The organism is Pseudomonas sp. MN1F (assembly GCF_009391885.1).
Classification (GTDB): domain Bacteria; phylum Pseudomonadota; class Gammaproteobacteria; order Pseudomonadales; family Pseudomonadaceae; genus Aquipseudomonas.
Genome location: NZ_VZII01000035.1, coordinates 1 through 57308 on the forward strand (window position 1 = coordinate 1; position 57308 = coordinate 57308).

General features: G+C 58.6%; 55 protein-coding genes (1 of these 55 running past the window's edge). 36 read left to right on the top strand and 19 right to left on the bottom strand.

Features of this window, described 5'->3' with window-relative positions; translation table 11 throughout:
* From F6X59_RS17335 to F6X59_RS17355, 5 genes are all read left to right on the top strand, one after another.
* On the top strand, positions 1-651 hold a 651-nt coding region (locus F6X59_RS17335), incomplete at its 5' end, for a multicopper oxidase domain-containing protein (RefSeq protein ID WP_152957282.1).
* A 14-nt stretch (positions 652-665) separates the two neighbouring features.
* Complete coding sequence (locus F6X59_RS17340; protein WP_012269845.1) at positions 666-989, top strand: hypothetical protein; 324 nt, start codon at positions 666-668, stop codon at positions 987-989.
* A complete protein-coding gene (locus F6X59_RS17345; protein WP_011953082.1) occupies positions 979-2094 on the top strand; it encodes a copper resistance protein B in 1116 nt (371 codons plus the stop codon). The genes F6X59_RS17340 and F6X59_RS17345 overlap by 11 nt, the downstream gene beginning before the upstream one ends.
* Positions 2095-2103: 9 nt before the next feature.
* A complete protein-coding gene (locus F6X59_RS17350) occupies positions 2104-2883 on the top strand; it encodes a cytochrome c (protein ID WP_011953081.1) in 780 nt (259 codons plus the stop codon).
* On the top strand, positions 2873-3328 hold the full coding sequence (locus tag F6X59_RS17355; protein ID WP_011953080.1) for a DUF411 domain-containing protein: 456 nt from the start codon (positions 2873-2875) through the stop codon (positions 3326-3328). The genes F6X59_RS17350 and F6X59_RS17355 overlap by 11 nt, the downstream gene beginning before the upstream one ends.
* Before the next feature lie 97 nt (positions 3329-3425).
* Here the strand turns inward: F6X59_RS17355 and F6X59_RS17360 are convergent, their stop codons facing one another.
* The 10 genes from F6X59_RS17360 to dnaA form a co-directional block, all read right to left on the bottom strand.
* Positions 3426-3758 (bottom strand): DUF2790 domain-containing protein, encoded by a 333-nt coding sequence (locus tag F6X59_RS17360; RefSeq protein ID WP_011953079.1) that lies wholly within the window; start codon positions 3756-3758, stop codon positions 3426-3428.
* A 371-nt stretch (positions 3759-4129) separates the two neighbouring features.
* On the bottom strand, positions 4130-4489 hold the full coding sequence (locus tag F6X59_RS17365; RefSeq protein WP_010951431.1) for a histone-like nucleoid-structuring protein, MvaT/MvaU family: 360 nt from the start codon (positions 4487-4489) through the stop codon (positions 4130-4132).
* 56 nt (positions 4490-4545) lie between these two features.
* A complete protein-coding gene (locus F6X59_RS17370; RefSeq protein WP_010951430.1) occupies positions 4546-6462 on the bottom strand; it encodes a TniQ family protein in 1917 nt (638 codons plus the stop codon).
* Between the two features lie 75 nt (positions 6463-6537).
* Entirely contained in the window at positions 6538-7497 is a 960-nt protein-coding gene (locus F6X59_RS17375; RefSeq protein WP_010951429.1) for a TniB family NTP-binding protein, read from the bottom strand.
* A complete protein-coding gene (locus F6X59_RS17380) occupies positions 7494-9452 on the bottom strand; it encodes a DDE-type integrase/transposase/recombinase (protein ID WP_011953078.1) in 1959 nt (652 codons plus the stop codon). The genes F6X59_RS17375 and F6X59_RS17380 overlap by 4 nt, the downstream gene beginning before the upstream one ends.
* Positions 9433-10071 carry a TnsA endonuclease N-terminal domain-containing protein gene (locus tag F6X59_RS17385; protein ID WP_011953077.1) on the bottom strand — a complete coding sequence of 213 codons (639 nt, stop codon included), beginning with the start codon at positions 10069-10071 and terminating at the stop codon, positions 9433-9435. Before F6X59_RS17385 ends, F6X59_RS17380 begins: the two co-directional genes overlap by 20 nt.
* Before the next feature lie 836 nt (positions 10072-10907).
* Positions 10908-13328, bottom strand: a complete 2421-nt coding sequence (gene gyrB, locus F6X59_RS17390) for a DNA topoisomerase (ATP-hydrolyzing) subunit B (protein WP_152957283.1) — start codon at positions 13326-13328, stop codon at positions 10908-10910.
* A gap of 4 nt (positions 13329-13332) precedes the next feature.
* Positions 13333-14436, bottom strand: coding sequence for a DNA replication/repair protein RecF (recF, locus tag F6X59_RS17395; RefSeq protein ID WP_110638907.1), 1104 nt, complete (start codon positions 14434-14436; stop codon positions 13333-13335).
* A gap of 15 nt (positions 14437-14451) precedes the next feature.
* The gene (gene dnaN, locus F6X59_RS17400) at positions 14452-15555 is read right to left on the bottom strand and encodes a DNA polymerase III subunit beta (protein WP_015268408.1); all 1104 of its coding nucleotides are present in this window, start codon (positions 15553-15555) and stop codon (positions 14452-14454) included.
* A 40-nt stretch (positions 15556-15595) separates the two neighbouring features.
* The gene (dnaA, locus tag F6X59_RS17405) at positions 15596-17134 is read right to left on the bottom strand and encodes a chromosomal replication initiator protein DnaA (RefSeq protein WP_346652392.1); all 1539 of its coding nucleotides are present in this window, start codon (positions 17132-17134) and stop codon (positions 15596-15598) included.
* A gap of 583 nt (positions 17135-17717) precedes the next feature.
* Here dnaA and rpmH point away from each other — a divergent pair.
* The 24 genes from rpmH (at position 17718) to F6X59_RS17525 (ending at position 42106) form a co-directional block, all read left to right on the top strand.
* Positions 17718-17852 carry a 50S ribosomal protein L34 gene (rpmH, locus tag F6X59_RS17410; RefSeq protein ID WP_003253163.1) on the top strand — a complete coding sequence of 45 codons (135 nt, stop codon included), beginning with the start codon at positions 17718-17720 and terminating at the stop codon, positions 17850-17852.
* Between the two features lie 13 nt (positions 17853-17865).
* Positions 17866-18270, top strand: a complete 405-nt coding sequence (gene rnpA, locus F6X59_RS17415) for a ribonuclease P protein component (RefSeq protein ID WP_079230262.1) — start codon at positions 17866-17868, stop codon at positions 18268-18270.
* Positions 18263-18508: a membrane protein insertion efficiency factor YidD gene (gene yidD / locus F6X59_RS17420; RefSeq protein WP_079230263.1), complete on the top strand. Its 246-nt coding sequence runs from the start codon at positions 18263-18265 to the stop codon at positions 18506-18508. Before rnpA ends, yidD begins: the two co-directional genes overlap by 8 nt.
* Before the next feature lie 2 nt (positions 18509-18510).
* On the top strand, positions 18511-20187 hold the full coding sequence (gene yidC / locus F6X59_RS17425) for a membrane protein insertase YidC (RefSeq protein ID WP_152957285.1): 1677 nt from the start codon (positions 18511-18513) through the stop codon (positions 20185-20187).
* An 86-nt stretch (positions 20188-20273) separates the two neighbouring features.
* Positions 20274-21644, top strand: coding sequence for a tRNA uridine-5-carboxymethylaminomethyl(34) synthesis GTPase MnmE (mnmE, locus tag F6X59_RS17430; RefSeq protein ID WP_152957286.1), 1371 nt, complete (start codon positions 20274-20276; stop codon positions 21642-21644).
* A gap of 558 nt (positions 21645-22202) precedes the next feature.
* A complete protein-coding gene (mnmG, locus tag F6X59_RS17435) occupies positions 22203-24095 on the top strand; it encodes a tRNA uridine-5-carboxymethylaminomethyl(34) synthesis enzyme MnmG (RefSeq protein ID WP_346652390.1) in 1893 nt (630 codons plus the stop codon).
* Positions 24092-24742 carry a 16S rRNA (guanine(527)-N(7))-methyltransferase RsmG gene (rsmG, locus tag F6X59_RS17440; RefSeq protein WP_152957287.1) on the top strand — a complete coding sequence of 217 codons (651 nt, stop codon included), beginning with the start codon at positions 24092-24094 and terminating at the stop codon, positions 24740-24742. Before mnmG ends, rsmG begins: the two co-directional genes overlap by 4 nt.
* Before the next feature lie 18 nt (positions 24743-24760).
* A complete protein-coding gene (locus tag F6X59_RS17445; RefSeq protein WP_060507762.1) occupies positions 24761-25552 on the top strand; it encodes a ParA family protein in 792 nt (263 codons plus the stop codon).
* Positions 25553-25561: 9 nt separating this feature from the next.
* On the top strand, positions 25562-26434 hold the full coding sequence (locus F6X59_RS17450; protein ID WP_085676552.1) for a ParB/RepB/Spo0J family partition protein: 873 nt from the start codon (positions 25562-25564) through the stop codon (positions 26432-26434).
* Between the two features lie 149 nt (positions 26435-26583).
* A complete protein-coding gene (locus tag F6X59_RS17455; protein WP_008092225.1) occupies positions 26584-26991 on the top strand; it encodes a F0F1 ATP synthase subunit I in 408 nt (135 codons plus the stop codon).
* A 16-nt stretch (positions 26992-27007) separates the two neighbouring features.
* The gene (atpB, locus tag F6X59_RS17460; protein ID WP_152957288.1) at positions 27008-27877 is read left to right on the top strand and encodes a F0F1 ATP synthase subunit A; all 870 of its coding nucleotides are present in this window, start codon (positions 27008-27010) and stop codon (positions 27875-27877) included.
* A 143-nt stretch (positions 27878-28020) separates the two neighbouring features.
* Positions 28021-28278 carry a F0F1 ATP synthase subunit C gene (atpE, locus tag F6X59_RS17465; protein ID WP_003097235.1) on the top strand — a complete coding sequence of 86 codons (258 nt, stop codon included), beginning with the start codon at positions 28021-28023 and terminating at the stop codon, positions 28276-28278.
* A 57-nt stretch (positions 28279-28335) separates the two neighbouring features.
* Positions 28336-28806, top strand: a complete 471-nt coding sequence (locus F6X59_RS17470) for a F0F1 ATP synthase subunit B (RefSeq protein WP_027917106.1) — start codon at positions 28336-28338, stop codon at positions 28804-28806.
* Between the two features lie 12 nt (positions 28807-28818).
* Entirely contained in the window at positions 28819-29355 is a 537-nt protein-coding gene (locus F6X59_RS17475; protein WP_003253191.1) for a F0F1 ATP synthase subunit delta, read from the top strand.
* 21 nt (positions 29356-29376) lie between these two features.
* Complete coding sequence (atpA, locus tag F6X59_RS17480) at positions 29377-30921, top strand: F0F1 ATP synthase subunit alpha (protein WP_085676550.1); 1545 nt, start codon at positions 29377-29379, stop codon at positions 30919-30921.
* 48 nt (positions 30922-30969) lie between these two features.
* Positions 30970-31830 carry a F0F1 ATP synthase subunit gamma gene (atpG, locus tag F6X59_RS17485; RefSeq protein ID WP_013974905.1) on the top strand — a complete coding sequence of 287 codons (861 nt, stop codon included), beginning with the start codon at positions 30970-30972 and terminating at the stop codon, positions 31828-31830.
* A gap of 27 nt (positions 31831-31857) precedes the next feature.
* On the top strand, positions 31858-33234 hold the full coding sequence (gene atpD / locus F6X59_RS17490) for a F0F1 ATP synthase subunit beta (protein ID WP_152957289.1): 1377 nt from the start codon (positions 31858-31860) through the stop codon (positions 33232-33234).
* A 44-nt stretch (positions 33235-33278) separates the two neighbouring features.
* Complete coding sequence (locus F6X59_RS17495) at positions 33279-33698, top strand: F0F1 ATP synthase subunit epsilon (RefSeq protein WP_033695933.1); 420 nt, start codon at positions 33279-33281, stop codon at positions 33696-33698.
* A 121-nt stretch (positions 33699-33819) separates the two neighbouring features.
* The gene (gene glmU, locus F6X59_RS17500) at positions 33820-35187 is read left to right on the top strand and encodes a bifunctional UDP-N-acetylglucosamine diphosphorylase/glucosamine-1-phosphate N-acetyltransferase GlmU (RefSeq protein ID WP_152957290.1); all 1368 of its coding nucleotides are present in this window, start codon (positions 33820-33822) and stop codon (positions 35185-35187) included.
* A gap of 160 nt (positions 35188-35347) precedes the next feature.
* The gene (locus F6X59_RS17505; RefSeq protein ID WP_054884856.1) at positions 35348-36124 is read left to right on the top strand and encodes a DeoR/GlpR family DNA-binding transcription regulator; all 777 of its coding nucleotides are present in this window, start codon (positions 35348-35350) and stop codon (positions 36122-36124) included.
* 2 nt (positions 36125-36126) lie between these two features.
* Positions 36127-37962, top strand: coding sequence for a glutamine--fructose-6-phosphate transaminase (isomerizing) (gene glmS / locus F6X59_RS17510; RefSeq protein ID WP_152957291.1), 1836 nt, complete (start codon positions 36127-36129; stop codon positions 37960-37962).
* Between the two features lie 246 nt (positions 37963-38208).
* A complete protein-coding gene (locus F6X59_RS17515; RefSeq protein WP_152957292.1) occupies positions 38209-39780 on the top strand; it encodes a glycosyltransferase family 39 protein in 1572 nt (523 codons plus the stop codon).
* 260 nt (positions 39781-40040) lie between these two features.
* Positions 40041-41339, top strand: coding sequence for an MFS transporter (locus F6X59_RS17520; protein WP_152957293.1), 1299 nt, complete (start codon positions 40041-40043; stop codon positions 41337-41339).
* Positions 41336-42106: a substrate-binding domain-containing protein gene (locus F6X59_RS17525; RefSeq protein WP_152957294.1), complete on the top strand. Its 771-nt coding sequence runs from the start codon at positions 41336-41338 to the stop codon at positions 42104-42106. The genes F6X59_RS17520 and F6X59_RS17525 overlap by 4 nt, the downstream gene beginning before the upstream one ends.
* Here F6X59_RS17525 and F6X59_RS17530 read toward each other — a convergent pair.
* Together F6X59_RS17530 and lpdA are read right to left on the bottom strand one after the other, a co-directional pair.
* The gene (locus F6X59_RS17530; protein WP_346652434.1) at positions 42092-43000 is read right to left on the bottom strand and encodes a LysR family transcriptional regulator; all 909 of its coding nucleotides are present in this window, start codon (positions 42998-43000) and stop codon (positions 42092-42094) included. The two genes, F6X59_RS17525 and F6X59_RS17530, sit on opposite strands and share 15 nt — an antisense overlap.
* A 73-nt stretch (positions 43001-43073) precedes the next feature.
* The gene (gene lpdA, locus F6X59_RS17535) at positions 43074-44474 is read right to left on the bottom strand and encodes a dihydrolipoyl dehydrogenase (protein ID WP_152957296.1); all 1401 of its coding nucleotides are present in this window, start codon (positions 44472-44474) and stop codon (positions 43074-43076) included.
* Between the two features lie 208 nt (positions 44475-44682).
* Here lpdA and cfaB point away from each other — a divergent pair, with 208 nt between their 5' ends.
* A complete protein-coding gene (gene cfaB / locus F6X59_RS17540) occupies positions 44683-45867 on the top strand; it encodes a C17 cyclopropane fatty acid synthase CfaB (RefSeq protein WP_152957297.1) in 1185 nt (394 codons plus the stop codon).
* A gap of 50 nt (positions 45868-45917) precedes the next feature.
* Here the strand turns inward: cfaB and cls are convergent, their stop codons facing one another.
* Positions 45918-47357, bottom strand: coding sequence for a cardiolipin synthase (gene cls / locus F6X59_RS17545; RefSeq protein WP_152957298.1), 1440 nt, complete (start codon positions 47355-47357; stop codon positions 45918-45920).
* A 130-nt stretch (positions 47358-47487) separates the two neighbouring features.
* Between cls and F6X59_RS17550 the strand changes: the two genes are divergently transcribed.
* Positions 47488-48015: a DUF3617 domain-containing protein gene (locus F6X59_RS17550; protein WP_152957299.1), complete on the top strand. Its 528-nt coding sequence runs from the start codon at positions 47488-47490 to the stop codon at positions 48013-48015.
* A gap of 3 nt (positions 48016-48018) precedes the next feature.
* On the opposite strand, the gene folE2 is transcribed toward F6X59_RS17550, so the two are convergent.
* Both folE2 and F6X59_RS17560 read right to left on the bottom strand, forming a co-directional pair.
* Positions 48019-48906, bottom strand: coding sequence for a GTP cyclohydrolase FolE2 (gene folE2, locus F6X59_RS17555; protein ID WP_152957300.1), 888 nt, complete (start codon positions 48904-48906; stop codon positions 48019-48021).
* Between the two features lie 21 nt (positions 48907-48927).
* A complete protein-coding gene (locus F6X59_RS17560) occupies positions 48928-49308 on the bottom strand; it encodes a glutamine synthetase (RefSeq protein WP_152957301.1) in 381 nt (126 codons plus the stop codon).
* Positions 49309-49420: 112 nt separating this feature from the next.
* Here F6X59_RS17560 and zigA point away from each other — a divergent pair, with 112 nt between their 5' ends.
* Genes zigA through F6X59_RS17575 form a run of 3 tightly spaced genes read left to right on the top strand, consistent with a single transcriptional unit; the run spans position 49421 to position 52260 of the window.
* Positions 49421-50629, top strand: a complete 1209-nt coding sequence (gene zigA, locus F6X59_RS17565; RefSeq protein WP_152957302.1) for a zinc metallochaperone GTPase ZigA — start codon at positions 49421-49423, stop codon at positions 50627-50629.
* On the top strand, positions 50626-51252 hold the full coding sequence (locus F6X59_RS17570; protein ID WP_152957303.1) for a DUF1826 domain-containing protein: 627 nt from the start codon (positions 50626-50628) through the stop codon (positions 51250-51252). Before zigA ends, F6X59_RS17570 begins: the two co-directional genes overlap by 4 nt.
* A gap of 39 nt (positions 51253-51291) precedes the next feature.
* Positions 51292-52260 carry a GTP-binding protein gene (locus tag F6X59_RS17575; protein WP_152957304.1) on the top strand — a complete coding sequence of 323 codons (969 nt, stop codon included), beginning with the start codon at positions 51292-51294 and terminating at the stop codon, positions 52258-52260.
* A gap of 3 nt (positions 52261-52263) precedes the next feature.
* Here the strand turns inward: F6X59_RS17575 and F6X59_RS17580 are convergent, their stop codons facing one another.
* Positions 52264-52656, bottom strand: a complete 393-nt coding sequence (locus tag F6X59_RS17580; RefSeq protein ID WP_152957305.1) for a DUF3301 domain-containing protein — start codon at positions 52654-52656, stop codon at positions 52264-52266.
* A 120-nt stretch (positions 52657-52776) separates the two neighbouring features.
* On the opposite strand from F6X59_RS17580, the gene pdxY reads away from it, so the two are divergent.
* Positions 52777-53649: a pyridoxal kinase PdxY gene (gene pdxY / locus F6X59_RS17585; RefSeq protein ID WP_152957306.1), complete on the top strand. Its 873-nt coding sequence runs from the start codon at positions 52777-52779 to the stop codon at positions 53647-53649.
* Here the strand turns inward: pdxY and F6X59_RS17590 are convergent.
* On the bottom strand, positions 53646-54131 hold the full coding sequence (locus F6X59_RS17590; protein ID WP_152957307.1) for an acyl-CoA thioesterase: 486 nt from the start codon (positions 54129-54131) through the stop codon (positions 53646-53648). The genes pdxY and F6X59_RS17590 overlap by 4 nt on opposite strands.
* 333 nt (positions 54132-54464) lie before the next feature.
* Here F6X59_RS17590 and F6X59_RS17595 point away from each other — a divergent pair, with 333 nt between their 5' ends.
* A complete protein-coding gene (locus F6X59_RS17595) occupies positions 54465-56225 on the top strand; it encodes a cation:proton antiporter (protein ID WP_152957308.1) in 1761 nt (586 codons plus the stop codon).
* Positions 56226-56354: 129 nt separating this feature from the next.
* Here the strand turns inward: F6X59_RS17595 and F6X59_RS17600 are convergent, their stop codons facing one another.
* Positions 56355-56762 (bottom strand): SMI1/KNR4 family protein, encoded by a 408-nt coding sequence (locus tag F6X59_RS17600; protein WP_027917084.1) that lies wholly within the window; start codon positions 56760-56762, stop codon positions 56355-56357.
* Between the two features lie 114 nt (positions 56763-56876).
* Positions 56877-57308: the 3' portion of a Tim44 domain-containing protein gene (locus tag F6X59_RS17605; RefSeq protein WP_110638879.1), read on the bottom strand. It continues 426 nt past the right edge of the window; only the last 432 of its 858 coding nucleotides appear in the window; the start codon falls outside the window, past its right edge; its stop codon occupies positions 56877-56879.

The window sequence follows — 57308 nt, forward strand, 5'->3', positions numbered from 1 at the left end:
GACCACAGCAAGATGGCTGGCATGGACCACGGCAGCATGGCCGGTATGGACCATAGCAAGATGGCTGGCATGGACCACGGCAACATGACCGGTATGGACCAAAGCAATATGGCCGCCAGCGGTGCCATGCAGAACCATCCCGCCTCCGAAACAAACAACCCTCTGGTCGATATGCAGACCATGACCCCTACGCCAAAGCTGAGCGATCCGGGGATCGGGCTTCGCGATAACGGGCGTCGGGTTCTCACGTATTCGGATTTGCGTAGCACCTTCATCGACCCTGACGGCCGGGAACCTGGCCGGACAATCGAACTGCACCTTACCGGGCATATGGAAAAGTTCGCTTGGTCCTTCGATGGGATCAAGTTTTCTGACGCAGAGCCGCTGCGGCTCAAGTACGGCGAGCGCCTGCGTATTACCTTGGTCAACGACACCATGATGACTCACCCCATCCATCTGCACGGCATGTGGAGTGACCTGGAGGATGAGGACGGCAATTTCATGGTGCGAAAACACACGATCGATATGCCGCCTGGCTCGAAACGAAGCTATCGCGTAACCGCAGATGCACTCGGGCGCTGGGCCTATCACTGTCACCTCATGTACCACATGGAGATGGGCATGTTCCGAGAAGTCCGCGTGGACGAATGAACTGGAGATACGAGATGAGCAAACCAATGAAACGAAGCGCCTTTTTCCTCTCTGCCGCGATGGTTGGCCTGCTCGCGGTGTACGCCCCGTCTTCCTGGTCCAGTGACAACCATGATCAGCACTCTCAAAAGTCGTCCAACGCGGCGCAATCGAACGGCTCGAAGAGCAAGCAAGCCCAGGGCATGAACCATGAAGGCATGGATCACGGCTCCATGAAAGGCATGGATCATGGCTCTATGGAGGGCATGGATCATGGTTCCATGGAAGGAATGGATCACAGCAAAATGATGGAATCGCATGGCAGCGACAAAGCTAAGGCAGGGAAAAATGGCCAATAGCGTTGCACGACCATCGCTGCTGGCATTCGCCGTTTCTTTAGGTGTGCTGGGCGTTTCGCCCAGCTTCGCCGCTGAAATGGATCATTCCGGAATGGACCACTCGGCAATGGGCCACGGTGCCATGCAGATGGACCACGCCTCATCACAGGCTGCGATGCCGGGCATGGACCACAGCCAGATGGGCGCGAGCAAGCAACCCACGCAACCTGCACCCGTTGATCACAGCAAAATGGGCCATGGCCAGCCCAAAGCGAAACCCGCCTCGATGGACCACAGCAAGATGGACCATGGAAGCATGAAAGGCATGGATCACGGGTCCATGGAAGGCATGGATCATGGCGCGATGGGTCATTCCACGATGGGAAACGGGAACGCTGATTCGCCGACCCCGACCAGCCGTACGCCAATCCCGGTGCTGACTGATGCCGACCGGCAGGCTGCCTTCCCCCCGCTTGACGGGCACAAAATGGATGACAGCGGGTTCAACAGCTTTTTCTTGCTAGACCAACTGGAATACCAAGATGCCGATGAAGGTAGCACGCTTGCTTGGGATGCATCCGGCTGGGTGGGCGGCGATATCAATAGGCTCTGGATTCGCTCGGAAGGTGAACGAACCAATGGTGTGACTGAAGATGCTGAGCTGCAGCTCCTCTATGGCCGCTCGGTAAGCCCGTGGTGGGATGTTGTCGCCGGCGTCCGGCAGGATTTCAAACCGGAGGATCCGCAGACCTGGGCTGCGTTCGGTATTCAGGGCCTGGCCCTGTATGACTTCGAAGCTGAAGCCACCGCCTTTATCGGCGAGAACGGTCAAACCGCTGCCCGTCTGGAGGGCGAGTACGACATCTTGCTAACCAATCGTTTAATTCTTCAGCCAACCGCTGAGGCCAACTTTTATGGCAAGAACGACCCGGAACGCGGCGTCGGCTCTGGCCTGGCAAACACCGAAGTCGGGCTGCGGTTACGGTACGAGATTGTTCGCCAGTTCGCGCCATACATAGGTGTCACCTGGAGCCGTTCCTACGGCAAAACCGCCGATTTCATTCGGGATGAAGGCGGGGACGTGGACGAAGCTCGTTTTGTGGCCGGTATTCGGATGTGGTTTTGAGAACTCAACATGAAAAAAACAATTACAACGCTGGTGGCGGCAGGTGCTGTTACTAGCGCAGCAGTGCTAGGTGCTGCTTACTTCGGTCTCGTGAACGTTGGTGCGGACGACCCACACTTCCCCGCTGTGCATGCGTTTTTGGCCATGGCGCGGGATCGCTCGATTGAAGTCCGAGCAAGCGACATTGAGGTGCCAAACCTTAAAGATCCTGCTCTCATCCAAGCAGGGGCAGGCAACTACAACGCCATGTGTATCGGTTGCCACCTCGCGCCAGGGGTGGAGAAAACTGAACTCAGCCAAGCCCTATACCCATCCCCACCAAACCTCACCGAGATAGGTGTAAGCGGTGACCCTGCTGCTGCGTTTTGGACCATCAAGCACGGTATCAAAGCGACAGGCATGCCAGCCTGGGGTAAGAGCATGGACGACCAGTACATCTGGGGAATCGTCGCGTTCCTGGACCAGCTACCGCAACTCAATGCTGAGCAGTACCAGATGATGGTCGCTTCCAGTGGTGGTCACCAACATGGCGGTGGCGAAAGCGATATGCATAACCATGAAGGCCAACACGGTGGTGCGAAATCAGGTCATGGAAATCATGATGATTCCGCAGCAAACGGCGTGGCTGAGGAAAGTCATGATCATGGCAGTTCGCATTCGGAGTCTTCATCAGTAGCGGAGCACCACGGTGAACACGAGTCCGGCGAGGCGCACTCGGACCACCACACAGGTTCTACTCCCAAAACCCATGTGCACAAAGACGGGAAGGAGCACACTCATGACAAGTAAGCGCCGCTTCCTCGGTTTAAGTACCGCAGCGTCACTTCTAATCGCCTCAGCCGCCTTTGCTGCGGAGCCCCTGACTATCGATGTGCACCGGGACGCTAATTGCGGTTGCTGTAAGAAATGGATAGCGCACTTGGAGGCAAACGGCTTCAAGGTCGTCGACCACGTTGAAACGGACATGAGGGCGGTGAAGCAAGAGCTAGGAGTAGCTCCGAGGCTGGCTTCGTGTCACACCGCGGTTATCGATGGCAAGTTTGTGGAAGGTCACGTCCCCGCAGCCCAGGTGCAGGAGCTCATAAAGCGCAACGACCTGGCAGGCGTCGCGGTACCTGGCATGCCCGCTGGCTCACCAGGTATGGAGGTTGATGGCATGAAACACGCCTATCAAGTCATCGGCCTCACCAAGAGTGGGGACGATCAAGTAGTTGCCAGTTATCCTGACACGTAATGCAAGATGCCCCGGGGGAAGGGCTTCTGCCGGCCAGCCGACCAGCTGCAGCGCTGGTCGTGGTCAGCTTACTCCAAGACTTACCCTGTCCCTTCGGTCAGTTTTGACCTCTACAGTTAATTCCAGCAGAGCGATATTCGAGGATTTTCAACTCACCTGTTGAGTCCTCGTAATTCATCTGTGTCGGCATCACGTCGCAGCTACCTTTGAGCGAAGTCATACTGATAACTCTCGCCACATCCAGTTTCATTCCGTAGCGATAATGGATCACTTCAGGTGGTTTTTTTCCATTGGCAGCGGCGTAGGCACGCATTGCTTGCTCATTTGCCTGAATCATCTTTCCGTGTAAGCGATCAGATCCTCCTTCAGCTAAAGCGGATGAGGAGGCGATTACGAGCATGAGGGCGGCAATGCTTTTAGCGGTGTTCATTTCTGTTACTCCATGAAGACATGAGTGAAGCTTACCGACTGGGAGCTGTCATCCACGTGATCCAGGAATTACATGTTTGTAAGCAGGCTATCGATAATGATGGCTCTGAATACACGTGAAAGCCGCGTCGTTTCAGGCTGCGACAGTTTTAATTCTCTAGCGAATCAGTCTGAACCGGCGTTTTGGGTGATTGCGACAGTTTTGCGTTTCCTCTCCAAATGGCTGCAGGCCGCGAAAGACGGGACCCTCTAGCGACAGTTTTAATTCTCTAAATCCACCACCCGCAGAAAATTTCGTCACGCCCCAGAATGGGAATTTGCATTCGGGGCGCACCACGATTCATCTCGTGCCAGAAGCCGCCTGCAGTGCAATCAATTGGCGAGCCAAGACTCGACTACCTCAGCGCCATACTCGTTTTTCCAGGCCTTAAGCGTACGCTGATTACCACCCTTGGTCTCAACAACCTCTCCGCTGTGTGGATTCTTGTAGACCTTCACTTCGCGTGGTTTCCGAGAGGTTTTTGGGGCCATATCAGTGGAAGCCACCGCTTGCGGATCGAGGATCAGCACCACTTGGCGCAGGCCGTAGCCATACTCGTTGAGCAAACTGCGCAGCTTCGTTTCAAATTCCATTTCCTGCTTCAGGGCAGAGTCATTTTTCAGCGCTTCCAGCTCCGCCAGTTGGGCTGCGAGCTGTTGTTCGAGCAGGCGGAATTCAGCGAGACGGGACATAAGATTCTCCAAAATGGGTTCGATGATTTTAGCAATCAAGAAAGAAAGCGTGCTAACTATCTTGATCCCACATGCCTGAATCGGCAATCACGAGGCTGAGCGATCGGTGTGGATAAAAACGTGATGGCTTCAGGATCGTCGATCTGGGCGGCTTCACTTGCGAGGTAATCGATCAGCTTTTTGCTTCTTACCCAAACGTACTGCCGGCAAGCCGCGTTTGGAATGGATGGCCCCGCAACGGGGCGAAACCTGGCCTCCCAAAGGTGCTTGAACGCCTCCCTGGTCGACTTCCCCAAATACACCGCAATCTCCGGTCCCAAGATATAGCCACGCCTGAATCTGTCGATGGCTTGAGGCTTAACCATCAATTGCGTACGCCGGCCTCGTTCGACAGCAGTGCTCCATAGCAGACCCAGTCGAACGAACGCGTATGCGCATTGTTCTTTGACGCCTAACAGCGCAGCAGCCTTGACTACCGACAGGCCGGGAAAGACCGGACTCTTGTTCTCAGCTCGGGCTTGTTGCCACGCTGCAAAATCTTGCGGCTTGAGTAACCACGCCCCTACCGCAACCGAGCCATTCTCAGCTGGGCCGTAAGCGCGAAGTTCACCTGCACGTATTGCCTGAACCAACTCGACCAACCCACCCCCCTTGGGCAGAGAATGCTTGGCCAAGTAGTTGATCGACACCAGGCTCTGGTCAGAGCTGGTAGGCAGCTTCTCATCAATCAATTCGTTGATCGAGCGGCAGTCAATCAGCCACCTTTCGCCTGGGCGCGGTTCTCCACCAAAGAACTGGAGGGTACCACCAGCTAGCAGCTGCCTAACCCGATTGCGACAGAGGCTTAGCAAAGTCGAGGTTTCTTTCATATCAGCCACGCCCTGGAGATGCTGCGAGATTGCCTTCAAATGATCCAGGTCCACGACCGTAAAGACTCGATCTTCATGGACCTTCTCCCGATAGGCGATTTGTCCCTCCTGATGAAGGCGTTTTATGACTGATACCCCGAGACCACAAGCTTCAGCAGCAGAATCGAACGACACCCAACGATGTCTCTCAATCGTCTCCTCACTCAAATTGCGATTTCGCTTCGCTAACGGTGCTTCCCACGCATGCTGCAGAAATGATTCGAACTCTCGACGAAGAAAGTCAAAACAAGAGTCATCCAGATCACGGTGGATGTCGTGGTATATCGGGCCGAACGATCTGCTGAGCGTCCAATGTTCGTTATCGGAATGGACTGCCTTGAGGCCACTCAGCAGTTCTCTGAATGCGAGAGGCCAGTTCATGAGAACCACGCCCGCCGCGTTTGCCATAAGCCGCGATATCTCTAGCGAACCCGAATCAGCAACCTTCAGCGGCTGGGTTCTTTCCGTAGGCAAACTTCTGACAGCGAGACGCGATGACAACTCGTGAAACTGTTCGTAGGTGAGGGCCGCCAATCCCGCGTCAGCTGGCAACGAGTCGGCGTAAAACCTATCTTCAAAGCCAGAGGTGAGCCAGGCGGCCGTATCACTCGCCGGCGCGATCTCAAAATTGGTCCCACTCAATGAGGTGCCACACGCTTGGCAACTATTCGCACTCATTGCGCTTGGATCGGTTTCCTTCAGACAGTTGGGGCACCGCCCGTGGAGTTCAGTGCCGTGGACAGAACACGTCGTAACCAGGGTCAAGCCCCAGCTTTCTCTCCAATAACCGGCTTCGCCCAAACAGATCGGACAGTAACGAGCGTGATGAGTCGTCCATAACTTGACCCCCTTGGGCCTTGGATCACGAAACTCAGCAGATACCGCAGGCCAGCTCAGTGGTCCTTCCATCATCTGCAGCCAGTCCGCAACATCGGTCTCGTCGGCTCGTGCAAAGGCGGTGAGCAGTTCCTTTCTGGGTAATCCGTTGGCTTTCGCCAGGCGCTGCAGGTACCCCAAAAGACTTTCGTCTTGGTGTGGTCGTGGGTTGATTAAAAGACCAAACATTCCTACACATCCATGAAATCGAAGACATAAAAATCAGGGGAGTAGAGCCGGGCCGATAAGCCCGGCCCTTGGCCGTCAGGTACTGCTCTCTTCGAACGTCTCAAACGGCTCCCGCTTCCCGAACAGAGGCTGGAAATTGAAGCTCGCACTGAAGGGGTTTCGATCCTCGGTGGCGTAGCTCCAAACCTCGTCTTCAAAAGCCTGGGCCAGCACAGGAAGTTCAATCCCGACAAGGTCCTGGACTTGAACCAGCCAAACAGCCCTGTCCACAATCTTGATGAGGTAGTCGATCAATCCATAGGAAGCCAGGTAGAAGCGTTTAATCATCGCTGGCTCTACAAAACTGATGGTTTGAACAGGCAGTTCGCCCTCGATTGCCTGCAACAACATCACGAAATGAAGAGACGTATTAGCGGAGAAGGTGAAGCGATCGTATGCCACCGTGGCCGAAAACCTGCGTCGCAGTTGCTCGTTTGCTAGCAGGAGATTTTCGGTGCGCTTCAGCCCAATCAGAACAAACGCGATACTGGTTTCATTCATCAGACTCTTGATCCAGTCTGCTGCCTCATACGCACCATTACGACGATAATCGACCAGGTGCTGCGCCTCATCGAGGACCAACATCTCCACGCCAAGGTTCTTCAGCAGCAGGACTACTCGCGCAAATTTAACCTCTGCCGAATGTCCTCGTGCCTCTGCGAAGGGATCCTTCAGCTCTGCCAAAATGGCTGCTGCCAGGTTCTTTTTGGTTGGAGACGAAGGCATCTCGACGAACAGAACTGTCCGCTTCTGTGGGTCATGGCTCTCCAATTCCTCCAATGACCGAATGTACTCCTTGACCAATGTGCTCTTGCCCACTCCGCTTGGACCTTGGATCAGCAACCCTTTACTTGCTCTGGTACGCCGACTATCGCCGTGGATATCGCCTAGTCGCGTCAACGCTCGCTCGACTTGAGGGCTGTGAATAAAACGATCGCGGAGCGTAAAGCTGTATTCACCATGCTCGTAGCATTCGTACAGATTGATGGCGTTCATGGCTTAGAACTCCCAGCAGGGCGACGAACCGAGACCTTGAAGGCTGCTGGCGGAATGTTAGGAATAGAGTCACCGGTCCATTCCACTTCAGCGAGTACCTTGGGTGGAGGCGTGCTTTCGGTCACTCGACCCTCCTTGTCGATTTTCGCTATGGCAGCTGCGCGTCGTTTTCTGAGCGTCTGCGAACGGCGGGCCTCGTCTGCATCTTCCATAATTTCCTGGTAGCACCTGTGCGTAGCCTCGAAGCTAGGCTGCTCATTATATTTTTCTCGCAGCGCTTTCTCGGCAGCCTTCCACACCTCCCTGCTCTTACCGGCCATTCGCTCATCTTTGGCGGGCACTTTGAAGAACAAGTTTCTGAAGCGGTCGTGAACCCAAACGTGCCCGGCTTCGTCTCGATAGCGGACGTTTACCTTTTCTCCGTCTGCCAAACGCATACGGAGCTCAGCAAGTTCCGTAGAGTGGTAGCCCACTTTGGCAACCTCGATGCCGTAATGGTGAACCTTCACCGAGGCCCGCTTGGCCAGAATGCACTCCAACGAGTCCAGGTCGACGGGAAGGCTGATGACATGGTTCGCCTCGCTAGTCCCCCAGACTTGAGCCGGTGTTCTGTTGTCCAGCCCCCGATGAGGAGTCTGGTGGTAACCATCGACGATCCATTTCACTACCACCGCCTCCAATTGAGGGAGCGTGAAACATGCATTCTTCTCCGAGTCGTAATCGCCACGCTGCTGGATATTCGAGAAGGTGGTACCCGGGAGGTTGTGGATAAGCCCCAGGTTCTGTGTGCTGAAAAAGCGTTCGACGGCACCTTTCCTTTGAGGGGCCCTTGAAGCGGGATACATGATCTCGATACCCAACTCGTTGAATCCCATGATGAGATCGCCCGCGTGAAATTCCGCTGCGTTGTCTGGGACTATTCGAGCCGGCAGCCCACGTGCCCACCATTCATTTCTCACTTTCGGAAAGCGCTTCAGCAATTCGGCTTTTGGACGGATTGAGCGTTCGATCACACGAAGCACGGTTTCCGTATTTGGCGCCGACAGGTGGAGCAAATATCCCATCACCATTCGAGAGAAGCGGTCGAGGACGATCGTCAGATAGGGGCGCCCAATGCACAGCCCCGAGGTTTCATCCACAAGCTGGACGTCCAACAAGGTGTGATCAATTTCCCAACGTTCCAAAATCTCATGGACACGTAGGACACCCGCCGCAACACGGTGCTTCTTGTCTGCTGCGTGTTTTCCGAGCCTCTCCTTATCCACAAGGTACGGATCCAGCTTGGCGATGTACCTTCGGACAGTCATTCCGCTTGGGATCTTGAGCTGATCCGAAGGCAAACGACTTTTGTTCCTCTCTTTTATCTGATCCTCGAATTCTGAAACGACCACGCTGACCGCTGGAATCGTATCCTGCAGGTAGGTTTTATTAATCACCCCTTCAAGAATAACTTCGAGCTCTCCCTGTATCGCGGCAGCCCGACCCTTTTTGGCATGCTGAGGGATAAGCTTTACTACGTTCTGGCCAATGTATTTGGCTGCCCAACGTCGAATAGTGGAAACCGAGGGTGCGCACGCATCCCCAATCTTTTTGGCGATATCTCTAAGCTTCTTGATCATGTCTTCGTCACCCGGTAGCTTGTATTTACCGCGCTTAGTTAGGTCGTCCAGATACTTGCGTCGACGCAATGCCTCATCTCCATGTTTTTTGGGGAAGCATGAAATATCTGGAGGGACGTTCCGCACATACGGAACCCTCCCAAGGTATGGCTGATCAGCGGAGATCTCGATCTCGCGCTTCTCGTAGGCCTCATAGAACTCCTTCTCGGATAGCTTCGTGGGCTCACCAAGCTCATCGAAAAAGAGCAGCTTCCGGTCAATAAGCCTCTTCTCAAGCACCATCAGTACGCCACGAACGATGACGACCAATTTCACCCTAAGGGAAAAGGTTTGCATGACGGTGCCCCCCTTGCAGGAAGACCGGGGAGTCAGTGTCAATTGACCTATCAAGGTCAATGCCCACCACCCCAAGGCCTAACAAGCGCCAGGCTTTCCCCTCACCAACCACGTAGAGCAGATCTGCAACGGTCATAGGCGGCCATTCGTTGAAGGTCGCCATTACCTCCTCCAACGCCTGATGCGAAAGCTCTGGACCGCGCCGGTGATACATCAGCCTTCTAAGATTGGTAGCCAGGGGTTCAGCTTCAATTAACTTTTCAGTGATCACCGAAAAGTTACGGGCAGTGGCGTTGAAGTAGCGCTCAGCGGCATCCAGTCGCTGCCTGACGCTGGCAATCTTCAGTCGGTCGTGAGGCTTCACTTCAAACCACCACTCGCGCCCATCCGCGAGGAAAACCTGTACGTCTGGGTAATATTTGAAGTAGCCCTGGAGCGATGGAACACGTTCCTCACTGGGCTGCGGGACGTAGCCGATGACCGCAGGAGACAGCTCAAGAAGCCGAAAAAGAGCGCCTTCGAGCTGGGACTCCCAGGGCACAGGCTTTTTATTTTTGAGCGATGGGAAGTAGCCGCGGTAATGGTTGGACCGCCGCGTGACCACCTTTCGTACTGTCATGAAACACCTCCGAAAATCTCGAAACGAGCGCCGACGCTGCGCCAAAAAATCAAGGCGCAGGGCGGGCGAAGTGAGGCCTTTCGACAGGCAACACTGTGCCGTCGAGTAACCTCGCTAAGGTCGAAAAAATGGGAGAGGATTGACAGTCGCTTCGAAAAAGCAGACATTGCGGGTTCTGAGGACGCAAGTCTGCTTCGCTAAGCGCGGTCAGTCCTCTCGGGATTGATCGCGTTTTTCTACATTTTCAGGTCTCCTTTTCTCTCATTGGTCATGACTCTCATGACTGATCAGAATCTAAAGCAATCGGCTTGCTCTCTTTATTTCTAAACGGCCACTTCGTGATCGCTGGAGCAATTTGGATCAGGTCTGAAGCTCTCGCTTCAAACAGCTGATTTGGCTGAAAATCTTCAGTGCAAAGCGGAAAAGTTGGTCATAGATCTTATTCCAACATCCCTTCGAAATCTACAAAAAATCCAAAATGGCAACTTCCACCAAATTCCATTTCCATACTAAATTGTTCAAATTAATACTTAACACGTACGCTTAATTAACTATTAAGGTGTTCAAATATTAGTTTTAAAGTCCTCTCAATCTCTCTGCTGCTCAGATCCGCCCGCCGACCCTCTCAGCACTTCCAGCGCCCCATCAAATCACTTCCTCAAATCCCCCCATCTGCATCATTTTCCAATGAGCGGAGTAGGGCGCCCCGGCAGGAATTCCAGGCAAAAAAAAGCCCGCGAAGGCGGGCTTGATGGTGACCGACAGGGGCCATGGTTGAAGCCCGGCCGGTCATCTATTTGTGAAAGCGTGCAGCTTTTCTGTGAACCTACACCTGATCAGAAGTCCAGGTTCGACACCGACAGCGCATTGCTTTCGATGAAGTCACGGCGTGGTTCCACCGCGTCGCCCATCAGGGTGTTGAAGATCTGGTCGGCGGCAATCGCGTCTTCGATGGTGACCTTGAGCATGCGGCGGACAGTTGGGTCCATGGTGGTTTCCCACAGCTGCTCCGGGTTCATCTCGCCCAGACCTTTGTATCGCTGGATGGTGTGGCGCTTGGTGCTTTCGTTCATCAGCCAGTCGAGGGCTTCCTTGAACTCGGTGATCGCCTTGCGACGTTCACCGCGCTGCACGTAGGCACCTTCGCCGAGCAAAGTAGACAGCTTGGCACCCAGGTTGACCACCGAGCGGTAGTCGTTGCTGCCGAAGAAGTCACGATTGAAGGTGACGTAGCTGGCCAGACCGTGGGAAGTAACTTCCACTTCCGGCAGCCAGACATTGCGTTCCTTGTCTTCGCGCAGGCTGGCCTGATAGGCCAGGCCCGACTTCTGGCTGTTGTTCAGGCGCTCCTGGAACTTCACCAGCCAGGCTTGCATCACGGCATGGTCACCCAGTTGCTCCAGGGTGACTTCCGGCAGGTAGATGAAGTGCTCGGTGATGTCTTCCGGGTACAGGCGCGACAGACGCTTGAGGGTCTTCATCACGGCGCGGAATTCATTCACCAAGGTTTCCAGCTGTACGCCGGAAACGGCTGGTGCCGATTCGTCCAGATGCAGGCTGGCGTCTTCGAGGGCCGATTGGGTCATGTATTCTTCCATGGCCTCGTCGTCCTTGATGTACTGCTCCTGCTTGCCTTTCTTGACCTTGTACAGCGGTGGCTGGGCGATATAGATGTAACCGCGTTCGACCAGCTCCGGCAGCTGACGGAAGAAGAAGGTCAGCAGCAGGGTACGGATGTGCGAACCGTCGACGTCAGCATCGGTCATGATGATGATGTTGTGATAGCGCAGCTTGTCGATGTTGTACTCTTCGCGGCCGATGCCGCAGCCCAGTGCAGTGATGAGCGTGCCCACTTCCTGGGACGAGATCATCTTGTCGAAGCGCGCTTTCTCGACGTTGAGGATCTTGCCCTTCAGCGGCAAGATCGCCTGGGTGCGACGGTTACGGCCTTGCTTGGCCGAGCCACCTGCGGAGTCACCCTCCACCAGGTACAGTTCGGAGAGAGCAGGGTCCTTCTCCTGGCAGTCAGCCAGTTTGCCTGGCAGGCCGGCGATATCCAGCGCGCCTTTACGGCGAGTCATTTCACGGGCTTTACGCGCCGCTTCACGGGCACGGGCAGCGTCGATCATCTTGCCGACCACGGCCTTGGCTTCGTTCGGGTTTTCCAACAGGAAGTCGGCGAAGTATTTGTTCATCTCTTGTTCCACGGCGGTTTTCACCTCCGAGGAGACCAGCTTGTCCTTGGTCTGCGAGCTGAACTTCGGATCCGGCACCTTCACCGAAATAATCGCGGTCAGGCCTTCACGGGCGTCGTCACCGGTGGTGGCGACCTTGTTCTTCTTGGCCAGGCCTTCCTGCTCGATGTAGCTGTTCAGGCTACGGGTCAGCGAGGAGCGGAAACCAACCAGGTGAGTACCGCCATCACGCTGCGGAATGTTGTTGGTGAAGCACAGCAGGTTTTCGTTGAAGCTGTCGTTCCACTGCAGCGCAATCTCGACACCCACGCCATCGTCACGCTGGACGTTGAAGTGGAAGACCTGCGAATTGACCGGGGTCTTGTTGGTGTTGAGGTATTCAACGAACGCCTTCAAGCCACCTTCGTACTTGAAGAACTCTTCCTTGCCCGAACGCTCATCCTTCAGCAGGATGCCGACACCCGAGTTGAGGAACGACAGTTCGCGAATCCGCTTGGCCAGGATGTCCCAGCTGAAGTGGATGTTCTTGAAGGTTTCAGCCGAAGGCTTGAAGTGGATGTGGGTACCCGTGGTTTCGCTGTCACCGACGACGGCCATCGGCGCCTGAGGAACACCGTGAACGTAGGTCTGCTCCCAGATCTTGCCGCTGCGGCGAACGGTCAGTACCAGTTTCTCGGACAGGGCGTTCACTACCGATACACCTACACCGTGCAGACCGCCGGATACCTTGTAGGAGTTGTCGTCGAACTTACCGCCAGCGTGCAGCACGGTCATGATGACCTCGGCTGCGGAAACGCCTTCTTCTTTATGCACGTCGACCGGAATGCCACGACCGTTGTCGCGCACACTGATGGATTCGTCCGTGTGGATGATGACGGTGATGTCATCGCAGTGACCGGCGAGGGCTTCGTCGATCGAGTTGTCGACCACTTCGAAGACCATGTGGTGCAGGCCGCTACCATCATCGGTGTCGCCAATGTACATGCCGGGACGCTTGCGTACGGCATCCAAACCTTTCAGCACCTTGATGCTGGAGGAGTCGTACGTTTGATTTTCGCTCATGCCTTCACTCCCGATGGTCGTGGGTCTGGGTGATACGGCCTTGTTCCACGTGGAACAAGGCAACTGGCGTTTCCGTCTGCCAGCCTTCCCTCAGTAATTCGTGATCTACACAGGTGATGAACACCTGGCAGCGTAATTCTTCAAGCAAGCGGCACAGTGCGCGGCGATGCTGGTCATCCAGCTCGGACGGCAGGTCGTCAACGAGATAAATACAGTGGCCGCGGCGAGCCTGACTGACGAGGTGGCCCTGGGCAATGCGCAGCGCGCACACCACCAGCTTTTGCTGACCACGCGACAGGATGTCAGCTGCGTTATTGGCAGCCAGACGAAGACGCAGATCTGCACGCTGCGGGCCGGCCTGGGTGTGGCCCATTTGCTGATCGCGAAGGAGAGAGGAGGCGAGTACTTCTTGCAGTTCCCGGTCCTTGTCCCAGCCGCGGTAGTAGCTTAGGGTCAACCCGTCCAGCTCGACCAGCTCGCTCAGGGTTTGCTCGAAGACGGGCTTCAAGGCCTTGATGTAGTTGCGACGGTATTCATCTATTTCCGCGCTGGCCAGGCATAACTCCCGGTCCCAGGCGGCTTGCGAAGCTGGGTCAAGTGTACCATGCCGCAACCACGAGTTCCGCTGCCGCAGCGCCTTCTGCAAACGTTGCCAGGCTGGCAGGAATCGAGGTTCCACGTGGAACACTCCCCAGTCGAGAAACTGCCGGCGAATTTTCGGTGCGCCTTCCAGCAACCGAAAACTGTCCGGGTTTATCAGTTGCAGCGGTAACAGTTCAGCCAGTTGAGCGGCGCTCCTGGCATTCTGCCCATCGATGCGGATAGTGAATTCGCCCGCCCGCTCCCGTGAAACCCCCAGGTTGCTGGTGCCACCTTCAGCCAATTGCACTTCGCCAAATACCGTACAGGCAGGCTGCTCATACTGAATGACCGGGTTCAACCGAGTACTACGAAATGACCGGGCAAGGCCAAGCAGGTGCACAGCTTCGAGCACACTGGTCTTGCCGCTGCCATTGGCGCCGTAGAGGATATTGATGCGGGGGGAAGGTGAGAGGGTCACCGGGTGCAGATTGCGCACCGCGGTGACCATGATACGTCGAAGGGACATGTCGCCTGCTACGAATTACAGACGCATCGGCATGACAACGTAGGAAGAGTCGTCATTGCCGGCTTCCTGCAGCAGGGCACTGCTGTTGGAGTCGGACAGAATCAGACGAACTTGCTCAGTAGTCATAACGCCCAGCACGTCCAGCAGGTAGCTGACGTTGAAGCCGATCTCCAGCGAACTGCCTTCGTAGTCCACGCTGATCTCTTCTTCTGCCTCTTCCTGCTCGGGGTTATTGGCCTGGATCTTCAGTTGGCCAGCTGCCAGCTGCAGGCGAATACCGCGGTACTTCTCGTTGGAAAGAATTGCGGTACGGCTGAACGCTTCGCGCAACGCCTGACGGTCACCGACTACCAGCTTGTCACCACCCTTCGGCAGCACGCGCTCGTAGTCCGGGAACTTGCCGTCGACCAGCTTGGAAGTGAAGGTGAACTCACCAGTGGTCGCACGGATGTGGTGCTGACCGAGAACGATGCTGACCATGCCTTCCGGGTCGGTGAGCAGGCGCGCCAGCTCCAGGATACCTTTACGTGGAACGATGACCTGATGGCGGTCATCCTGCTCGATCGGCGCGCTCATCGAGCACAGCGCCAGGCGGTGGCCGTCGGTGGACACCGCACGCAGGGTGTTGCGCGACACTTCAAGCAGCATGCCGTTGAGGTAGTAACGCACGTCCTGCTGGGCCATGGCAAAGCTGGTGCGCTCGATCAGACGGCGCAGTTTGCTTTGCTCAAGGTTGCAGGTCAGCGAGCCCGGGCCTTCTTCAACAGTAGGGAAATCGTTGGCAGGCAGGGTCGACAAGGTGAAGCGGCTACGGCCGGCTTTGACCAGCAGCTTCTGTTCGTCGACCTTGATGTCGATCAGAACGTCGTTCGGCAGGCTCTTGCAGATGTCCATCAGCTTGCGCGCCGGGACAGTGATCTCGCCTGGCTCAGCCGGCTCTTCCAGTTGCACGCGGCCAACCAGTTCGACTTCCAGGTCGGTACCGGTCAACGACAGCTGCTGGCCTTGCACGACCAGCAGGACATTGGACAGCACCGGCAAGGTCTGGCGGCGCTCGACGACACCGGCGACCAGTTGCAGGGGTTTCAACAGGGCTTCGCGTTGAATGGTGAAATGCATGGTCTAGTCCCTTGCCTTCAATTAGCTGCGCTGGCGACCATCAGGTCGTCAGCGTGCGCAGCAGGTTCTTGTAGTCCTCGCGGATGTCCGCGTCGGATTCCTTCAATTCGTTGATCTTGCGGCAGGCGTGCAACACGGTGGTGTGGTCGCGGCCGCCAAACATGTCGCCGATCTCCGGCAGACTGTGGTTGGTCAGCTCCTTCGACAGTGCCATGGCAACCTGACGGGGGCGCGCAACGGAGCGCGAGCGGCGTTTGGACAACAGATCGGCAATCTTGATCTTGTAGTACTCGGCCACGGTGCGCTGGATGTTATCCACACTCACCAGCTTGTCCTGCAGCGCCAGCAGGTCCTTCAACGACTCGCGAATCAGCTCGATGGTGATGTCACGGCCCATGAAGTGCGAGTGAGCGATCACTCGCTTCAGGGCGCCTTCGAGTTCACGTACGTTGGAGCGGATACGCTGGGCGATGAAGAACGCAGCATCATGCGGCAGCTCGACCTTGGCCTGGTCGGCCTTCTTCATCAGGATCGCCACACGGGTTTCCAGTTCCGGCGGCTCGACAGCCACCGTCAAGCCCCAGCCGAAGCGCGATTTCAGGCGCTCTTCCAGGCCTTCGATCTCCTTCGGGTAGCGGTCGCTGGTGAGAATCACCTGCTGGCCACCCTCGAGCAAGGCGTTGAAGGTGTGGAAGAACTCTTCCTGGGAACGCTCTTTACGGGCGAAGAACTGGATGTCGTCGATCAGCAGCGCATCGACCGAGCGGTAGAAGCGCTTGAATTCATTGATTGCGTTGAGCTGCAGCGCCTTGACCATATCCGCGACGAAGCGCTCGGAATGCAGGTAAACGACCTTGGCATTCGGATTCTTCTTGAGCAGGTGGTTACCCACAGCATGCATCAGGTGGGTCTTGCCCAAGCCCACGCCGCCATAAAGGAACAGCGGGTTGTAGCCATGCTTGGGGTTGTCGGCGACCTGCCACGCCGCAGCGCGGGCCAACTGGTTCGACTTACCTTCTACAAAGGTCTCGAAGGTAAACGTGCGGTTCAGGTAGCTGGTGTGCTTGAGCGCGCCTTCCACCTGGACGGTGCGCTGCTCGGTACGGCTGCCCGCAGCAGGTGCCGATGCGCTGTCGCCCATGCCATCGAAGCTGTCACGCGAGGCCGATTCAACGACCTCGTTCACTTGCATCGGTTCGGCGGCTGGCGCCTGGACGGGTTCGGCAACGGCGGCAATGACAGGTGCAGCGGCCTGTTGTGTCTGGCTTTGTGCAAGCGTGGCAGCCACTGCGGCGCTGACGGGTGCATTAGGTGCAGCACGTGGAGCAGAGCTGCGACGACTGCCTATTAATAAGGAAAGGGCAGGTGCAATGCCGTCGCCGTTTTCACCCAACAGTTCGAGCAGACGGCCGAGGTACTTTTCATTCACCCAGTCGAGCACGAAACGGTTCGGCGCGTAGACACGCAACTCGTCGCCTTCGGCTTCGACCTGTAGCGGACGGATCCAGGTGTTGAATTGCTGGGCAGGCAGTTCATCGCGCAGAAGCTCCACGCACTGCTGCCAAAGTTCCACTGACACGGATATCCCCTGAGTTGAAAGCCGGATAAGGCAAAAACAAACCGCCATTGTACCGGTCGAGCGATCAGTTATCCACATGTGGAAACATTCTGAGCCATGACAAAACAGCCATTTAGCGGCAAAAACGTCTCCCAGCCTCTGTGAATAAGCTCTGTGGATAACCACCCATGAGGTCTATGCACAACCCTGAGGTGAGCCCTGTTGATAACTCGGCTGTGGATAATGACCATTTCTATCCACAGGCTTTCAAAAGGTCCGTCACAAGCGCAGCACCTGTTACCGACAAGGTTATGAATCTCTGTACAGCCCGTAATTCGTAGGCTCAAGACAGTTATCCACAGAAGGTTATCCACTTAAGATTTATAAGTTCTTCAGAAAAGCTTTTTATATCTCTCTTCTTTTTTTTCATTTTGTCGTCCGTCTGCCTGGCTGATCAACCCTCCCTGGCATCCAGCACTCAGGGAACCACCTATAAGGAAAGGCTGGTTGGAAATTGACCTATGGGCTTGCTTTCTCTAGAATCGCCGATCTCTTAAAAAGGGGGCCATTCCGGCCCGTAGTCGACAAACCAGGTAACAACGCCATGAAACGTACTTTCCAACCAAGCACCATCAAGCGCGCTCGCACCCACGGCTTCCGTGCCCGTATGGCTACCAAGAACGGCCGCGCTGTTCTGTCGCGTCGTCGTGCCAAAGGCCGTAAGCGTCTGGCCATTTGATTTTTCGGCACAGGTGGTGAGTCAGGACTTCAGTCGGGAAAAGCGACTGCTTACACCCCGGCACTTCAAAGCGGTCTTCGACTCCCCAACCGGCAAGGTTCCAGGGAAAAACCTGCTGATCCTTGCTCGCGAGAACGGCCTGGATCACCCGCGCCTCGGCCTGGTGATCGGCAAGAAGAGCGTCAAGCTCGCCGTTCAACGCAACCGCCTCAAGCGCTTGATGCGCGATTCCTTCCGGCTCAACCAGCAAATGCTGGGTGGCCTGGATATAGTGATCGTCGCGCGCAAGGGATTGGGTGAGATAGAAAACCCGGAATTGCACCAACACTTTGGCAAGCTCTGGAAACGCCTGGCGCGCAGCCGGCCAACTCCAGCGGCTAACGCCGATTCCGCAGGGGTAGACAGTCAAAATGCGTAAACTGGCCCTCGTTCCGATCCAGTTTTACCGTTACGCCATCAGTCCCCTGATGGCCAATCACTGTCGTTTCTACCCCAGTTGCTCCTGTTACGCTCTTGAAGCCATTGAAAACCATGGCCTCTTGCGTGGCGGGTGGCTAGCCGTTCGTCGCCTGGGGCGTTGTCATCCGTGGAACGACGGCGGTTTCGATCCCGTTCCCCCCGCTCCTTCCTCCCGAACTTCTTCGATAGCCGAGTAATCATGGATATTAAACGCACGATCCTGATCGTCGCCCTGGCAATCGTGTCCTACGTCATGGTCCTCAAGTGGAACGAGGACTACGGCCAGGCTGCCCTGCCGACTCAGAATACTGCTGCCAGCACTGTTGCCCCGGCCTTGCCGGATGGTGTGCCGGCCGGTACCGCCAGCGCCGATGTGCCAAGCGCCAATGCTGAATCCAGCCCCGCCGAACTGGCTCCGGCTGCAGTCAGCAAGGATCTGATCCGGATCAAGACCGATGTTCTGGAACTCGCTATCGATCCGGTCGGTGGTGACATCGTCCAGCTGAACCTGCCGAAGTACCCACGCCGTCAGGACCATCCGGACATTCCGTTCCAACTGTTCGACAACGGTGGCGAACGCATCTACCTGGCACAAAGCGGCCTGACCGGCGCCAACGGTCCGGATGCCCGTTCGTCGGGTCGCCCGCTGTACGCTGCCGAGCAGAAGAGCTACCAGCTGGCCGACGGCCAGGAACAACTGGTGGTTGACCTGAAGTTCAGCGACAACGGCGTCAACTACATCAAGCGCTTCAGCTTCAAGCGAGGTGAATACGACCTGACCGTCAGCTACCTGATCGACAACCAGAGCGGCCAGGCCTGGAACGGCAACATGTTTGCCCAGCTCAAGCGTGACGCCAGCTCCGACCCGTCGTCGAGCACTGCCACCGGCACCGCCACGTACCTGGGCGCCGCCATGTGGACTGCCTCCGAGCCTTACAAAAAGGTCTCGATGAAGGACATCGACAAAGGTAGTTTGAAAGAAAATGTGTCCGGCGGCTGGGTTGCCTGGCTGCAGCACTACTTCGTGACCGCCTGGATTCCGGCCAAGTCGGACAACAATGTTGTCCAGACCCGCAAGGACAGCCAGGGCAACTACATCATCGGCTACACCGGCCCGGCGCTCAGCGTTCCGGCTGGCGGCAAGGTCGAAACCAGCGCCATGCTGTATGCCGGTCCGAAGATCCAGTCCAAGCTGAAAGAGTTGTCCCCAGGTCTGGAACTGACCGTCGACTACGGCTTCCTGTGGTTCATTGCCCAGCCGATCTTCTGGCTGCTGCAACATATCCACAGCCTGCTGGGTAACTGGGGCTGGTCGATCATCGTGCTGACCATGCTCATCAAGGGCCTGTTCTTCCCGTTGTCGGCTGCCAGCTACCGCTCGATGGCGCGCATGCGTGCCGTGGCACCGAAGCTCGCCGCACTGAAGGAACGCTTTGGTGACGATCGCCAGAAGATGTCCCAGGCGATGATGGAGCTGTACAAGAAAGAGAAGATCAACCCGCTGGGCGGCTGCTTGCCGATCCTGGTGCAGATGCCGGTGTTCCTGTCCCTGTACTGGGTACTGCTGGAAAGCGTCGAGATGCGTCAGGCCCCATGGATGCTGTGGATTACTGACCTGTCGATCAAGGATCCGTTCTTCATCCTGCCGATCATCATGGGCGCCACCATGTTCATCCAGCAGCGTCTGAACCCGACTCCACCGGATCCGATGCAGGCCAAGGTGATGAAAATGATGCCGATCATCTTCACCTTCTTCTTCCTGTGGTTCCCAGCGGGTCTGGTGCTGTACTGGGTTGTGAACAACTGCCTGTCGATCACTCAGCAGTGGTACATCACCCGCCGTATCGAAGCAGCCACCAAAAAAGCTGCTGCTTGACGGGCTACTGCGCTAGCCTGTGAATAAAAACGCCCCCTCGGGGGCGTTTTTGCTATCTGTCGTTTTTGTCGTAGAGGCTTTCGAGCATGAACACTGTGCGTGAAACCATCGCCGCCATTGCCACCGCCCAGGGCCGCGGGGGTGTGGGCATCGTCAAGCTGTCCGGGCCGCTGGCGAGCCAGGCTGGCCAACTGATCACCGGTCGTACCCTGACGCCACGCCACGCCCACTACGGGCCGTTCCGTGACGAGGAAGGCCTGGTGCTGGATGAAGGCATCGCGCTGTTCTTTCCAGGCCCCAACTCGTTTACCGGCGAGGATGTGTTGGAGTTGCAGGGCCATGGTGGCCCGGTGGTGCTCGACATGCTGCTGCAGCGCTGTGTACAAGTCGGCTGCCGCCTGGCCCGCCCAGGTGAATTCAGTGAGCGTGCGTTTCTCAACGACAAGCTCGACCTGGCCCAGGCCGAAGCCATCGCCGACCTGATCGAGGCGAGCTCCAGCCAAGCTGCACGCAATGCCTTGCGCTCGCTGCAGGGGGAATTCTCCAAACGTGTGCACAGCCTGACAGAGGCGCTGATTGCCCTGCGCATCTACGTCGAGGCCGCGATCGACTTCCCTGAAGAAGAAATCGACTTCCTTGCCGATGGCCATGTGTTGTCGATGCTCGATGCTGTCCGTGCCGAGTTATCCACCGTGCAACGCGAGGCCGGGCAGGGCGCCTTGTTGCGTGACGGCATGACGGTGGTCATCGCCGGCCGGCCGAATGCCGGCAAGTCCAGCTTGCTGAACCAGCTGGCGGGGCGTGAGGCGGCCATCGTCACCGACATCGCCGGCACCACCCGGGATATCCTGCGCGAACATATCCACATAGACGGCATGCCGCTGCACGTGGTCGATACTGCCGGCCTGCGGGATACCGACGACCATGTGGAAAAGATTGGCGTGCAACGCGCGCTGAAGGCCATAGGCGAGGCCGACCGGGTACTGTTGGTGGTCGATTCCACCGCACCCGAGGCCAGTGACCCGTTTGCCTTGTGGCCCGAGTTTCTCGATCAGCGGCCGGACCCGGCCAAAGTCACGCTGATTCGCAACAAAGCCGACCTCAGCGGTGAGCGGGTAGGGTTGGAACAGTGCGATGACGGTCACGTAACCATTACCCTGAGCGCCAAGGGGGGCGATCACGGGCTACAACTGCTGCGTGATCACCTCAAGGCCTGCATGGGTTATGAACAGACCGCCGAGAGCGGTTTCAGCGCCCGCCGGCGCCACCTGGATGCCTTGCGCCAGGCCAGTTCGCACCTGGAGCATGGCCGCGCACAGCTGACCCTGGCTGGCGCGGGCGAACTGCTGGCCGAAGACCTGCGTCAGGCGCAGCAGGCGTTGGGCGAGATCACCGGCGCGTTCAGTTCCGACGACCTGCTGGGGCGGATCTTCTCCAGTTTCTGCATCGGCAAGTAGTCCACAGCTCGGCAAATCCAAGGCCGCTCCTTCGGGAGCGGCTTTTTTTTGCCTGCGATTTATCCACTCGTCGGATCTTTCGACACCCACGCCGGCCCCTGTAGGAGCGGCTTTAGCCGCGAAGAGGCCAGTACAGGGTTACATAAAATCATCCACAGGCACGATTTCATGTTCAGGAGCCCTGTGGAAAACCCACCTTCAGCCCTCTTGATAAGCAGGCTTTTTTTCTGAGGAAAAATCCGCCTGTGGGTAAACCATCATTTAATCCACAGGCTAAAGGACGTTATCCATAACCCTCATGGTGGGTAAGCCACAGGGTTCAATTTCGCTGTAAACCATACAGATAAAGGGCTGCAGAACGTTATCCACAGGACAGGCTGAGCATAAGAATAAACATAAAAACAAAGCTTTTATAAAATTTTCTTCTTTGATTTCTGTTGTCTGCCATTCATCCACAGACTGGTCAAAATTTGCTCAGACGGTTCCTTTAGAGGGGGTGAAGTCCCTATACTTGTCGGCTTACCTTCTCTATTCGCAAAAACAGGCACGAGGTGCGTGGTGGATTTCCCTTCCCGTTTTGAAGTGATCGTCATCGGCGGCGGCCATGCCGGTACCGAGGCTGCGCTTGCGTCAGCACGCATGGGTGTGAAAACCCTGCTGTTGACCCATAACGTGGAAACCCTCGGTCACATGAGCTGCAACCCGGCAATTGGTGGCATCGGCAAGAGCCATCTGGTCAAAGAGATCGATGCACTCGGCGGCGCCATGGCGCTGGCCACCGACAAGAGCGGCATCCAGTTCCGCATCCTGAACAACCGCAAGGGCCCGGCCGTACGCGCCACCCGTGCGCAGGCCGACCGCGCCATCTACAAGGCAGTGGTACGCGAGATCCTGGAAAACCAGCCGAACCTGTGGATATTCCAGCAGTCCTGCGACGACCTGATCGTCGAACAGGACCAGGTCAAAGGCGTGGTGACCCAGATGGGCCTGCGCTTCTTCGCCGAATCCGTGGTGCTGACCACCGGTACTTTCCTCGGTGGGCTTATCCACATCGGCCTGCAAAATCATTCCGGCGGTCGCGCTGGTGATCCGCCGTCGATTGCCCTGGCTCACCGCATGCGCGAATTGCCGCTGCGCGTCGGTCGCCTGAAAACCGGTACGCCGCCGCGTATCGATGGGCGTTCCGTGGACTTCTCGGTCATGACCGAGCAACCAGGCGACACGCCGATCCCGGTGATGTCGTTCATGGGCAACGCCGACATGCACCCGCGCCAGGTGAGCTGCTGGATTACCCACACCAACGCCCGCACCCACGAGATCATTGCCTCGAACCTTGACCGTTCACCGATGTACTCCGGTGTGATCGAAGGTGTCGGCCCGCGCTATTGCCCGTCGATCGAAGACAAGATCCACCGCTTCGCCGACAAGGAAAGCCACCAGGTATTCATCGAGCCGGAAGGCCTGACCACCCACGAGCTGTACCCCAACGGTATTTCCACTTCGCTGCCGTTCGATGTGCAGCTGGAGCTGGTGCGTTCGATCCGCGGTATGGAAAATGCCCACATCGTTCGCCCGGGTTACGCCATCGAGTACGACTACTTCGACCCGCGCGACCTGAAGTACAGCCTCGAGACCAAAGTCATCGGCGGCCTGTTCTTCGCCGGCCAGATCAACGGCACCACCGGCTACGAAGAAGCCGGCGCCCAGGGCCTGCTGGCCGGGACCAACGCCGCGCTGCGTGCTCAGGGCCGTGAAAGCTGGTGCCCGCGCCGCGACGAGGCGTACATCGGCGTACTGGTCGACGACCTGATTACCCTGGGAACCCAGGAGCCGTACCGCATGTTCACTTCGCGTGCCGAGTACCGGCTGATCCTGCGCGAAGACAACGCTGATCTGCGCCTGACCGAGAAAGGTCGCGAGCTCGGCCTGATCGACGACGATCGCTGGGCCGCCTTCTGCGCCAAGCGCGACGGTATCGAGCGCGAAGAGCAGCGCCTGAAATCGACTTGGGTGCGCCCGAACACCGAGCAAGGGCAAGCCATTGTGGATAAGTTCGGCACCCCGCTGAGCCACGAGTACAGCCTGCTCAACCTGCTGGCCCGGCCAGAGATCGACTATGCCGGCTTGATCGAAGCGACAGGTGGTGCAGAGATTGATCCACAGGTCGCCGAGCAGGTCGAGATCAAGACCAAGTACGCCGGTTACATTGATCGCCAGCAGGACGAGATCGCCCGCCTGCGCGCCAGCGAAGACACGCGCCTGCCTGTGGATATCGACTACACCACGATTTCCGGGCTGTCGAAGGAAATCCAGGGCAAGCTCGGCCAGACGCGCCCGGAGACTCTGGGCCAGGCTTCGCGTATCCCCGGCGTTACCCCGGCGGCGATTTCCCTGTTGCTGATTCATCTGAAAAAACGCGGCGCAGGCCGCGAATTGGAGCAAAGCGCTTGAGTTCCCTGGTCACCCCGCAACACGCCGAAGAGTTGTCCACAGGTGCGCGCCAGCTCGGTGTCGAGCTGAGCGCCGAGCAGCACGAAAAGCTGTTGGGCTACCTGGCCCTGTTGATCAAATGGAACAAAGCCTACAACCTCACTGCCGTGCGCGATCCGGACGAGATGGTTTCCCGCCATCTGCTGGACAGCCTCAGCGTCATGTCGTTTATCCACAGCGAGCGTAACAACTGGCTGGATGTTGGCAGCGGCGGTGGCATGCCCGGCATCCCTTTGGCTATCCTGCATCCGCACAAGCAGGTGACGGTGCTGGACGCCAATGGCAAGAAGACGCGCTTCCTGACCCAGGTGAAAATGGAACTGAAACTGGACAACCTCACGGTTATCCACAGCCGGGTCGAAGCCTTCCAGCCGTCGCTACCGTTCAGCGGAATCATCTCTCGCGCCTTCAGCAGCATGGAGAACTTCACCAACTGGACCCGCCATCTGGGCGACACCGGGACGCAATGGCTTGCAATGAAGGGGCTGCATCCTGCCGATGAACTGGTAGCATTGCCCGCAGACTTCACAGTGGAAAGCGAGCAGGCCCTGACCGTTCCAGGTTGCCAGGGCCAGCGCCATCTGCTGATACTGCGCCGCAAGGCTTGATTGGGAACACACGCAACAATGGCTAAGGTATTCGCAATCGCGAACCAGAAAGGTGGTGTCGGCAAGACCACCACCTGTATCAACCTCGCAGCATCGCTGGCCGCGACCAAGCGTCGTGTGCTGCTGATCGACCTCGATCCGCAGGGCAACGCGACCATGGGCAGCGGTGTGGACAAACACGAACTCGAGCATTCGGTCTATGACCTGCTGATCGGGGAATGCGACCTTGCCCAGGCCATGCACTACTCCGAGCACGGCGCCTACCAGCTGCTGCCAGCCAACCGCGACCTGACCGCCGCGGAAGTGGTGCTGCTGGAAATGCAGGTCAAGGAGAGCCGCCTGCGCAACGCGTTGGCGCCGATTCGCGAAAACTACGATTTCATCCTCATCGACTGCCCGCCGTCGCTGTCGATGCTGACGCTCAACGCGCTGGTCGCCTCCGATGGCGTGATCATCCCGATGCAGTGCGAGTACTACGCGCTGGAAGGCCTCAGCGACCTTGTGGATAACATCAAGCGCATCGCTGCCCGGTTGAACCCGCAACTGAAGATCGAAGGCCTGCTGCGGACCATGTACGACCCGCGCCTGAGCCTCAACAACGATGTTTCGGCGCAGCTCAAGGAACACTTCGGCGAGCAGCTGTACGACACGGTCATTCCGCGCAACATCCGCCTGGCCGAGGCACCGAGCTTCGGCATGCCGGCGCTGGCCTACGACAAGCAATCGCGTGGCGCACTGGCCTATCTGGCCCTGGCCGGGGAACTGGTACGCCGTCAACGCCGTCAATCACGCACTGCACAAACAACTTAAGGAATCCGCATGGCCGTTAAGAAACGGGGTCTCGGACGTGGGTTGGATGCACTGCTCAGTGGTCCTTCCGTCAGCGCGCTCGAAGAGCAGGCTGTGAAGATCGACCAGAAAGAACTGCAACACCTGCCCGTCGAACTGATCCAGCGCGGCAAGTACCAGCCGCGCCGCGACATGGACCCCGAGGCACTGGAAGAACTCGCGCACTCGATTCGCAACCATGGGGTGATGCAGCCGATCGTGGTCCGCCCGATCGACGGTAGCCGCTACGAGATCATCGCCGGTGAGCGCCGCTGGCGCGCCACCCAGCAAGCCGGTCTCGACACCATCCCGGCGATGGTGCGTGAAGTGCCGGATGAAGCCGCCATCGCCATGGCGCTGATCGAGAACATTCAGCGCGAAGACCTCAACCCGCTGGAAGAAGCCCTGGCCCTGCAGCGCCTGCAGCAGGAGTTCGAGCTGACCCAGCAGCAGGTGGCCGATGCCGTGGGCAAGTCGCGGGTGACCGTGGCCAACTTGCTGCGCCTGATCTCGCTGCCTGAGGCAATCAAGACCATGCTCGCCCACGGCGACCTGGAAATGGGCCACGCCCGCGCATTGCTCGGCCTCGAGGAAGATCGTCAGGAAGAGGGGGCGCGTCATGTTGTCGCACGTGGGCTCACCGTGCGCCAAACCGAGGCACTGGTCCGCCAGTGGCTCAATGGCAAGCCTGAGCCGGTCGAACCGAGCAAACCTGATCCGGACATCGCACGCCTTGAACAGCGGCTCGCAGAGCGCCTGGGCTCTGCCGTGCAGATACGCCACGGCAACAAGGGAAAAGGCCAGTTGGTTATTCGCTACAACTCGCTTGACGAGTTGCAAGGCGTGCTTGCTCACATCCGCTGAAACAATTCCCGTTGTAGCGTGCAGTCGGAAATCACTACCGAATAGTTGAATAGGGGTTAATCCACCCCTATACTCTGCGCGCATTTTGTCGGCACAAATTATGCCAAGTCATAACTGACTTGTTGGTCGACTTCCGAGGAGCAGTTGTGATGGAAATCCGCACGCCAAACCGCCTGCCTTTCCATCGCTGGGCGGTTTTTCCGGTACTGCTGGCTCAATTCGTCGTACTACTGCTGGCAACCTTGGTGTTGTGGCAGTGGAAAGGGGCGGTCAGTGGATATTCAGGCCTTTGCGGAGGTTTGATTGCCTGGCTGCCCAATGTGTATTTCGCCTGGAAGGCTTTTCGCTTCAGCGGAGCTCGGGCGGCACAAGCTATCGTCAAGTCGTTTTACGCGGGCGAAGCAGGCAAGATGATTTTGACGGCAGTGCTTTTTGCACTGACCTTCGCAGGAGTGAAGCCACTGGCGCCGTTAGCAGTATTCGGCGTCTTCGTGTTGACCCTTTTGGTCAGCTGGTTCGCGCCCCTGCTGATGAATAAAAGACTTTCGAGACCTTAGGGCGTTTGAGGCAACCATGGCAGCAGAAACCGCTTCGGGCTATATCCAGCACCACTTGCAGAACCTGACCTACGGTCAACTACCAGACGGCAGCTGGGGCTTTGCCCATTCGGCTGCAGAAGCCAAGGCAATGGGCTTCTGGGCGTTCCACCTGGACACCCTGGGTTGGTCCGTCGCGCTGGGTCTGATCTTCCTGTTCATCTTCCGCATGGCGGCCAAGAAGGCGACTTCCGGCCAACCAGGCGGCCTGCAGAACTTCGTGGAAGTGATGGTGGACTTCGTCCACGGCAGCGTGAAGGACTCCTTCCACGGCCGTAGCCCGGTAATCGCTCCGCTGGCGCTGACCATCTTCGTCTGGGTGTTCCTGATGAACGCCATCGACCTGGTACCGGTCGACTGGATTCCTCAGCTGGCCATGAAGATCTCCGGTGATCCGCACATTCCGTTCCGTGCCGTGTCGACCACCGACCCGAACGCGACCCTGGCCATGGCCTTCTGCGTGTTCGCCCTGATCATCTTCTACAGCATCAAGGTCAAGGGCCTGGGCGGCTTCATCGGTGAGCTCACCCTGCACCCGTTCGGCAGCAAGAACATCTTCGTTCAGATCCTGCTGATCCCGGTGAACTTCCTGCTGGAATTCGTCACCCTGATCGCCAAGCCGATCTCGCTGGCACTGCGTCTTTTCGGCAACATGTACGCCGGCGAGCTGGTGTTCATCCTGATCGCCGTGATGTTCGGCGCCGGCATCCTCTGGCTGAGCGGCCTGGGTATCGTGCTGCAGTGGGCGTGGGCTGTGTTCCACATCCTGATCATCACGCTGCAAGCTTTCATCTTCATGATGCTGACCATCGTCTACCTGTCGATGGCTCATGAAGATAACCATTAAGACCGCCTGGCGTGTCTTGTAGCCTTCCCCGCTCGTTTGGGGGGAGGGCTTTAAAAGTCCGCAAGGGCAGCTGTACCAAACGATTTGTTTTACCGCTTCAACTTAAAAACCTAACCAATACGACGTAAAAGTCGGGAGGAAAGATGGAAACTGTAGTTGGTCTGACCGCTATCGCTGTTGCTCTGCTGATCGGCCTGGGTGCTCTGGGTACCGCCATTGGTTTCGGCCTGCTGGGCGGCAAATTCCTGGAAGGCGCTGCTCGTCAACCAGAAATGGTTCCGATGCTGCAGGTCAAAATGTTCATCGTTGCCGGCCTGCTCGACGCCGTAACCATGATCGGTGTTGGTATCGCTCTGTTCTTCACCTTCGCGAATCCGTTCGTTGGTCAGATCGCCGGCTAATCACTCGTAACCACGAGTTGATGGCTGTGATGAATTAAGACCGAGCGAGGTGTTGGCGTGAACATTAATGCAACCCTGATTGGCCAATCCGTTGCCTTCCTGATTTTTGTACTCTTCTGCATGAAGTACGTATGGCCTCCGGTCATCACTGCTCTGCAAGAGCGTCAAAAGAAGATTGCCGACGGCTTGGACGCTGCCAACCGCGCAGCTCGCGACCTGGAGCTGGCCCAAGAGAAAGTGGGTCAGCAACTGCGTGAAGCTAAAGCACAGGCAGCCGAAATCATTGAGCAAAGCAAGAAACGCGCTGCTCAGCTTGTCGAGGAAGCCCGTGACCAGGCCCGCGTCGAAGCTGACCGTGTGAAGGCTCAGGCTCTGGCCGAGATCGAACAGGAACTGAACAGCGCGAAAGACGCCCTGCGTGCCCAAGTGGGTGCCCTGGCTGTTGGCGGTGCTGAAAAGATCCTTGGCGCCACAATCGATCAAAACGCGCATGCGGAGCTGGTTAACAAACTGGCCGCTGAAATTTAAGCGAGGGCGATCATGGCAGAACTGACCACGTTGGCCCGACCTTACGCTAAGGCTGCCTTTGAGCATGCCCAGGCCCATCAGCAACTGGCCAATTGGTCAGCCATGCTCGGCCTGGCTGCTGCGGTGTCGCAAGACGACACCATGCAGCGCCTGCTCAAGGCCCCGCGACTGACGAGCGCAGAAAAGGCCGCCACGTTCATTGACGTGTGCGGTGACAAGTTCAATGCACAGGCACAGAATTTCATTCATGTTGCCGCGGAAAACGACCGTCTCCTGCTTCTGCCGGAGATTGCCGCCCTGTTCGACCTGTACAAGGCCGAGCAAGAGAAATCCGTGGACGTGGAAGTCACCAGTGCCTTCGCGTTGAACCAAGAACAGCAAGACAAACTCGCCAAGGTTCTCAGTGCACGGCTAGGCCAGGAAGTTCGCCTGCACGCGTCGGAGGATGCCAGCCTGATTGGCGGCGTCGTCATCCGCGCTGGTGACCTGGTAATCGATGGCTCTGTTCGCGGCAAGATCGCGAAACTGGCCGAAGCATTGAAATCTTGAGTTTGAAGGGGCAGCAGAGCAATGCAGCAACTCAATCCTTCCGAAATTAGTGAAATCATCAAGGGCCGCATCGACAACCTCGATGTGAGCTCCCAAGCCCGTAACGAAGGTACCGTTGTTTCGGTATCCGACGGTATCGTGCGGATCCACGGTCTGGCCGACGTCATGTACGGCGAAATGATCGAGTTCCCTGGCAGCGTATTCGGCATGGCCCTGAACCTGGAGCAAGACTCCGTAGGTGCAGTGATCCTGGGTGCCTATGACACCCTCGCCGAAGGCATGAGCGCCAAGTGCACCGGCCGCATCCTGGAAGTTCCGGTTGGTAAGGAACTGCTGGGTCGCGTCGTTGACGCACTGGGCAACCCGATCGACGGCAAAGGTCCTCTGGGCAACACCCAGACCGACGCGGTCGAGAAAGTAGCTCCAGGCGTGATCTGGCGTAAGTCGGTAGACCAGCCTGTACAGACTGGCTACAAGTCCGTCGACGCCATGATCCCTGTCGGCCGTGGCCAGCGTGAGCTGATCATCGGTGACCGTCAGATCGGCAAGACCGCCATGGCCATCGACGCCATCATCAACCAGAAAGACTCCGGTATTTTCTGTGTTTATGTTGCAGTCGGCCAGAAGCGTTCCACCGTTGCCAACATCGTTCGCAAGCTGGAAGAAGCCGGCGCCCTGGCCAACACCATCGTGGTCGTTGCCAGTGCTTCGGAATCCGCCGCACTGCAGTTCCTGGCGCCTTACGCCGGCTGCACCATGGGCGAGTTCTTCCGTGACCGCGGTGAAGACGCCCTGATCGTTTACGATGACCTGTCCAAGCAGGCCGTTGCCTACCGTCAGATCTCCCTGCTGCTGCGTCGTCCACCAGGACGTGAAGCGTACCCAGGTGACGTGTTCTATCTCCACTCCCGCCTGCTGGAGCGTGCATCGCGCGTTTCGGAAGAGTACGTCGAGAAGTTCACCAATGGCGCAGTCACTGGCAAGACCGGTTCCCTGACCGCCCTGCCGATCATCGAAACCCAGGCTGGCGACGTTTCCGCGTTCGTTCCGACCAACGTGATTTCCATCACCGACGGTCAGATCTTCCTGGAATCGGCCATGTTCAACTCGGGCATCCGCCCTGCAGTGAACGCCGGTGTTTCGGTATCCCGCGTAGGTGGTGCCGCTCAGACCAAGATCATCAAGAAGCTGTCCGGTGGTATTCGTACCGCTCTGGCTCAGTACCGTGAACTGGCTGCATTCGCCCAGTTCGCTTCCGATCTGGACGAAGCGACCCGCAAGCAGCTGGAGCATGGTCAGCGCGTAACCGAGCTGATGAAGCAGAAGCAGTACGCGCCAATGTCCATCGCGGACATGGCCCTGTCGCTGTACGCCGCTGAGCGTGGTTTCCTGACTGACGTGGAAGTCTCCAAGGTCGGTAGCTTCGAGCAAGCACTGATCGCCTACTTCAACCGTGATCACGCCGAACTGATGGCGAAGATCAACGTGAAGGGTGACTTCAACGACGAAATCGACGCTGGCATGAAAGCCGGTATCGAGAAGTTCAAGGCCACCCAGACCTGGTAAGCCGCAGCGGGGGCTCCGGCCCCCGCTTGCTAACCTGATAGGTGATACATGGCAGGCGCAAAAGAGATTCGCAGTAAGATTGCGAGCATCAAAAGCACGCAAAAAATTACCAGCGCCATGGAGAAAGTGGCGGTCAGCAAGATGCGCAAGGCACAAATGCGCATGGCTGCTAGCCGTCCTTACGCGGAGCGTATCCGCCAGGTGATCGGTCATCTGGCCAACGCCAACCCGGAATACCGCCACCCGTTCATGATCGAGCGCCCTGTAAAGCGCGCCGGTTATATCGTGGTGAGCAGTGACCGTGGTCTGTGCGGTGGCTTGAACACCAACCTGTTCAAGGCCCTGGTCAAGGACATGAACGAAAACCGCGAACAGGGCGTTGAAATCGACCTGTGCGTGATCGGCAGCAAGGGTGCGACTTTCTTCCGCATCTTTGGCGGCAACGTCGTAGCTGCGATCAGCCACCTGGGCGAAGAGCCATCGATCAACGATCTGATCGGCTCCGTCAAAGTGATGCTGGACGCCTACCTGGACGGCCGTATCGATCGCCTTTCGGTGGTTTCGAACAAGTTCATCAACACCATGACCCAAAAACCGACGGTCGAGCAATTGGTACCGTTGGTGGCAACCCCGGATCAGGATCTCAAGCATCACTGGGATTACCTGTATGAACCCGACGCAAAAGAGCTGCTGGACGGCTTGATGGTGCGTTACGTGGAGTCGCAGGTATACCAGGCGGTGGTCGAGAACAACGCTGCTGAACAAGCGGCCCGGATGATCGCCATGAAGAACGCCACAGACAACGCCGGTGATTTGATCAAAGAGCTGCAATTGATCTACAACAAGGCGCGTCAGGCTGCGATCACCCAGGAGATCTCGGAAATCGTCGGCGGCGCTGCCGCGGTTTAACGGTTCAAAAATTCAGAGGATCCAGCTATGAGTAGCGGACGTATCGTTCAAATCATCGGCGCCGTCATCGACGTGGAATTCCCACGTGACGTCGTACCGAGTGTTTACAACGCGCTGAAAGTACAAGGCGCGGAAACCACTCTCGAAGTTCAGCAGCAGCTGGGCGACGGTGTGGTTCGTACCATTGCGATGGGCTCGACCGAAGGCCTGAAGCGCGGTCTGGATGTCATCGACACCGGCGCTGCCATTTCCGTTCCAGTTGGTAAGGCCACCCTGGGCCGTATCATGGACGTACTGGGCAACCCGATCGACGAAGCCGGCCCGATCGGCGAAGAAGAGCGTCGCGGTATCCACCAACCAGCGCCTTCGTTCGCTGACCAGGCAGGCGGCAACGACCTGCTGGAAACCGGCATCAAGGTTATCGACCTGGTTTGCCCGTTCGCCAAGGGTGGTAAGGTTGGTCTGTTCGGTGGTGCCGGTGTTGGCAAGACCGTAAACATGATGGAACTGATCCGTAACATCGCCATGGAACACAGCGGTTACTCCGTGTTCGCTGGTGTGGGTGAGCGTACTCGTGAGGGTAACGACTTCTACCACGAGATGAAGGACTCCAACGTTCTCGACAAGGTAGCGCTGGTCTACGGTCAGATGAACGAGCCACCAGGAAACCGTCTGCGCGTAGCGCTGACCGGCCTGACCATGGCTGAGAAGTTCCGTGACGAAGGTAACGACGTTCTGCTGTTCGTCGACAACATCTATCGTTACACCCTGGCCGGTACCGAAGTATCCGCACTGCTGGGCCGTATGCCTTCGGCAGTAGGTTACCAGCCGACCCTGGCCGAAGAGATGGGCGTTCTGCAAGAGCGTATCACTTCGACCAAAGAAGGTTCGATCACCTCCGTTCAGGCCGTATACGTACCTGCGGACGACCTGACCGACCCGTCGCCAGCGACCACCTTCGCCCACCTGGACGCCACCGTCGTTCTGTCCCGTGACATCGCCTCCCTGGGTATCTACCCAGCGGTCGACCCACTGGACTCGACTTCGCGCCAGCTGGACCCGAACGTGATCGGCAACGAACACTACGACACCGCTCGTGGCGTTCAGTATGTTCTGCAGCGCTACAAAGAGCTGAAGGACATCATCGCGATCCTGGGTATGGACGAGCTGTCCGAAAGCGACAAGCAACTGGTAGCCCGCGCTCGTAAGATCCAGCGCTTCCTGTCGCAGCCGTTCTTCGTGGCCGAAGTCTTCACCGGTTCGCCAGGCAAGTACGTTTCCCTGAAAGACACCATCGCTGGCTTCAGCGGCATCCTCAAAGGTGACTACGACCACCTGCCAGAACAAGCGTTCTACATGGTCGGCAGCATCGACGAAGCGATCGAGAAAGCCAAGAAACTGTAATCCCGGCGCCCCGCAAGGGGCGCTAATCAGGTTGAGGCAAGCAGATGGCTATGACAGTCCATTGCGATATCGTCAGCGCGGAAGGAGAAATCTTCTCCGGCCTGGTCGAGATGGTAGTAGCGCACGGCAACCTGGGCGATCTTGGTATCGCTCCAGGCCACGCCCCGCTGATCACCAATCTCAAGCCTGGTCCGATCACGCTGACCAAGCAAGGCGGCGATCGTGAGGTGTTCTACATCTCCGGTGGCTTCCTCGAAGTGCAGCCGAACATGGTCAAGGTTCTTGCCGACACCGTGCAGCGCGCTGCCGACCTGGACGAAGCTCAGGCTCAGGAAGCCCTCAAGGCTGCTGAGAACGCCCTGAACGCGAAAAGCTCGGACTTCGACTACGGTGCTGCTGCCGCACGTCTGGCCGAGGCTGCAGCTCAGCTGCGTACCGTCCAGCAAATGCGCAAAGGCAAGTAATCCGGTTCAGGCCGCATTCTTCCGTTGCGATTGAGTTAAAGGGTAGCCTCGGCTACCCTTTTTCTTTTTCTGAATTCCCCGCTTCGGTCATCCCTGACCGCCCAGGATTGGTAGCCAGTCAATGTCCCTTGATATCGTTATTCTCGCCGCCGGCCAAGGCACCCGCATGCGTTCGGCGCTGCCCAAGGTACTGCACCCGGTAGCCGGCAATTCCATGCTCGGCCACGTTATCCACAGTGCGCGCCAGCTTCAGCCCCAAGGCATTCACGTGGTCATCGGCCACGGTGCGGAGCTGGTGCGTGAGCGTTTGGCCGCCGCCGACCTGAACTTCGTCATGCAGGACAAGCAGCTGGGGACCGGCCACGCCGTTGCGCAGGCATTGCCGGCAATCACTGCCGACACCGTGCTGGTGCTTTATGGCGATGTACCACTGATCGAAGTGCAAACCCTGCAGCGTCTGCTGGCCAAGGTCAGCGACAAGCAGTTGGGCCTGCTCACCGTCACCCTGCAAGACCCGACCGGTTATGGCCGCATCGTGCGTGATGCAGAAGGCCAGGTGACCGCCATCGTCGAGCACAAGGACGCCAGCGAAGCGCAGAAGGCGATCAAGGAAGGCAACACCGGTATCCTGGCCATGCCAGCCGCGCGACTGGCCGACTGGATGGGCCGGTTGTCGAACAACAATGCTCAGGGCGAGTACTACCTCACTGACGTCATCGCCATGGCGGTGGCCGATGGGCTGGTGGTCGCCACCGAACAGCCGCACGATCCGATGGAAGTGCAGGGCGCCAATGACCGTCGCCAGCTGTCAGAGCTCGAGCGCCATTACCAGCTGCGCGAAGGCCGTCGGCTGATGGCCCAGGGGGTCACCTTGCGCGACCCTGCGCGCTTCGATGTACGTGGCGAAGTGAGCGTTGGTCGCGATGTGCTGATCGACATCAACGTTATCCTGGAAGGCAAGGTTGTCATCGAGGACGACGTGCAGATCGGCCCGAACTGCGTGATCAAAGACAGCACCCTGCGCAAGGGCGCGATCATCAAGGCCAACACTCACCTGGAGGGTGCGGTGATGGGCGAGGGCAGCGATGCCGGCCCGTTCGCCCGCCTGCGCCCGGGCAGCGTGCTGGAAGCCAAGGCCCATGTGGGTAACTTCGTCGAACTGAAAAATGCCCACCTGGGTGAAGGCGCCAAGGCCGGCCACCTGACCTACCTGGGTGATGCAGAGATCGGTGCACGTACCAACATCGGCGCCGGTACCATCACCTGCAACTACGATGGCGCCAACAAGTTCAAGACCGTGATGGGTGAGGACGTGTTCATCGGCTCCAACAACTCGCTGGTGGCGCCTGTGGAAATCAAGGCGGGTGCCACGACGGCTGCCGGTTCAACCATCACCCAGGCTGTCGAAGCAGGCGATCTGGCGGTGGCACGTGCGCGTCAGCGCAACATCTCGGGCTGGAAGCGGCCGGAGAAGATCAAGAAGAGCTGAGTTATACACAGCTGTTTCTATCGAAAGCCGACTTATGTGAATAAGTCGGCTTTTTTTATGCGCATGCCGGGGGTCAGGAATTTTTATCCACATCTTGACGAACCGTCCATCTTAGGTTTTGATTGCAACCATTATCTTTCGAATCGAAACTTAACAGCCAATGTCGAAACGAAATACCCCCCAGCGCCGTCACAACATCCTGGCCCTGCTCAGCGAGCAAGGGGAGGTGAGCGTGGACGCCTTGGCCAAGCGTTTCGAAACGTCGGAAGTGACCATTCGCAAGGACCTTGCCGCGCTGGAGGCCAACGGCCTGCTGCTGCGCCGTTACGGCGGTGCAGTGCCGGTACCGCAGGAAATGCTCAGTGAACCTGCGCAACCGGTCTCTGCCTACAAGAAAGCTATTGCCCGTGCAGCGGTCGGGCGTATTCGCGAGCATGCGCGGATCATCATCGACAGCGGCAGCACTACCGCCGCCATGATCCCGGAACTGGGCCGCCAGCCCGGTCTGGTGGTGATGACCAACTCGTTGAATGTGGCCCGCGCCATCAGCGAGATCGAGCACGAACCGGTGTTGCTGATGACCGGTGGCACCTGGGACCCGCATTCGGAGTCGTTCCAGGGTCAGGTCGCCGAGCAGGTACTACGCTCTTACGATTTCGATCAGCTGTTCATCGGTGCCGACGGCATCGACCTGCAGCGAGGCACCACCACCTTCAATGAGCTGCTTGGCCTGAGCCGAGTGATGGCCGAGGTCGCCCGCGAAGTGATCGTGATGGTCGAGTCCGACAAGGTCGGGCGCAAGATCCCCAATCTCGAGCTGCCCTGGGGCAGCGTGCACACCCTTATTACAGACGAACGCCTGCCCGCAGCGGCACGCGAACAGATTCAAGCCCGCGGCATCAACCTGATCTGCGCCGCGATCAGCCAGGAGCAATAACCATGTGTGGAATCGTTGGTGCCGTAGCCGAGCGCAACATCACTGCCATTCTCATCGAAGGCCTCAAGCGTCTTGAGTACCGTGGGTACGACAGTGCCGGCCTGGCCATCTACACCCAGCAGGGCGAACTGCAGCGCCGCCGCCGTATCGGCAAGGTCGCCGAGCTGGAAGCCGCTGTTGCTGCCGAACCGCTGAACGGTCAGCTGGGCATCGCCCACACCCGTTGGGCCACCCACGGTGCGCCGACCGAGGGCAACGCCCACCCGCATTTCTCCGCTAGCGAAGTGGCTGTTGTGCACAACGGCATCATCGAGAATCACGAAGAACTGCGTGAAGAGCTCAAAGGCTTGGGCTACGTCTTCACCTCGCAGACCGATACCGAAGTCATCGTGCACCTGATCCACCATACCCTGAAGACCATTCCGGACCTGGCCGATGCGCTGAAATCTGCGGTCAAGCGCCTGCACGGTGCCTATGGCCTGGCGCTGATCAGCGTGCTACAGCCTGACCGCCTGGTCGCCGCGCGCAGCGGTAGCCCGCTGGTGATCGGCCTGGGCCATGGCGAAAACTTCCTGGCTTCCGACCAACTGGCCCTGCGCCAGGTCACCGACCGTTTCATGTACCTGGAAGAGGGCGATATCGCCGAGATCCGCCGTGACCAGGTGAAGATCTGGGACCAGGCCGGCAAACCGGTGCAGCGTGAAACCGTGCAATACCATGAAGGTGCCGAAGCCGCCGACAAGGGCGCCTATCGCCACTTCATGCTCAAAGAGATCCACGAGCAGCCGACCGTGGTCCAGCGCACCCTTGAAGGCCGCCTGGGCAAAGACCATGTGATGGTCCAGGCTTTCGGCCCACAGGCTGCCGAGCTGTTTGCCAAAGTGCGCAACGTGCAGATTGTCGCCTGCGGTACCAGCTACCACGCCGGCATGGTTGCTCGTTACTGGCTGGAAAGCCTGGCTGGCATTCCGTGCCAGGTCGAAGTGGCCAGCGAGTTCCGTTATCGCAAGGTAGTGGTGCAGCCAGATACCCTGTTCGTCTCGATCTCCCAGTCCGGTGAAACTGCCGACACCCTGGCCGCCCTGCGCAACGCCAAGGAACTGGGCTTCCTCGGTAGCCTGGCCATCTGCAACGTCGGTATCAGCTCGCTGGTCCGTGAGTCCGACCTGACCCTGCTGACCCTGGCCGGCCCGGAAATCGGCGTGGCTTCGACCAAGGCCTTCACCACCCAGCTGGTCTCGCTGATGCTGCTGACCCTGGCCCTGGGCCAGGTGCGTGGCACCCTCGAAGCGGGCGTCGAAGCTGGGCTGGTTGAAGAGCTGCGCCGCCTGCCAGCGCGCCTGGGCGAGGCGCTGGCCATGGACAGCACCGTGGAGAAAACCGCCGAGCTGTTCGCCGACAAGCACCACACCCTGTTCCTCGGCCGTGGTGCACAGTACCCGGTGGCAATGGAAGGTGCGCTGAAGCTCAAGGAAATCTCCTACATCCACGCCGAAGCCTACCCGGCCGGCGAGCTCAAGCACGGCCCGCTGGCGCTTGTGGATAACGACATGCCTGTCGTGACCGTGGCGCCGAACAACGAACTGCTGGAGAAGCTCAAGTCCAACCTGCAGGAAGTGCGTGCCCGCGGTGGCGAGCTGGTAGTGTTCGCTGACGAGAACGCCGGTATGAGCAACGGCGAAGGCACCCACGTGATCAAGGTGCCGCACATCGTCGACGAGCTGGCGCCGATCCTCTACACCATTCCGCTGCAGCTGCTGTCGTACTACGTGGCAGTGCTCAAGGGTACTGACGTCGACCAGCCGCGTAACCTGGCGAAGTCGGTGACTGTGGAATAAGCGTTTGTTCTTCGGAAAAGCGATTGGCTTTGAACAATAAAGTTCGACACAACGCGTAAACCCCCGTAACTACGGGGGTTTTCCGTTTTTGGGTCATACCGTTGGTCCAGCTCAACCGCGTCGCTTTTCCGCGAGAGTAGTCTAGATAAGCCCTCCCACCAGGGCAGTTTGCAGGCAGCTTTTCCTAGGACTATTTTTTGATGGTGAGGTGAAGTGCTCACAAGGCTGCACCGGGCTGGAGGAAACATGAAGTCTCACGAACACAACGTCAGTGGGAAAAGCCCAGCTCCCGGCAATGCGAAGAAATTCGCTGTATGGGCCAGGAAACTCTGGCCGCTACCAATCCTGTTGCTCGCCACGCTGGCGCGAGTGTACGGTTCAACGGCCTCCGCCATATGGTGCGACGAGGGCTCCAGCTTGTTGATGAGCCAGTACTCACCCTCGCTCATCTGGGTCCACAGCGCCCATGACGTACACCCACCACTTTACTTTCTCCTTCTACACGCCTGGATAGCTGCATTCGGGGACAGTGTCTTTTCGGTCAGGTTCATCAGCGTGCTGACAGGTGTTGGCACTGTAGCCCTGGGCATGTGGCTGGCTTACCAGATTGCAACACGACGTGCAGCCGTACTGGCTGGTGTTTTGTTGGCCTTGCTGCCAATTGCAGTGCGTTATAGTCAAGAAGCGCGCATGTACTCCCTAATGGGATTCTTCCTGCTGGGAGCAACCATCGCGCTTGTATATTGGGTAAAAAATCCTGAGCGCCACCGCTACCTTTTCGTGTATGTGCTGTTAATGGCGGCAAGTTTCTATACTCATTATTTCACTGGCCTTTGCGTACTGTCTCACTGGGCTTATCTATTGCTTGTACGCGGCGACAAACGCCGCCTCATCACTCGGCCAGCATGGTGGGTCGCCAACAGCTTGATCGTCTTGTTGTATATCCCCTGGATTCCCAGCTTGATCGACCTGCTGCAGCACCTTGACCAACTGAAGGCGGGTGGCGACATTGGCTGGATACTGCCCGTTACACTGCATTCACTGCCATCGACACTCTGGCAGTATCTGGCCCTGACCGATGGCCTGGATCTGAAATGGCCAGTTTACTTTGCACTGCCACTAGCGTTGGCGCTGCTAACGGGCGCTGTCTGCCGGCATGATCGAAGCCCGCATAAATTGCATACGCTAATGGCGATCTATACGTTTCTGCCGTTGATCGTCGTATTTTTGGTCTCGTGGATCACGCCACTTCTGGTCGAACGTTATCTGATGTTTTCTGCCCTGGGCTTACCGATAATACTGGCAGTCGCCTTTGATCGAATGAAGCGTAGTTTTCGCTATGCGGCAATAGCCACCCTGGTGACTTTTCTGGCGGTAGAGTTGGGCGGCCTGAGTAATTACTATCAAAAGGATGATGATCAGTTCAACACGCTGGTCAACTTCGTCAATGAAAACTATCGTGCGAATGACCGTATTATCGTCAGCGATCTTTTCTGGTATTTCAGCTATGTCTACTATAACAAGACCGGGTCAGTGCCACTGCTCTATACGCCGCCACAGGCCAACGGCGCTTCGGGTCGGCCAGGTAACTACGGATTTGGCACACTGGTGAACAATGATGCCGATAAAATCTATTTCGACAGCCTTGAAAATCTACCCGTCGGCCAAACCAGAGTCTGGTTGATTAGCAATAGCGAACCGCCCGATGATTTCTCTCCCATCCCGGAAAATTGGCATAAGGTCAGTACGTTAAAAGTCGGCGATACCCAAGTGCGCCTTTACAGTGTTCGCTTGCCCTATAACGTGAAAGCAAACTAGCCCCAGCCTTACCCTGCTAACTCGAAATGTATCGGCGGCATCCGGGATACTGAAATACCCCTCCGTTTATCAGGGCAATCTTGATAACCATCAAAGCGCTGAGTCGTGCTCACTTACCGCTCAGGAAGCCGTAGCACAGGTCTCATTGATGCCATCTGCGCATCAATTAATGAAAAATGAACGATTATCTCCAGCGCTGCTTTCGACGATCATTCCAGAAATAAGCACTTACAATTATTAAGAAACGCTGGAGATCCACCATGAGTCTGCCATCACACTCGGTGCCCGAGGGCAAGTCCAAGGCCGGTATGGTCTTCCGGGTTACGTCCGGAAACTTCCTCGAACAGTTCGACTTCTTCCTGTTCGGCTTCTATGCCACGCATATCGCGGCGGCCTTCTTCCCCGCGTCCAATGAATTCGCCTCGTTGATGATGACCTTCGCCGTGTTTGGCGCAGGCTTCCTCATGCGCCCGCTGGGTGCGGTGATCCTGGGTGCGTACATTGATGACGTAGGCCGACGCAAAGGGTTGATCGTCACGCTGGCGATCATGGCCAGCGGGACCTTGCTGATCGTGCTGGTGCCCGGTTACGCCAGCATCGGGCTTCTGGCCCCGGCGCTGGTGCTGATCGGGCGCTTGCTGCAAGGGTTCTCGGCGGGTGCGGAGCTTGGCGGGGTTTCGGTGTACCTGGCCGAAATGGCCACGCCAGGGCACAAGGGCTTCTACGCCAGCTGGCAGTCCGCCAGCCAGCAGGTGGCTATCGTCGTCGCCGCAGCGCTTGGCTTTGCCCTCAATGAATGGCTGTCTGCCGCCGAGATCGCCCAGTGGGGCTGGCGCGTGCCGTTTGCTGTGGGCTGCATGATCATCCCGGTGATCTTCCTGCTGCGTCGCAGCTTGCAGGAAACCGAGGAGTTCGCTGCGCGCGAGCATCGCCCTACCATGAAGCAGGTGCTGGCGACGCTGGCCGCCAATTCCGGCATGGTGCTGTTTGGCATGCTGATGGTTGCCATGACCACCACCGCCTTCTACATGATCACGGTGTACGCGCCGACCTTCGGCAAGACCGTGCTGCAACTGAGTACCGGTGACGCGCTGCTGGTGACCTTGCTGACGGCGGTGTCGAACTTCATCTGGTTGCCCATCGGCGGTGCGCTCAGCGATCGCTTGGGGCGCAAGCCGCTGCTGCTGGCCATGTCGCTGATGACGGTGATCACCGCTTACCCGGCGCTGACCTATCTGGCCCAGTCGCCGAGCTTTGGCCACATGCTTGAAGTGCTGCTGTGGTTCTCGTTCCTGTACGGCATGTACAACGGGGCGATGATCCCGGCGCTGACCGAGATCATGCCGGTGGAGGTCCGCGTGGCAGGTTTCTCGCTGGCTTACAGCCTGGCGACTGCACTGTTCGGTGGTTTCACCCCGGCCATCTCGACCTGGATGATCCATGTCACCAATGACAAGGCGGCACCCGCCTACTGGATGATGTTTGCCGCGCTCTGTGCATTCGTCGCCACCTGCATGCTGTACCGTCGCCTGGCCAATCGCGCACCGGTGGCTGTATGAGGACCTCGATGAAAGCGTTACTTGCCGCTGTTCTCCTGGCTGGCTGCAGCCTAGCCCAGGCTGCCGAACTGACCGTGATGACCTCGGGCGGTTTCACCGCCGCCTACAAGCAACTAGGGCCCAAGTATGCCGCGCAGAGCGGCGATACACTGGTCACTGTGCTCGGGCCCTCGATGGGTAAGGCACCCGAGGCGATTCCCAATCGCCTCGCACGCGGTGAGCACGCCGATGTGGTGATCATGGTCGGCTATGCGCTGGATGAGCTGATCCGCCAGGGCACGGTCGACCCTGCTTCACGGGTCGAGCTGGCGGACTCGCGCATCGGCATGGTGGTCAAGCAGGGCCAGGCCAAGCCTGGTATCGCCACTCCCGACCAACTGAAGCAGACACTGTTGGCGGCCAAATCGGTGGCCTACTCGGACAGCGCCAGTGGCGTGTATATCGAGAAAGAGCTGTACAAGAAGCTGGGTATCGAGGACCGCCTGGTCGGCAAGAGCACCATGGTCGAGCGCATACCGGTGGCCTCGCAGGTGGCTCAGGGCACCTATGAGCTTGGTTTCCAGCAGGTTGCCGAGTTGCTGCCCGTGCCGGGTGTGACCTTCGTTGGCAAGATTCCAGAAAGCCTGCAGTCGGTGACCCGCTTCGCCGCCGGTATTCCGAAGGATGCCGAGCACCCCGCCGAGGCGAAACAGCTTCTGCAATACCTGGCTTCACCTGCCGTGCAGCCTGACGTACGCGCCACCGGCCTGGATTCAGTCGCCCGCTAATACGCCGGGCAATTCCCGAATCAGCCTTACCATCTCGAGTGCCGCAGGCGTCAGCGTGCGGCCGCGGCGCTTGAGCAGGCCCATCTTGCGGCTGACCTGCGGTTCGACCAGTGCAACGCTGGCGAGGATCGGATGCGGCGTCATCGGTAGCGCGATCGATGGCACCGCCGCAATACCCAGGCCTGCTTCGATCAGGCCAAGCAGGGTGGTCACGTGCCTGGCTTCGCACACACTCTCTTTGCTGACCTGCATCCCGGCCAGCGCCCGATCCAGTACCAGACGGTTGCCTGACGATTTGCCCAGGGTGATGTAGTCGTGTTCGTAGGCTTGTGCCCAAGTCACCTTGTCCAGCTTGGCCAGCGGGTGATCCTGGCGGCAGGCGATGACATAGCGTTCTTCGAGCAAGACACTGAATTCAATCTCCGGGGCAAGGTTGCCAGTGAAGCTAAGGCCGAAATCCGCTTCGCCGGAGGCCACGGCGGCACTGACTTCGTTGGCAGAGGCGTCGTACAGGTTGATGCGCACTTTCGGATACTGCGCATGGAAGGCGCGAATCGCATGGGGCATGAAGTAGTAGGCGGCTGACGGCACGCAGGCGATGGTCAGTGTGCCGGTACGCAGTGAGCCACCATCACCGACGCTGAGCAGCGCCAGGTCGAGGTCGTCCAGCAGGCGTTCGACCTGCGGCAGGAAAGCACGCCCGACATTGGTCAGCGACACCTTGCGCGTGGTGCGTTCGAGCAGTTTCACCCCCAACGCCGACTCGAGTTTTTCGATGCGCCGGCTCAACGCCGACTGGGTGATGCGAATGGTATCGGCGGCGCGGCGGAAGCTGCCTTGCTCGACCACGGCACGGAAGGCCTGCAAGTCGTTCAGATCGAAATTGATGCTCACCCGGTGGGCCCCGCTGGTTTGATCGAAAGCGTGCATCAATGGTATTTCGAAAAAACCGGCGGAGCCAGCGGGGTCAGATCTGCATGGCCATGCCGTGCACGTTCATCGCGGCCTGGCGCAGGGCTTCGGAGCGGGTCGGGTGCGGGTGGCAGATCAGGGCGATGTCTTCAGCCGAGGCGGCGAACTCCATGGCCACGCAGAACTCGCCGATCATCTCGCTGACGCTCGGGCCGACCAGGTGCACACCGAGCACCTCATCGGTGTTGGCATCGGCGATGACCTTGGCGAAGCCTTCGGTCTCGTGGTTGATCTTGGCGCGGCTGTTGGCAGTGAAGGGGAACTTGCCAACCTTGTAGGCGCGGCCTTCGGCCTTCAGTTGCTCTTCGGTCTTGCCGACCGTAGCCAGTTCCGGACGGGTATAGATCACGCCGGGGATCAGGTTGTAGTTCACTTCATGGGGCTTGCCGGCGATGCGCTCGATGCAGGCGACCGCTTCGTCTTCAGCCTTGTGCGCCAGCATCGGGCCGGAGGTGACGTCGCCGATTACCCACACACCTGGCACCGAGGTGCGGTGGTGCTGGTTGCTGAGCATGCCGCGCTTGTCGGTTTCCAGCCCTACGCTCTCAAGGTTCAGGCCCTTGGTATAAGGACGACGGCCGATCGCGACCAGCACATAGTCGGCCTGCAGGGTTTCAGCGGCACCACCAGCAGCCGGCTCAAGGGTCAGGCTGACACCTTCGGCTTCAGTTTTTGCCTGGGTGACCTTGCTACCGAGCTTGAAGGCCATGCCTTGCTTGGCCAGGGCTTTTTGCAGGGTCTTGGCGGTTTCTTCATCGGTGCCCGGGCAGATGCGGTCGAGGTACTCGATGACAGTGACTTGTGCACCCAGACGGCGCCACACCGAACCCAGTTCCAGGCCGATGACGCCCGCGCCGATCACCACCAGGTGCTTGGGGACCTGTGGCAGGGCCAGGGCACCGGTGGAGTCGATGATACGCTGGTTGTCGATGGTCACGCCGGGCAGGGGAGTGGGCTCGGAGCCGGTGGCAATGACGATGTCCTTGGCCTGCAGTGCGGTCTCGCTGCCATCTTCAGCCTTGACGATGACCTTGCCGACGCCATCCAGGCGGCCCCAGCCTTTGATCCAGTCGACCTTGTTCTTGCGGAACAGGTACTCGATGCCCTTGGTCAGGCCGGTTACGCTCTCGTCCTTCTGTTTCATCATCTGGGCGAGGTTGAGCGTCGGCTTCACTTCGATGCCGAGGTGAGCGAACTCGTCGCCGCTGGCAGCTTCATAAAGCTCGGATGCGTGCAGCAACGCCTTGGACGGCATGCAACCGACGTTCAGGCAGGTGCCACCGAGGGTCGAACGGCCTTCCACACAGGCGACGCTCAGGCCCAGCTGGCCGGCGCGGATCGCTGCGTTGTAGCCGCCAGGGCCGCCGCCGATGATCACCACGTCATAGGATTTCATGGGTTTTGTACTCCAGATGAGGAAGCGCGAGAGGGGCATAAGGTTAAGCTCAGAAGCGCAGATTGTATACAATCTGTTGCTCTCATCAGATCAGTTGGTTCTAGACCTTGGTCTCGTTTAGAGGAAACCTCCCACGAATGAACTACTCTGATCCCGCGACGTTCGAAATTACAGGCGTCGTGGCCTGATAGGGAAAGGAGGGGTGTTCATGCTTGCTCAACTTCCACCGGCACTGCAAAGCCTGCATCTGCCGCTGCGGCTGAAACTGTGGGACGGCAACCAGTTCGATCTGGGCCCAAGCCCTCAGGTCACCATCCTGGTCAAGGAGCCGCAGCTGATCAGCCAGCTGACCCACCCAAGCCTGGACCAGCTGGGCACTGCGTTCGTGGAGGGCAAGCTGGAGCTGGAAGGTGATATTGGTGAAGCCATCCGCGTGTGCGACGAGCTCAGCGAAGCGCTGCTGATCGACGAAGATGACACCCCGCCAGAGCGTCTGGCCCATGACAAGCGCACAGACGCCAAGGCTATTTCCTACCACTACGACGTCTCCAACGACTTCTATCAACTCTGGCTCGATCAGGACATGGCCTATTCCTGCGCCTATTTCCGTGAGCCGGACAACACCCTGGATCAAGCTCAACAGGACAAGTTCGATCACCTGTGCCGCAAGCTACGCCTGGATGCCGGTGACTACCTGCTCGATGTGGGTTGTGGCTGGGGTGGGTTGTCGCGTTTCGCCGCGCGTGAATATGGCGCCAAGGTATTCGGTATCACCCTTAGCAAAGAGCAGCTCAAGCTTGGGCGCGCGCGGGTAAAGGCCGAGGGCCTGGCCGACAAGGTCGACCTGCAGATTCTCGACTATCGCGACCTGCCACAGGACGGCCGCTTCGACAAAGTGGTCAGCGTTGGCATGTTCGAGCACGTCGGGCACGCCAACCTGGCGCTGTATTGCCAGAAGCTGTTCGGCGCGGTGAGGGAAGGTGGCGTGGTGATGAACCATGGCATCACTGCCAAGCACATCGATGGCCGACCTGTCGGGCGAGGGGCAGGTGACTTCATCGACCGTTACGTATTCCCCAATGGTGAGCTGCCGCATTTGTCGATGATCACCGCCTGCATCTGTGAAGCGGGGCTGGAGGTGGTGGACGTCGAGAGCCTGCGCTTGCACTACGCCAAGACCCTGCATCACTGGAGCGAGAACCTCGAGAACCAGTTGCACAAAGCGGCGGGGCTGGTGCCGGAGAAGACCTTGCGCATCTGGCGCCTGTACCTGGCCGGGTGTGCTTATGCGTTCCAGAAGGGCTGGATCAACCTGCATCAAATTCTGGCCGTGAAGCCTTATGCCGACGGGCACCATGATCTGCCGTGGACGCGGGAAGATCTTTATCGTTGAACCTCTATCACTGAACGCAGAGGGGGCCGCAAAAGCGGCCCCTTCTTCATTCAGAGAATGGGTGAAATCAGCCGCGCGATGCGCATCCCCAGCTGCTGAACGCGATGGGTATCACGACTGTCCTCGGCGGTGATCTCACGGGCCTGTTCGAAGTCTTCCAGCAGCATCGCCTCCACCTGGTCGGCGAATGGGCGGTCTACCGTCAGCAAGGTGATCTCGAAGTTGAGCCGGAACGAGCGGTTGTCCAGGTTGGCGCTGCCGATCGCGCTGATCTCGTCATCCACCAGCACTACCTTCTGGTGCAGGAAGCCAGGCTGATAACGGAACATCCTCACCCCTGCGCGTACCGCTTCGAACGCGAACAGGCTGGAGGCCGCATAGACGATCTTGTGATCGGGCCGAGAAGGAATCAGCACGCGCACATCCACCCCGCGCAGCACCGCCAGACGTAAGGCAGCGAACACCGCTTCATCCGGGATGAAGTAAGGGCTGGTGATCCATACCCGTTTGTTCGCCGAGTGGATGGCCTCAATGAAGAACAACGAACAGGTTTCCTGCGGGTCTGCCGGGCCGCTGGCCAGGGCTTGGCACAGTACGCCGTTGTCGGGGTAGGTGTCTGGCAGAATCAAAGGTGGCAGCTGACGCGTGGCCCAGTACCAATCCTCGGCAAACGACTCCTGCAGGCAGGCCAGTACTGGGCCGCTGATCTGCACATGGGTATCGCGCCAAGGTGACAGATGTGGATCCTTGCCGAGGTATTCGTCGCCTACGTTATGCCCACCGATGAAGCCGAGCAGGCCATCGACCACGACGATCTTGCGGTGGTTGCGGAAGTTGACCTGGAAGCGGTTGAACCATCCGCGGCGGGTGGCGAAGGCATGGATCTGCACACCGCCTTCACGCAGCACCTGGCTGTAGCTAGCGGGCAGGGCATGGCTGCCGACACGGTCGTACAACACGAATACCTTCACCCCCTCGGCCGCCTTGCGCAGCAACAACTGCTGCAGGTCTTTGCCCAGGGTGTCGTCGTGGATGATGAAAAACTGGACCAGCACTGCTTCGCGTGCCTGCTCGATGGCGGCGAAGATAGCGTCAAAAGTGGCTTTGCCGTTGATCAGCAGCTTCACTTGGTTATTAGCCAGGCAGGGCATTCGCCCGAGTTTCGGCATGGCCCGCAAGGCTGCGTAGCTTTCTGATTCTCGGGCAGTGAGGGCTTCCTCTACCCAGGGCCGCCAGTTGAGGCTGGCCATGGCCACGTGCATTTCCTGGTTGGCCTGGCGCCGGGCCTGGATGTAGGCGTAGAAGGATCGCGCACCAAAGATCAGGTAGGGAATCAGCGTGAAGTAAGGAATGAAGAACAACGACATGGCCCAGGCAATTGCGCCTTGAGCGGTACGCACGGTGAACACTGCATGCAACGCGGCGATCATGCCGAGCAAATGAATCAGGCCGAGCACGTAGCCGAAAAAGTAGGGGCTGTGGTAATCCATACGCATCCTGCTTGCCGAACACACAGTGGATAACAGAACACGTTCCACGTCCGGCTTTCAACCTGAAAGCGGATTTGGCGTCTAAGGCTGAGCCCGGCCCGTTGGCCGGTTTTTCGAGGAGCGTTCGTACATGAAGATTCGTCTGCAACTGTTGGCCCTGGCCTTGGGCCTGGGCAGCCCACTGGTACATGCGCAGATGTTGCAACCTGGTTTGTGGGAACTGACTACCAGCAACATGCAGGTCGATGGCAAGCCGTTACCCGATATGCAGTTCATGCTCGGGCAATTGAAGAACCTGCCGCCGGAACAGCGGGCCATGATGGAAGGGGTATTGGCCAAACAGGGTGTTACGATTGGCGGCAATGGGGTGCGTTCGTGCCTGACGCGTGAGCAGGTGCAGACCAACGATATTCCGTTGCAGGATCCGAAGTCGGGTTGTACCCAGAAGATCACCGACCGCACCGGTAATGTCTGGAAGTTTCAGTTCAGCTGCCCGAAGGCCCAAGGCACCGGCCAGGCGACTTTCCTCAGCGACAAGGAATTCACCACTCAGGTGAACGGCACCTTCAATGCCTCGGGCGTTCAGCAGCAGGGCAGTATGAACACCCGGGCCGTATGGCTCGGCAACGACTGCGGCACAGTCAAACCCCGTACCTGAGTTTCACCACTGCCACTGGCTGCTGGCTACCGCATCGTGGGCATGCAGGCTCTCTGCATGTTCCACGCGCAGCTTGAAGGCGCTACCCCACTCCGACTGCCGTAGCGACTGATGCAGTCGCCGAGCGGCGTCCTCGCAGAACATCAGGTTCTGCCCATTGGCCAAAGCGAACGCCTGTTCGTCTGCACGCTTTACGGCGGTTTGCACAGCCGTACCCAGGCTGGTCTCAATCCGGTCGATCAATTCGGTTATGGGTAACGACTCCAGATTGTCTTGCAGGCGCACGCTTATCAGCGCCTGGCTGCGCTGGCTATGCGGCGTTGCGACGATGCCCTGGCTGCTGCCCAACCACTCCAATACCGCACTGCGTTCCAGGTGCTGCCCTGAGAAATCAGCCTCGAACTGCTGTTGAATCAGTTGCCTTGCCAGCGCTGCCGAGCAAGGGCATGTTGAGGAGTACGGCACACGAACTGATAGTTCCACGTGGAACATTTCATTTTCTATCTTCGCTTCGAGGGTGATTGGATAGCGCTTCCAGCCAGCGAGTGGGCTGACCAAGGCGGGTCGTTTCAGCAAGTGCTCGAAAGCCAGGTTGAGATAAGCAGCGCTGGAAAGCCCTTCGTGACTGGCGAGAAAGTCTGCCAGAAGACGGCGAATGACCAAGGGCGTCAACGGCTGCTCTTCAAGCGATTCCAGTGCGAGGTAGAGGCGAGACATATGGATGCCCCGCGAAGTGCCATCTACCAGGCTGACACCGGCATTGGCCATGGCCGACACCTGACGGCCGTCAAATTGGATGGGTAAGGCGATACCGCACATACCGACCCAATCAAGCGGGACGGCGTGCGCTTGGGGCTGTGTGGCAATGTCCGGAAGCGTCAGGCTAGTCATGGGGATACCAGGCAAAAGGGGTCAGCGACATCCGCCGACCAGGCTGCAATGCAAATTGAAACGTTGGCCGCTGGAACTCGACACGCGATTTAACGTGGTCCAGCCAACACGTCGGCTGTAGCCGAACCAGGCTTCGCCATCGCTGGCCAGCCCGGTGAACAACGTCAGCGCGCCATAGCGGCTGTTGGTCTGCGACCAGAGCCGGCGAGTGGCCGTGTCGAAGCCGCGCAAGTAGAAATGGCTGCCTTCGGTGCGCACGCTGTAGTAACTGCCTTTACCGTCCTGGCAGGCGAGTAGCGTTGCGCTCCGGGTACACAGCGCTAGCGAACTGCCTTGCGCCAATGCCAAGGCAGGCACGGGCGTGAGAAGCAGCAGCAACAGGGCAGCACGTGACAGGCTCATTTCCATCTCCGAAGTACGCTTGCGACGAGTACGGCTTGGCGAAATTATATTGTTACTTTATAACATTGTGCAATGCATCGTTTCGAGTGCGTCCGCCTGAAGAGGTTTCACCATGTCCAACCGCCTCCCTGTCACCGTGCTGTCCGGCTTCCTCGGCGCCGGCAAGAGCACCTTGCTCAACCATGTACTGCGTAACCGCGACAACCTTCGGGTCGCGGTGATCGTCAACGACATGAGTGAAATCAACATCGACGCCAGCGAAGTGCAGCGCAACGTCAGCCTTAACCGCGCAGAAGAAAAACTGGTCGAGATGAGCAACGGCTGCATCTGCTGCACCCTGCGTGAAGACCTGTTGGAAGAAGTCGCGCGACTGGCCGAGGAAGGCCGCTTTGACTATTTGCTGATCGAGTCCACCGGTATCTCGGAACCCCTGCCGGTCGCCGAAACCTTCACCTTCTGCGATGAGCAAGGCCGTAGCCTGTCCGATATGGCGCGCCTGGACACCATGGTCACCGTGGTCGATGGCCTGAATTTCCTGCGCGATTATCAGCAAGCCGATAGCCTGGCCAGCCGCGGCGAGACGCTGGGTGAAGAAGATGAGCGCTCCATCAGCGACCTGTTGATCGAACAGGTCGAGTTCGCCGATGTGCTGTTGCTGAGCAAGATCGACCTGATCAGCCAGCACGAGCGAGAGGAACTCACCGCCATTCTGCGCAGCCTCAATGCCCGCGCGCAGATCGTGCCGATGGTCATGGGCCAGGTGCCGCTGGCGCGGATTCTCGATACCGGGCTGTTCGATTTCGACCAGGCCGCGCAGGCACCCGGTTGGCTGCAGGAGTTGCGCGGCGAGCACATACCGGAAACCGAGGAGTACGGCATCGCGGCGACCACCTGGGAAGCCCGCCGGCCACTGCATCCTCAACGCTTCTTCGATTTTATCCACAACACCTGGCGCAACGGCAGGCTGCTGCGCTCCAAGGGCTTTTTCTGGCTGGCCAGCAAATTCCAGGAAGCCGGCAGCTGGTCGCAGGCTGGCGGCATGATGCGTCATGGCCTGGCCGGGCGCTGGTGGCGGTTTGTTCCACGCGAGCATTGGCCACAGGATGAGCAGAGCACGGCGGACATTCTCAAGCATTGGCACGCCGAAACCGGTGACTGCCGCCAGGAGCTGGTATTCATTGGGCAGAACATCGACTTCGCGCGGTTATCCACAGAGCTGGATGCCTGCCTGCTGAGCGATGAGGAAATGGCGCTCGGGCCGGTGGCCTGGCTTCGCCTGCCGGATCCGTTCGGTCCCTGGCATGCCGAGGAAGCAGCATGAACCCGGCGTTGCGCCCTGTGGATATCCGCCAGGCCTTTGGTGAAGCGCCAAAGGTACTCACCGAGATCTTCCAGGATGGCGTGAACCTGGCCGTCTGGCAGCGCCGCTTGCCAGCTCAGCTGGAAGACTTTGCCGCCTTGGCGGTCAGCCTCGGCCAGCCCCTGGCAGACCAGCGCGTACTCGATGTGAACGAGCACGAGCCGCCGCGACTGCCTGGCTTGCTGCAGGAGGCAGCCGAGCTGCAGGGCTACGAGGGATTTGTTGCCGAGGTGAAGTGGCTGGTATCGGCCTACACCTGCCTGCTCGGTGCACGGCGGGTGGGGTTGCGGCTGCGGGTGCTGCAAGGTGCCATGTGCCCGCGCTTCCATGTGGATAACGTGCCCGTGCGCTTGCTGACCACCTACGTCGGCCCTGGCAGCGAATGGCTGGAAGAAGGCGCAGTAGAGCGGGTAGGTCTGCATCTGGCGGCAGCGCCTGTGGATAACATTCGCACCCTGCAGGCGGGTGAGGTGGCTGTGCTCAAAGGGGAAAAATGGCTGGGTAATGAAGGCGCGGGACTTATCCACCGCTCGCCAGCCAGTGAACAGCGGCGGTTGCTGCTCAGCCTTGACTGGCTGGCATGACGGGGCATAGTGGGGTGAACTCCGCATAGAAGTCCTGGCATGCTGCAGAACATCCCCACCTACGTCATCGCCGGTCCCTTGGGGGCTGGCAAGACCAGCCTGATCCGCCAGCTGATGGCCCAGCGCCCTGCAAACGAACGCTGGGCCGTGCTGGTCAACGAATTTGGCCAGGTCGGCCTCGACGCGGCGTTGCTCAGCCGTGACGAGGACGGTATCGCCATCGGCGAGGTGGCCGGTGGCTGCCTGTGTTGCGTGAACGGTACACCGTTCCAGGTCGGGCTCGGCCGCCTGCTGCGCAAGGCTCGGCCCGACCGGTTGTTCATCGAGCCTTCCGGGCTTGGTCATCCTGTGCAGTTGCTGAACCAGCTGCAGCAGCCACCCTGGGTTGGGGTGCTGGCGGTGCAACCGTTGGTGATGGTGCTGGATGCTCATGCACTGGCCCGAGGTGAGCCATTACCGGAGGCTCAGCAACAGGCCTTGCAAGCGGCAGCGCTGGTTCTGCTGAACAAGGCAGACGCTGTGGATGAAGATATTAAGCTGTTGATAAATAAAGAGTTTTTAAATATCCACACGATTTGGACCCAGCAGGGCTTGGTCGAACTCGACATGCTGCCTGTTTCATCCACAAGTCGAATCAGTGACAGTTCTGTGAATAATTTGCCTGAAGCGAGTCTATCCACAGCGCCTTCAGCCCTGTGGATAGATACTTCCATGCCAATTTGCTCAGCTCAGGAAGGTGAGGGGGGGTGGAGCATCGGCTGGCGCTGGCACCCCAGTCAGCGATTTGACCCGCAGCGCTTGCAGGCATTTCTTGCGGCCTGGCCATGGCGGCGTGCCAAGGGAGTTATCCACAGTGCGGATGGGTGGCAGTCATTCAATGGGCTGGACGCTGACTTGCCGCAGTGGCAGCCAAGCGAATGGCGCAAGGACTCGCGCATCGAGCTGATCTTCGAGCAGGCGCAGCCAGAGCCGCTGTTACAGAGGGCTCTGGCGCAATGCCTGATCTGATTGTCAATTGCGCCAGCGATTGTGTTCCTGGCGCCATTGCTGCATCTCGATCACATTGTCAGCCCGTGGTGGTGTCCTGATCTCGAACGGGTAGGGTGCCAGTTCGATCTGCGCGCTGTGGGCGCCGAACTGGGTCACGGTGCCAGGGTGGCGTTGTTCACCGGTCACGGTGAACTCGAAGGCATAGACCCGGGCCAGGCGCTTCTTGCCGTTTGCATCGCGGATGAACGCAATGCGTTTGAGCGCAACGGCGTCATCCAGCAGCTCCAGGTCGAGCTTGGCGCAATGCTGTTTGACCCGCTCCAGGGCCTTCTCGCGCAGCCCATGGTTGTGCCATAACCAAGCGCCTGCCGTGGCCAACAACATCAGGACGAAGAGATTCTCCAGGGTCAACATTTACGTATGCTCCAAACAGGTCGAACCAGCTTAACTGCGTCCCTGGCCTGTCGTACAGGTGGCAATCGAGTCCATACTGCGCGCTGCACAATCCTTGAAACAGCTTTGGAATCTTCCCGCATGAAACGTACCCCGCATCTGCTCGCCATCCAGTCCCACGTGGTGTTCGGCCACGCCGGCAACAGCGCTGCGGTGTTCCCCATGCAGCGTATCGGGGTCAACGTCTGGCCCCTCAATACTGTACAGTTTTCCAATCACACTCAGTATGGCCAGTGGGCGGGCGAAGTGCTCGCTCCAGCGCAAATTCCTGCGTTGGTGGAAGGTATTTCCAACATCGGCGAGCTGGGCCAATGCGACGCCGTGCTGTCCGGCTATCTGGGTAGCGCCGAGCAGGGGCGGGCGATTCTGGCTGGCGTCGAACGCATCAAGGCTGTGAACCCGAAGGCACTGTACCTGTGTGACCCGGTCATGGGCCATGCGCAGAAGGGCTGCATCGTTCCGCAGGAGGTCAGCGAGTTCCTGCTCGATGAAGCCGCGACCAAGGCGGATATCCTTTGCCCCAATCAGCTGGAACTGGACAGCTTCTGCGGCCGTCGTGCGCAATCGCTCGAGGACTGCGTGAGCATGGCGCGCGGCCTGCTCGAACGTGGCCCGCAAGTGGTGCTGGTCAAGCACCTGTCGTATCCGGGCCGTGATGAAGGCTTGTTCGAGATGTTGCTGGTGACCCGCGAAGAAAGCTGGCACCTGCGTCGTCCCCTGCTGGCCTTCCCGCAGCAACCGGTTGGCGTGGGTGACCTGACTTCGGGGTTGTTCCTGGCCCGGGTGCTGCTGGGCGACAGCTGGCTGCAGGCCTTTGAATTCACGGCAGCGGCCGTGCATGAGGTGCTGCTGGAAACCCAGGCCTGCGCCAGCTACGAACTGCAGCTGGTGCGTGCCCAGGATCGCATTGCTCACCCACGCGTGCGCTTCGAGGCGCAGCGCCTGGCGCTCTAGATCGAGTCGGTTTTCAGGTCCTGGTAGCGCTTTTCCAGTTCCTGGCGGATCTGGCGGCGCTGCTGGCCTTGCAGGAAGCGGCGCTTCTCTTCGCTGGAGTGCGGCTGGAGTGGCGGCACCGGCACCGGGCGGCGGTTGTCATCAACCGCGACCATGGTGAAGAAACAGCTGTTGGAATGGCGTACCGAGCGCTCGCGGATGTTCTCGGTGACCACCTTGATACCCACTTCCATCGAGGTGTTGCCGGTGTAGTTGACCGAGGCGAGGAAGGTCACCAGCTCGCCGACATGTACCGGCTCGCGGAAGATCACCTGGTCGACCGACAAGGTCACCACATAGCTGCCGGCATAGCGGCTGGCACAGGCATAGGCCACTTCGTCGAGGTACTTGAGCAAGGTGCCGCCGTGTACGTTGCCAGAAAAGTTGGCCATGTCCGGGGTCATCAGGACGGTCATGCTCAGCTGGGCGTTTCCAGGTTCCATAGTGTGCTCACGGTGAGGTTGCGCTGAATCGGGGCGGGTATCTGCTGACACTTCTGTTTCCCCTCTAGAAGGTTTGCCTTCCTGAATTACGGGACGTTGCCGGACGCTCCATCGTCACGCCAATTACGTCATCACAGACGGCTGATCAGCCGATCTGTTTCTACATATTGCACCGGCTTTTTGCGGCGGGGTGCGATGTTAACCTGACTACGCCCATGCAACGTGGGCGTTCTTGCATTCAATACAGTATGTACTTGCTGCTCGCTCGGCTTGGCCTTGGCAGAGGAGCGGTCTGCCTGGGCATCCAGCAAAGTCGACAAGGAGTATCGCGCCATGCATGCCATCAGCTTCATCCAGGACCTGGCAGTGATCATGCTGGTCGCCGGTGTGGTGACGATTCTTTTTCATCGCCTCAAGCAGCCCGTGGTACTGGGCTACATCGTCGCCGGCTTCATCATCGGCCCGCACACGCCGCCGTTCGGCCTGATCCACGACGAAGACACGATCAAGACCCTGGCCGAGCTGGGGGTTATCTTCCTGATGTTCTGCCTGGGCCTGGAGTTCAGCCTGCGCAAGCTGTTCAAGGTCGGCGCCACGGCATTTATCGCGGCGTTCCTGGAAATCGTCCTGATGATCTGGATCGGTTTCGAGATCGGCCGCTGGTTCGGCTGGAATACCATGGACTCGCTGTTCCTTGGCGCGATCCTGGCGATTTCCTCGACCACCATCATCGTCAAGGCGCTGAATGACCTGAAGATGAAGAACGAGCGCTTCGCCCAACTGATCTTTGGCGTGCTGATTGTCGAGGACATCCTCGGCATCGGCATCATCGCCTTGCTGTCCGGCATCGCCGTCAGTGGCTCGGTCAGCTCCGGCGAGGTGTTTTCGACGGTCGGCAAGCTGTCGTTGTTCATGATCGTCGCGCTGGTCATCGGCATCCTGTTGGTGCCGCGCCTGCTGGCCTACGTGGCGAAATTCGAAAGCAATGAGATGTTGCTGATTACTGTGCTGGGCCTGTGCTTCGGTTTCTGCCTGTTGGTGGTCAAGCTGGAATACAGCATGGTACTGGGGGCCTTCCTGATCGGTGCGATCATGGCCGAGTCGCGCCAACTGTTGAAGATCGAGCGCCTGATCGAGCCGGTGCGCGACCTGTTCAGCGCGATCTTCTTCGTCGCCATCGGCCTGATGATCGACCCTCAGGTGCTGATTGACTATGCCTGGCCGATCGTGGTGATCACCCTGGCGGTGGTGCTGGGCAAGATGCTGTCGTGCGGCATGGGCGCATTCATCGCCGGTAACGATGGCCGTACCTCGCTGCGGGTGGGTATGGGCCTTTCGCAGATTGGCGAATTCTCCTTCATCATCGCGGCCTTGGGGATGACCCTTCAGGTCACCAGCGACTTCCTTTACCCGGTGGCGGTGGCGGTTTCGGCTATCACTACGCTGCTGACGCCTTACCTGATCCGCGCCGCCGACCCGCTGTCACTGAAGCTCGGCAACGTGGTGCCACGGCGCCTGGCGCGGGTGCTGTCACTGTATGGGGAATGGTTGCGCAACATTCAGCCGCAAGGTGAAAGTGCCATGCTGGCGGCGATGATCCGGCGCATCCTGCTGCAGGTGGGGGTCAACCTGGCGCTGGTGATCGCGATTTTCTTCAGCGGCGGTTATTTTGCCGGACGCATCGGCAATTGGCTCAATGAGTGGGTGACGGATGTCAGCCAGCAGAAGGCGTTGATCTGGGGCGCGGCGTTGCTGCTGTCGCTGCCTTTCCTGATTGCCGCCTATCGCAAGCTCAAGGCACTGTCGATGCTGTTGGCTGAGATGGGCGTGAAGCCGGAAATGGCCGGCCGGCATACCCAGCGTGTGCGTCGCGTGATTGCCGAGGTGATTCCGCTGGTGTCGCTGCTGGTGATCTTCCTGCTGCTGTCGGCGTTGTCGGCGAGCATCTTGCCGACCAGCGAGCTATTGCTGGTGATCGCGGTGGTAGCAGCGGTGGTGGTGGCGTTGCTGTGGCGCTGGTTCATCCGCGTGCATTCGCGGATGCAGATCGCCTTGCTGGAGACGCTGGAGAACAGTCGCGATCATTCGCACTGAGGGCATGCCCTCTGCGCAAGATTTCACCGTCGTCCGAGGGGATGGAGCGGTAGCGATGTCGCCAGGCGCAGAAAGCCTGGCGATCTTAACTGGGATGATGGCGCTAAGCCATTGTTTTGACTGCGCTTTTCAGCTTTCCAGCCACACGTCCCGTGCCCAGTGCCACACCGACTCCCAGCTCTCCTCGGCAACGGCTTCTTCGTCGCCTTCCCACAGCACCACGGTGCCGTCTTCCTCGACGCAGTAGTAATTATTGCCGTCCTCGCAGAGCGGAATCAGGTCGCGCGGCACACCGGCGTCCCAGGCGTTGGCAGCGACGTCGGGCAGGTAGGTGTGCGACTGCGGATCGGTGCAGGTCACCGGCTCCAGCGAGCCATAGACCACATCGCTGACCGTCAGCAGAAACTCCTTGAACACGAACGGAATGTTGATGAACAGCTGTTCCTCGATCTCGACCAGTTGGTCTTCATCGGGAAGCTCCAGCGGCACCGGCACGGGTTCATTGGCTTCACGGAGTTGTTCGATCACTTCTTCCACGGTTTACATCCTCTGACCTTGATGACAACGCTGCGCGTTATACCCTAGTAGCCTGCTCTGGCAAAAGCAAAAACCCCGGGACAGGCCCGGGGTTTTTTGTGCAACGTGCGACGGTTAACCGTTTTGACGGATACCGGCGACCAGCCATGGCTGGTTCTCGCCCTGGGCGCGAACCATGTGCCAGCTTTCGCTGAAGGCTTCGCCCTGGTCGAAGCGCGAGGTCTTCGACACGCCACGGAAGGTCAGGGTGGCGTCGGTGCGGTCGGCGCGATCGTCGACACCGTCCAGTTGCACATCGAGGTCATCGATGTAGGTGGACTGGAAGCCATCACCCAGGTCGGCACGCTCGCGCTTGAGGAATTCAAGCATCTGCGGGGTGACGAACTCGGCGATCTTGTCCATCTCGTTGGCATCCCAGTGCTGCTGCAGCGACTGGAAGTGGCTGCGGGCCGCAGCCAGGAAGCTCTGCTCGTTGAACCAGGCCGGTGCGTTGATTACCGGAGCGGCTGCGGCGGCAGGGGCGGCCGAACCACCGAAGATCGACGG

Coding starts and splice junctions, on each gene's coding strand:
- glmU (WP_152957290.1), top strand. CDS start 33,820: ATGTCCCTTGATATCGTTATTCTCGCCGCCGGCCAAGGCACCCGCATG.
- pdxY (WP_152957306.1), top strand. CDS start 52,777: ATGAAACGTACCCCGCATCTGCTCGCCATCCAGTCCCACGTGGTGTTC.
- atpG (WP_013974905.1), top strand. CDS start 30,970: ATGGCAGGCGCAAAAGAGATTCGCAGTAAGATTGCGAGCATCAAAAGC.
- lpdA (WP_152957296.1), bottom strand. CDS start 44,474: ATGAAATCCTATGACGTGGTGATCATCGGCGGCGGCCCTGGCGGCTAC.
- F6X59_RS17375 (WP_010951429.1), bottom strand. CDS start 7,497: ATGAACGCCATCAATCTGTACGAATGCTACGAGCATGGTGAATACAGC.
- F6X59_RS17340 (WP_012269845.1), top strand. CDS start 666: ATGAGCAAACCAATGAAACGAAGCGCCTTTTTCCTCTCTGCCGCGATG.
- F6X59_RS17360 (WP_011953079.1), bottom strand. CDS start 3,758: ATGAACACCGCTAAAAGCATTGCCGCCCTCATGCTCGTAATCGCCTCC.
- glmS (WP_152957291.1), top strand. CDS start 36,127: ATGTGTGGAATCGTTGGTGCCGTAGCCGAGCGCAACATCACTGCCATT.
- F6X59_RS17365 (WP_010951431.1), bottom strand. CDS start 4,489: ATGTCCCGTCTCGCTGAATTCCGCCTGCTCGAACAACAGCTCGCAGCC.
- folE2 (WP_152957300.1), bottom strand. CDS start 48,906: ATGACTAGCCTGACGCTTCCGGACATTGCCACACAGCCCCAAGCGCAC.
- F6X59_RS17520 (WP_152957293.1), top strand. CDS start 40,041: ATGAGTCTGCCATCACACTCGGTGCCCGAGGGCAAGTCCAAGGCCGGT.
- F6X59_RS17595 (WP_152957308.1), top strand. CDS start 54,465: ATGCATGCCATCAGCTTCATCCAGGACCTGGCAGTGATCATGCTGGTC.
- rpmH (WP_003253163.1), top strand. CDS start 17,718: ATGAAACGTACTTTCCAACCAAGCACCATCAAGCGCGCTCGCACCCAC.
- F6X59_RS17345 (WP_011953082.1), top strand. CDS start 979: ATGGCCAATAGCGTTGCACGACCATCGCTGCTGGCATTCGCCGTTTCT.
- F6X59_RS17370 (WP_010951430.1), bottom strand. CDS start 6,462: ATGTTTGGTCTTTTAATCAACCCACGACCACACCAAGACGAAAGTCTT.
- F6X59_RS17590 (WP_152957307.1), bottom strand. CDS start 54,131: ATGGAACCTGGAAACGCCCAGCTGAGCATGACCGTCCTGATGACCCCG.
- F6X59_RS17575 (WP_152957304.1), top strand. CDS start 51,292: ATGCTGCAGAACATCCCCACCTACGTCATCGCCGGTCCCTTGGGGGCT.
- F6X59_RS17495 (WP_033695933.1), top strand. CDS start 33,279: ATGGCTATGACAGTCCATTGCGATATCGTCAGCGCGGAAGGAGAAATC.
- F6X59_RS17525 (WP_152957294.1), top strand. CDS start 41,336: ATGAGGACCTCGATGAAAGCGTTACTTGCCGCTGTTCTCCTGGCTGGC.
- F6X59_RS17505 (WP_054884856.1), top strand. CDS start 35,348: ATGTCGAAACGAAATACCCCCCAGCGCCGTCACAACATCCTGGCCCTG.
- atpB (WP_152957288.1), top strand. CDS start 27,008: ATGGCAGCAGAAACCGCTTCGGGCTATATCCAGCACCACTTGCAGAAC.
- atpE (WP_003097235.1), top strand. CDS start 28,021: ATGGAAACTGTAGTTGGTCTGACCGCTATCGCTGTTGCTCTGCTGATC.
- F6X59_RS17450 (WP_085676552.1), top strand. CDS start 25,562: ATGGCCGTTAAGAAACGGGGTCTCGGACGTGGGTTGGATGCACTGCTC.
- mnmE (WP_152957286.1), top strand. CDS start 20,274: ATGAACACTGTGCGTGAAACCATCGCCGCCATTGCCACCGCCCAGGGC.
- cfaB (WP_152957297.1), top strand. CDS start 44,683: ATGCTTGCTCAACTTCCACCGGCACTGCAAAGCCTGCATCTGCCGCTG.
- gyrB (WP_152957283.1), bottom strand. CDS start 13,328: ATGAGCGAAAATCAAACGTACGACTCCTCCAGCATCAAGGTGCTGAAA.
- F6X59_RS17455 (WP_008092225.1), top strand. CDS start 26,584: ATGGAAATCCGCACGCCAAACCGCCTGCCTTTCCATCGCTGGGCGGTT.
- F6X59_RS17515 (WP_152957292.1), top strand. CDS start 38,209: ATGAAGTCTCACGAACACAACGTCAGTGGGAAAAGCCCAGCTCCCGGC.
- cls (WP_152957298.1), bottom strand. CDS start 47,357: ATGGATTACCACAGCCCCTACTTTTTCGGCTACGTGCTCGGCCTGATT.
- dnaN (WP_015268408.1), bottom strand. CDS start 15,555: ATGCATTTCACCATTCAACGCGAAGCCCTGTTGAAACCCCTGCAACTG.
- atpA (WP_085676550.1), top strand. CDS start 29,377: ATGCAGCAACTCAATCCTTCCGAAATTAGTGAAATCATCAAGGGCCGC.
- recF (WP_110638907.1), bottom strand. CDS start 14,436: ATGTCCCTTCGACGTATCATGGTCACCGCGGTGCGCAATCTGCACCCG.
- F6X59_RS17355 (WP_011953080.1), top strand. CDS start 2,873: ATGACAAGTAAGCGCCGCTTCCTCGGTTTAAGTACCGCAGCGTCACTT.
- F6X59_RS17580 (WP_152957305.1), bottom strand. CDS start 52,656: ATGTTGACCCTGGAGAATCTCTTCGTCCTGATGTTGTTGGCCACGGCA.
- F6X59_RS17570 (WP_152957303.1), top strand. CDS start 50,626: ATGAACCCGGCGTTGCGCCCTGTGGATATCCGCCAGGCCTTTGGTGAA.
- F6X59_RS17445 (WP_060507762.1), top strand. CDS start 24,761: ATGGCTAAGGTATTCGCAATCGCGAACCAGAAAGGTGGTGTCGGCAAG.
- F6X59_RS17385 (WP_011953077.1), bottom strand. CDS start 10,071: ATGACAGTACGAAAGGTGGTCACGCGGCGGTCCAACCATTACCGCGGC.
- F6X59_RS17560 (WP_152957301.1), bottom strand. CDS start 49,308: ATGAGCCTGTCACGTGCTGCCCTGTTGCTGCTGCTTCTCACGCCCGTG.
- F6X59_RS17550 (WP_152957299.1), top strand. CDS start 47,488: ATGAAGATTCGTCTGCAACTGTTGGCCCTGGCCTTGGGCCTGGGCAGC.
- F6X59_RS17380 (WP_011953078.1), bottom strand. CDS start 9,452: ATGCAAACCTTTTCCCTTAGGGTGAAATTGGTCGTCATCGTTCGTGGC.
- F6X59_RS17475 (WP_003253191.1), top strand. CDS start 28,819: ATGGCAGAACTGACCACGTTGGCCCGACCTTACGCTAAGGCTGCCTTT.
- F6X59_RS17350 (WP_011953081.1), top strand. CDS start 2,104: ATGAAAAAAACAATTACAACGCTGGTGGCGGCAGGTGCTGTTACTAGC.
- yidD (WP_079230263.1), top strand. CDS start 18,263: ATGCGTAAACTGGCCCTCGTTCCGATCCAGTTTTACCGTTACGCCATC.
- atpD (WP_152957289.1), top strand. CDS start 31,858: ATGAGTAGCGGACGTATCGTTCAAATCATCGGCGCCGTCATCGACGTG.
- yidC (WP_152957285.1), top strand. CDS start 18,511: ATGGATATTAAACGCACGATCCTGATCGTCGCCCTGGCAATCGTGTCC.
- zigA (WP_152957302.1), top strand. CDS start 49,421: ATGTCCAACCGCCTCCCTGTCACCGTGCTGTCCGGCTTCCTCGGCGCC.